The organism is Microcoleus vaginatus FACHB-2002 (assembly GCF_040004035.1).
Lineage (GTDB): Bacteria > Cyanobacteriota > Cyanobacteriia > Cyanobacteriales > Microcoleaceae > Microcoleus > Microcoleus vaginatus_C.
The window spans coordinates 228,642-286,312 of the sequence record NZ_JAMPLN010000004.1; the positions used below are offsets into that span (position 1 = coordinate 228,642).

The window sequence follows — 57,671 nt, forward strand, 5'->3', positions numbered from 1 at the left end:
GCTGGATCAAGTCTACCGTCGCCCCTCTGTCCCCGAACCGCAGCCCCTTGCAACCGCCATTTCCCGAAATATTCCCTGGAAGCGTAACGGGGGGAACCGGGCGGGTGGACCCAAACAGCAAAGCTAAAGTTTGCCTATCGGCAATTCCAGTTACCCGCAGTCGATTAATTCGCTGGAAGTATCTCACCGCATTTTGAGTAACTTCGCGAAAACTCCCTGTGGGATGCGCGCTGAAGTAGCCTAGCTGCTTCAACCTGCGCTGGAGAGCAGAAACACCTGCACCCGCGTCTCCAAAACGCAGCTCCCGATAATTTGTATAAATAGTATTAAAAGGTCGATCGTCCCCGGCCAAACTGTTGAGTGCTATCACAGTAGCTCGATCGGGCCTACCAGTCAGCGACAGTTGATAGTCTCGCTGAAAGTTAGTCAGCGCTTGTTGAGTAACCGGGCCGAGTTGACCTGTCGATGATCTGGGAAAATAACCGAGTTCCCGCAACCTGTCTTGAACAGAGCGCACATTTGGATATCCCGGATCTATTTGAGCAAAAGCCGAACCGGCTGCACTCAAAACCGAAAGCATCAAAGCCAGAGACAGCAAACCGACATAAGTCTGACTCGATAGGTTTTGCCACTTGGGCTCATCAAAAATTTTCGACTCGGCGGGTGCTTCGCAAACAAGAGCAAGTTCGAGGTAAGCAAGAGATTCCATAATTTTTCAGTGTGAAATTGTCGATGGGTTGTGTGAGCAAACTGCCAAAAATCATTTTTGGCACGCTTGGCTTGGATTCTATCAACGCTAAGTTCTACCTGGAAAGCGCGAAGCACCCGTTTTTCTAAAAAATTTACCGTCAATAATAATTACAGGTAATAACCAAGATAGCATCGCTGCTTCTAGAGGCGCGAGACTCAGCAAAAAAGTTTGCAGGCATAGTCTTAGCCTTTAAGGCGACAAGACAATAAGTTCTGGGGTAGTGCTGGCTAATATTTTATCTGGCTGCCGCAGAAATTACCACAAGACTTGCGCGCAGGTTCTCATCACCTTAATTTGTTGTCGGGTAAAGAGCCTGAAATCGCAGGTTTTTTGTTAAGAAAAGCGGCTTCTTCATGTGGCGAGTGCGTCTAGGAAACTACCGCTGATTAACCAAAAAACTAGCCACTAAAAATCCCCACCCTTGCTAGTTGCAAATAGGACAGGGATTTTTTGATAAGTTGACTTTGTATTAAAAAATAGACGATCGCTTAAATTAAGCCGAACCGATCGCAAATTACAGCTACTCCCGCTGCAAAAACAGTAATTGCGATGGCTACCAGCGGGTTTTGCCCTCTGCTAACCGCAAAAGAGGTAACGACCCCAGCTCCCAAAGCCGCAGTAACAGCAGCAGTCGCCAAATCTCGATCGGGACGTTTGTCGTACATATTTTTTATTGTTGGTAGCTGTTAAGCTGAAAACTTACATCTTGTAATCCAAGCTACCACTCTGGCCTGTGCGCCAGGGACAACAGCCTGGGTTTTGTAACTAACCTTAAAATTTTGCTAAGTTTCTTAACATACTCTCCTGAATAACATAAGTTAGGATTATGTATTTTCGAGTTTTTCTGTTGAGTTTTAGCTGTTGAAACCTTTTGTCTGCTGGGCTTTTATGTCAAATTCAGGATTTTGCAGGGTCGCTCGCACCCGCAGTCTCAGCGGATCAAACTGCAATCTCAAATATCGAAAATAAATTTAACTTGACTTTTTGTGATAAATGTGTATCTCGCTATTGGCAACAATAGACAGGAAAAAACCCGGCGTTGGTGAACAATTTTCACACTGCGATTGCTTCGGTGCCCTCACAATGAGATGAGTATATTTGTTGTCTAATTACTATCTAAGTTTTATTCGCCCTCAATTCTTTCAGTATTGCCGCCTTTGACCCAACCTTCGCGATTGCCATCCTCAATCCGAATTCGCTGCCACTCTTTGTCGGGCGACTCTTCCAAAACTACCACTCTTTCCTTGTAACCAACACCGCCAATGCGGTTCGAGTCTCGGCTACCAGTATCGCGGAGAATTAAGCCGATCGGCTGAGTCACCATCGCGCGGTAAGCTCCCGGTTCCAGCGGTTTGGGAGACGGGGCATCGCTAGATGTAGAAACAGGGCTAGCCTGGGCTGTTGACTTCGGCGCAGCGCCCGCAACCTGAGCTGGTGTTTTGTCGTTGGAAAAAACAGGTTTTTCGGGCACAGTAGTTAGCTTAGCGGCAAAGTAAAGTGCAGCAGCCACGCTAGCACCTGCCATCAGGACGATCGCGAGCAGAAAACCCACTAAAAATTTGAAAACGCTATATACACTGTTCATAAAACCGCAAATGAAGGAAGAAGGAAGTTCGGCAACGGATTCTGTAACGGATGTAACGGATGTAAGGCAGAAGGCAGAAGGCAGAAGGCAGAAGGCAGAAGGAAGAGGGAAGAAGGTTGAGGGAAGAAGGTTGAGGGAAGAAGGTTGACTGCTGAATGTTGAGTAAAATCTGGTAACTGCCAACTGACAACTGGTTACTAACTACTGACTACTGACTTCAAAAGCTTAACCTTGAATCCGGCGGCTCAGACTGCCGTATCTAGAAGCAAGGCGAGCTTTCCCAGCAGCGGCCCAATCTTGGAGAAACTGGATTTGTTCTTGAGCCGTTCTGGCTAAAGGCACCATCTGACTAGCTGATTCTAAAATATCATCTGTGGTAAAGTCTCGATTTTGGCTAAACCCAATGTGCATTGCTTCAATCAAAGTTTGCTCGATTTCGGCCCCTGAAAAATCGGGAGTTTCGTAAGCCAAGCGCTCTAAATCGTAATTTTTGATGCTGTGCGATCGCAACCGCAACAAATGTACCTCAAAAATCGCCCGCCGTTCCTCCTGGCTGGGCAAACCCACAAAAAATATTTCGTCAAACCTGCCTTTTCTCAGCATTTCTGGCGGCAAAGACTGGATGTTGTTGGCTGTTGCGACTACAAACACCGGCGAAGTTTTTTCTGCCAACCAAGTAATAAAAGTCCCGAACACGCGGCTGGTTGTCCCGGAATCCCCTTTACCGTCTAATCCCGCAAAAGCTTTGTCAATCTCGTCAATCCACAGCACGCAGGGGGCCAAAGCTTCCGCTAGCTGAATCATTTGCCTGGTGCGGGATTCTGATTCCCCGACTAATCCGGCAAACAAGCGCCCGACATCCAACCGCAGTAAAGGCAAATGCCAGTGGTGGGCGATCGCCTTTGCTGTTAAGGATTTTCCGGTTCCTTGAATTCCGACTAACAACAAACCTCTGGGATGCGGCAACCCGTATTGGCGGGCTCGTTCGGTAAAAGCACCGCCCCGTCGCAGCAGCCATTCTTTGAGATTGTCCAAGCCACCGATATCGGATATATTTTCGCGGGCTGGGTAAAAATCCAGAATTTGAGTTTGGCGAATTGTTTGGCGCTTTTCTTCTAAAATCAGTTCCGCGTCGTCGGGATGGAGTTCGCCTCTAGTGGCGATCGCCTTTGCCAAAACTCGGCGAATTCGTTCGAGCGACAACCCTTGACAGGAGCGCACTGTTTCGTCCAGCAAACGCCCTTCAATAGCTTGTCCGGTAGCCCCTAACAGCCTTTCCACCTCATTTTTGATTTCCGCCGCTGCAGGCAGGGGAAACTCCAAAACAGTCATCACTTCGCTGAGGTCTTCCGGGATCGAAATTAGAGGAGATACGATGACAATATTTTTGGGCACAGATTTGAGGAGTCTGGCCAAATTCCGCAGCTTGCGGGAAATCGAGACATCTTCCAAAAACCGCTGAAAGTCGCGCAGAATAAAAATTGCCGGCGCGGAGGCGGGCAATTTTTCGAGAAATTCCAAAGCTTGCAGCGGGTTGCGCTTGCCAAAACCGGCATCGTTGGGATTGCCTTGGTAGCCGTCCACAAAATCCCAGATGTAGACGGCGCGAGAACCTTGTTTTTTGGCACTTTGGGCGATCGCCGCTTCTACGCGCTCTTCTTCCCGTGTGGGAATGTAAATTAGGGGGTAGCGCGATCGCAGCAGTAGTTCAAACTCGTCGCTAAAAATAGTCATTAGTTATTGGTCAACCGACGAAGGCAATTGGCGTTTAAGTGCTGCCAGAGACGCCCAGCGACTGTCCGATGCAGCTTCTGAGCTTTTTGTCTCTTCTGCATCATTTAAATCTATTCCCGGACATTGAGCATCGCATAGCTGTTTGTGCGGCAGTTCCAAACACATTTGCTCGTACACCCAATCGCCCGGAGAGAAATAGCCGCCTGGGGACAAATTTTCCACCAAATCTTCTAAAGCAACTTCTATTTCTGCTGAACTTGAATCTGTTTGATTTGCTGTTTCTTCGAGCCAGATTAGTTCCGATGAGTTGAGGGCCAAACGATGATTGTATTGTTTCAAGCATCTGTGGCAGGTGAGAGTAACAATTGTTTCTGCTTTCGCCTTCACCTCAAGATAATTCCCTTGGTGAGCCACTTGCAGTCGCCCCCGCACCGGAGTAAGAGTTTCTAAATCGGGGATAAATTCTTCAAAATCAATGACCTCTTTACGCTCACTTTTTGTGAGTAGATGAGGGATATAAATTGTCTCCATAATCTTTTGCCTTCCTACTTCTTGAATTCAAAGGTCAAAAGGAATAGTTAATTTTTAACTTCTTCCTTCTTCCTTCTTCCTTCTTCCTTCTTTAGCGTCAGCGCACTCGCACTACCAAACGCCGATCGGGTTCTTGTCCTTGACTGTAAGTTTCTATATCCTCACATTCGCTCAAAAAGCTGTGGACTTGACGGCGTTCTGCCGAAGACAGCGATTTTATTTCAACTTCAACTCCTGTCGATCGGGCTTGATCTGCTGCGTACTCAGCCATCGAGCGCAATTCCTCTTGGCGGCGGATGCGATAGCCATTTAGTTCAACTGTATAAGGAATTGACTCCTCTACTTCCTGACCTATATTCTGAACCGTGTTACAGAGGTACTGAATGGCATCTATGACATTACCGTTTGGCCCGACTAAGATTGCAACTTGTTCTCGAGTCAGATTGCTTTCATCTATTGTCATCCAATAGCAATCTTTTTGTTGTTCGCATACCACTTTTGAAGGAATTGCGGACAGTTGTAGCAATTCTTCTAACCATTGCTGTCCGCGCTGCATTTGAGAGTCTTTCATTGTTGTTAAAATCAAGCCTTTTTCTTGGCACGCTTGGGCTCAAAGGGAATGGCATCTAATCCCTGGTCTTTTTTGGTTTTCGCCTCTGCTTCGTCCACTATTTTTTGCAGATTTTCTGGCAGCGGTTCTCGCGACAAAATGAACGACTGAACAGTTTGGAAGATGTTAGCAATCAGCATATACATCAACACGCCGGCGGGCAGCGGGAAGAACAAAAACATCCCTGAAAATATGACTGGCGTCAGTTTGTTGACTGTAGCCTGTTGGGGGTTGTCGTTTGGCCCTTGTGCTTGTCCAGAAAGGGTTTGGTTGATATACAAACTGATGCCGAAGCCCAGGATCATTACCAAAATATCCCAGTGGATTGTACCGTCTGAGTCGATCGCGCCAACGCGGCCTAGAGCTTCAATAAACAGGAATCCTTTGTTACTCGCCAATCCGGGGATTGTTCCTTGAACTGTGGCTTCACCGGGCGCTAAGGCCGTGATGTTGCCCTGTTCATCTACCTTGATCACTTCTTCGCCTTTGATGACTTTCCAGCCTGGTTCAAAGTCGATTTCGCTCTTATTTTCTGCCGCTAAAACTTTGAGAGGTTTGCCCTCTGGGGTTTGAAAATTAATCTTGGTTGTGTCGCCGACTGCGAGTTTGTCGCCGCCTGGAATTACCCCCACAACAGGAGCATGAAAAGTACCTGTGACGTAAATATTTTGGGGCGGTGTAGCAAAAGCTTGCGGTTGAACACTTTCGATTTGTTCTTTCGGCAAAACTTGAACGTTGACGCTGTAATTTATGTCAGAAAACGGCGAACCCCGGAGCGTTGCAAACAGTGCAAACAGCACTGGCATTTGCAGCACCAACGGGAAGCATCCTGCTAGAGGATTACCAAATTCTTTGTATACTTTGCTCATTTCCTCCTGCTGTTTGGCAGGATTGTCTTTATAGAGTTTTTGAATTTGATCTACTCGCTCTTTCATCAACGGCTGCGCTACTTTCATGCGCCGCATATTGCGAAGAGAGCCTGCGTTGAGAGGATAAAGAGCAAAGCGAATCACGAGCGTCAGAGCTACGATCGCTAAACCGTAGCTTGGCACGATCCCGTAGAAAAAATCTAGGATCGGGAGCATGAGGTTGTTGGAGAGAAACGAGATACCGAAATCCATTCGCTTTGAGTTAATTTAGGTGCTCTATGTTTGCTGTTGAGAACTATTTTTACCCGCTGAAGGCGAGCCGCCTCAATTTTCAGGGTTTTGTCTCTATCTTAGGACATTGCCCGTCGATCGACCGCCCGGTCTGCGGGTTTGTTGTAAGGAGTTTGCCAATACTCGCACTCACTTTACCCTGATTTGAGGGCGAAGCGGTTCGGTTATTTAGCTTGGGCCGCGTTTGCTTTTTGAGCTGCTGCCGGCAGTTTTTCGTTAATGTAGTCATACATTGCTCGAAATTTCGGCATAGCTCTGAGTTCCAAGCGGCTGCCATTTTTCATGGTGAGCACCATGTCTCCGTAAGTCCCGAAACCGCGAGGTACTGTGACGATTTTGACTATATCTGAGTAGATAACGTCTGTCTGATCGCCCCCCATCCAACCGCTAGTTACGGATACTCGGCGGCTCGTGATCCGATACCGCAGCCACAGAGCCCGGACAATTGCTCCTACTGCTAGGGGGATTCCCACCACCGTCAGCCCCAGGAGTAAATTGAGGATCAAGTCTCCGGGCGCGGGGCCGCCTTCATAATATACTTCCTCTCGAATTCCCATCTAGTACCTCGGCTTCTACCAACAACTGCTCTAATTCTTGCAGAATTTCTGCATAATTGCACTCTTGTGCGATCGGACGCACGACAATTACTAAATCCCACCCGAATTTTAATCGAGGCAATAGCTGTCGCAAAGCTGCCCGAATCTGACGCTTAATCCGGTTGCGGACTACAGCGCGTTTGCTGACTTTCAGGCTGATGGAAATGCCTGTGCGAGTGGGCGGCAAGGATTTTTCGGCTGTCGGTTTCGCAAATTCGGCGCTTTTTGGTTTACGCAGAGCTCTTAAGCTGAAATGGGCCGAGTTACGGCGCATTCCCTTGCGGTATACGGCGCTGAAGTCTTTTCGGTGCTTGAGTCGGTTTGTCTCGGGCAACATGGCGTAGGGCGATCGTTGAGGCCTCTCAACCTTGATGCAGTGCTAGACTGCGAGGCGGTGGCGACCTTTGCTGCGGCGAGCTTTGATTACCAATCGACCGGTTGCGGTACGCATTCTGGCGCGAAAACCGGATGTTCTTTTTCTTTTGCGGCTGGTTCCGTGCAGGGTTTGCTGTGTCATTTTGATTTCTCCCGGCTTGTTACTTTACTTTTGATTAATATTCACAATCTTCTAGTATACCATAGAGTTGTTTTGTTGGCAAATAATTTTAAATTCATGATATTAGTTTGTGGGTAATTCTCAGAAACCCGCTTTCTTTCAAGATATTTCGTATCCCAATTAAGATTATCCAAGAAAGCGGGTTTCTTAGCCTGTGGTTAATTCCCAGAAACAGGTAATATGGATGTAGTTTTTGGAGGATTAGGGCTATGACTCCACAACCTAATGGAAAAGTGACGATCGTCCGCACAGAAAGGGGGCTTACGATCGCGGAACACGCATAACTCTTTATGATGTAATAGATCATCTCAAAGCCCAGTATCCCCCTAAATTCATTCGTGATCTATTTAACCTTACGGATGAGCAGTGGGGCGCTGCCATTTGCCATTTCCTACATTGAGGCGCACCAGACAGATGTAGAAGCTGAGTATCAAGAAGTTTTGAAATCAGCCGAAGAAACTCGGCAGTATTGGGAAGAGAGCAACCGCGAACGCTTGGCTCGCATAGCTGCAACTCCCCCTCGCTCTGAAATGGAGGTACTCAGAGATTGATTGTTGAGTATTTAAGATGGTCTGATAATCGCTAAGAGGTAAGAACAACATGAAAGAAGTTTTGACCGCAATAATTTCAGCAGTTACCTCGGTTTTAGTTGTACTTGTTACCTACGGACTCAACTCTTACCGTGAAAATAAAGCTAAAGAGAAACAGGAAGCTGACAGAATTATTTCGACTTATTTAAACCCTTTAAGATTCTACTTAGTTGAAAACTATTTTCGTCTCTCTGAAATTTTAAAAAAAATAGCTAACGATGGTGAAAAGAACGAAAAATTGCTTTATATAACTAATGTTAAAGAAATTTCTGAACAATCGCCTGAATGGTTTAACAATTACGGCTGCTACTTGATATCATCATGCTACATGACAGCTCGTTTATTTTATCAGTTAGATAAGATCCGGCAAGAGCTTTCATATCTTCGACTTAGCAAAAAAGATGATACAGAGCTTATAACTCTAATAACGATACTAAGTCGTTGTTTTAGACAAGATTACGGAATCTATTACTTGATACAGCCAAGCATTGGAAACGATATGTATCTTGCAAGCGAGAAAAGGTTGATAACCTACCGTGAGTTTTGTCAATTGCTGCAAAATCCAGAAACTAGAGTCTGGTTTGATAGATTGCTGAATTTTTATATAGAGACAGGGCAAGGGCAGAAGTTGAAGAGAATTGAAGATATTATGGGTGCTATTCAAAGTATGTCCTTATTCCTAGATAGGGTCGCAGGAGGAGGAAAATCTATTAAAGAGCGTCTTGAAGCTGAAGGTATCAAGTCTTTGTGATCACTGTATAACAACGCCCATGCACACCGACCGCCGAAAGTTGATCGGTTATGATGCAAAGGCTATCGGCGGCGGGTGATGGGCAACGTTAGCCTGCACAATGTCTAGGATCTATTTGAACAGGTGTTTTTAGAACTGTATAGCTAAGTAATTCTAAATCTTTAGTTTTGGAATTCAGCAAAAGATTTATTTTGAATACGGGGGTAAGCCTAGCGAGCTAATTTATATCACTAAAGGTTACGAGCAAAGTTGGTATTACAGCTTATTTAGACTTTTCACCGCTGTCTGATGAAGATTTAGTCATGAATGCTGAGGGCCTTTTTCTGGAACTAGACGAGCCAGAAACAGCGTAGGAGTAGTCCCGATCGCGGTGAAGTAAAGACAACGTTATGGAAAACTAAGACCGCTATCTCAATCGCCCGAATCGACTGCATCCGGCAATCGATCGGGATCGATACCTTGCGATCGCAGCATTTCCTCTAATCTTTCTACACGTTGCTGGGCTTGCTCCTTCGCCAGCCGCTCTTGCTGTGTGCGTTGTCTTTCCCGCTCTGTTGTATGCCGGAGTCTGTCAGCCAAATGCCCCAAATGCGCCGATCGCGGGTGTCTCTCTCCCGGCGGACTAGACCTGTTTCTTCCATGCGCTCGATCGCCCCTGTCGGCGTCCGGCTTACCTGTTGCAGTTTGTCGCCAATGCTGGAAGTCGGCAAACCGTCTTCTTGCCACAAGCAGCACAGCACCAACCAGTGAAAAGCGGTCAGCCTAAAGGGTGCAAGTCGGTTATTTGGCGATCGAATGCTACGCTAAAACCGAGAATCCGCCTTCTGCCGGATATGTTAACAATTCTTATTGTTCTTAAACTAGAAAGAGTAAATCTAGTTTGCAATCAGAATTTATGTTGCTTCCACCCGACCAACGCACCAAGTTAGACGACACCGACGACAATTTGTTCTATTCCGCTCCCCGGTATGTGACTCACGTAGACGATGGATTCATTCAGCAACTCACCGATTTATATCGGGAACGGCTGAAACCGAATACTCGGATTTTTGATATGATGAGCAGTTGGGTTTCTCACTTGCCCGACGAGATGCAATTTGCCCATGTTGAAGGGCACGGCATGAATGAAGAAGAGTTGGCAAAAAATCCCAGACTGAATCATTATTTCGTGCAGAATTTGAACGCAAATCCTAAACTGCCGCTGCCGGATGCAGAGTTTGACGCGGTTGTCAACTGTGTTTCGGTACAGTATTTGCAGCACCCAGATGCGATTTTTGCCGAGATTCACCGGATATTGAAGCCTGGTGGCGTAGCAATTATGAGTTTTTCCAACCGGATGTTTTATCAAAAGGCGATCGCGGCTTGGCGGGAAGGTTCCGAGGGCGATCGGGTAGAATTAGTCAAGGGTTACTTTGATTCTGTCAAAGGAGCGAACATACCCGGGTTTAGCAAGCCGGAAGTAATTGTTCGCAAGCCTAACTTGCCGAGTTTTATGCAAATGCTGCGAATACCAAGCGGCGATCCGTTTTATGCGGTAGTTGCTTACCGCCAAAGTTAGGATTTTTTGGCAGTAAGGACTTTAGGACTTTAGGTGGAAATTGAAAGCACTAAAGTCCTTACTACAAACTGATCGAAAGCTATATTTTTTAGGTGAGGATATATTTAATATTTGCTCCTAAAAAATGGACAACCAACTTTTGCAGCGCATCACAGTCGATCCAAATATCTGTCACGGAAAACCCTGTATTCGCGGTCTCCGATATCCAGTAGAGTTAATTATTGAATTACTCAGTTCTGGTATGAATGCTAAAGAAATTATAGATGACTATGACGATTTAGAACATGAGGATATTCTAGCTGCTTTGCTATTTGCCGCGCGACGGACTAAAGTGAAAAGCATATACTGAGTATTGTAGTTCATCAGTAATCATAAAGTAGGGTAAAACCTTGATATGAAACCATACCAGCAAATAGCGATCTATGAATGCGGCGAACCTTTAGTCCCGATTCCACAAGAACATTTTGCCTTTGAAATTCCGCACCCCTATCAAAAGTTGGGTGCACCCTATGACAACAGCAAAGCAGATTCGCCTTACTATTTGCGGCAAGGAGTTGTAGACAGTTTAATCGCAGCTCAAACTGAGCTACAGCAAAGTTATCCCAAGTGGAAAATTCTGATATTTGACGCTTATCGGCCGGTCGAAGTCCAGCAATTTATGGTGGATTATACTTTTAATCAAATTGCTTTAGCTCAAGGCTGCGAATTCCCGGTTTCCGAAGACAAACGCCAAGTGATTATAGAACACGTATATCAATTTTGGGCAGTACCGAGCCTCGATCGCGCGACGCCTCCCCCTCACAGTACAGGTGCAGCTTTAGATATAACTTTAGTAGATGAAAATAATCGGCGAATTGATATGGGTTCTCCGATTGATGAAATATCAGAACGTTCTTATCCCGATTATTTTTGTAATAGCAAGGAGCCGCAAAAACAGGAATATCACCGCCGCAGGCAAATCTTAAAAAATGCGATGATAGGTGCGGGTTTTCAGCAACATCCTAACGAATGGTGGCATTTTTGTCTGGGCGATCAGATGTGGGCTTGGTTGACAAATCAAAACAATAGTGGTAATCAATTGATTGCTCGATATGGCCGCTATTAAAAGGGTACGCTATTAAATCGGGACGGGCGCACTCGCAACCTGGAGAAAGCCGGTTTATTGACAAAAAACCTCAGCTTTTAGGTGCTTTATTCCGCAAAAAACCAAGTTTCTGACACTCTATGCGTCCCAGACTATAAAAGCTCGATCGGCATAAATCATTTGTATCAGAAGACACGACAACTATTGCCAGCGGGGTAGCGGTGCTTTAAAATCAACAAGAGCGAACAAGTGCAGGCAACTCAAGCCCGCACCGCAAACCCTAAAGGATAACTCAGAGTTCACCCAATGAAAGCACTCATCCTCTCTGGCGGCAAAGGAACACGCTTGCGTCCCCTAACCTATACGGGTGCTAAGCAGTTGGTTCCTGTAGCAAATAAGCCGATACTGTGGTACGGAATTGAAGGAATTGTGGCGGCTGGGATTACGGATATTGGGATTATTATTAGTCCCGAAACCGGAGAAGAGGTGAAGACGAAAACAGGAGATGGATCTCGCTTCGGTGCCAAAATTACTTATATCTTGCAAGCAGAGCCGGCGGGGCTCGCTCATGCGGTAAAAGTTGCCAGACCATTTTTGGGCGATTCTCCGTTTATTATGTATTTAGGAGATAACTTAATTCAGAATCAGTTAGATCCGTTTTTAGAGATTTTTAACAAGCAGAAACTAGACGCTCTGATTATGCTGCGTCCCGTTCCCAATCCCTCTGCTTTCGGTGTGGCAAAAGTTGATGAGACAGGAAGAGTTTTGCAGTTAGTAGAAAAACCAAAAGTTCCGCCGTCAAATTTAGCACTGGTGGGAATTTATTTTTTTGCTCCTAGTATTCATGAGGCGATCGATCAAATTCAACCTTCGCCCCGGGGCGAACTCGAAATTACCGATGCCATTCAACAGCTCATCAATCAGGAAAAACACGTAGAAGCCTGCAATTTAGAAGGTTGGTGGCTGGATACGGGGAAAAAAGACGATTTGCTGAGTGCAAACCAAATCATTTTAGATACCCGTATCATAGCTTCAACTGAATTAACAGTAGATGCGAAAAGTCAAATTATCGGGCGAGTGCAAATAGGGGAAGGAACCGAAATCATTAATTCTACAGTTCGCGGCCCGGTGGTAATTGGGGAAAATTGCCGCATTGAAAATTGCTTTATCGGGCCTTACAGCAGTATTGCCGATCGCGTGACAATGATTGATGCTGATATCGAACACAGTGTAATATTGCAAGGGGCGAAAATAGTTGGCATTCACCAGCGAATTGTTGACAGCGTGATCGGGCAACGAGCTCAACTAACCAATGCGCCGGCTCGTCCAAAAGCTCTGCGGTTTATGATTGGTGATGACAGTCAAATTGAGTTATAGCAATCCTTGCACGAGTCGTAAACTTTTTACCCCACCCCAACCCTCCCCTTGGTAAGGGGAGGGAGTAAGAAATTCACAAATGATTTAGGATTGCTATAGCTTAAATTGAGATATTGCCAATATCGGAAGCAATAATCCTGATTTAACAAGAGATGAATTTTCTTGTGGGGTGGGCATCCTGCCCACCCTTGAACAGGCAAGATGCCTGTTCCACAATTAATTACAATTATTCACACAGCAAAGCTGCCTGTTCACAATTAGTTACAATGCTTGAAACAGCAAAGATGCCTGTTCCATAATAAGTCCTAGTAAGTTATCTAAAGGAGAGGAAAGTTTGCAGTCCGAAGAAATACCAACTCAACAGATAATACATAAATTGCGACAAACTTTGGAGCCGCGAATTGGTATTGCTGAGCCGCCCCTGTTGGGAACAGAAAATAGTGCGATCGCCCCAGATGAAGATGACGAAGACATCGCCCTGTTAAAGGCGGGTTTCGACATTTATAACATCCCCATTACCTCTTACCAAAGGCGACTCGGTTCCGCAGTCATCGCCGTTAGGAAAATAGTCCGAAAATTGCTCAGACCCGTACTAGAACGCCAAGTTATTTACAATTTCGCTAATACCCGCGTAGTTCAAACACTGAGCATTCAATTGCAAAAATTGCAAGAAAATCAGCAAACTCTAGAGAAAAAAATTCAATCCGACTTCAGCAGCGCATCTCCCGAAGTTACAGCACAGCTTGAGACTCAACAAAGAGCGATCGCAACTTTTCAGTCTGAAATAGAGCAAATTAAAGCAGTGCAGCAGCAACATACTGCTATTTTAGAGAAGATTACCGCTGAATTGCTCGATCGACAAAAATAAAGCATCAAAGATGACCACACTGCCCATATGTTCGTTAATTATAGTCAACTATAACGGTCTGCGCCACACGAAAGATTGCTTAAAATCTCTACAAAAACTTGCGTATCCCGAATCGCAACTCGACTTAATTGTAATTGATAATTGTTCTCAAGACAATTCCGTTACTTCCCTGCGCGAACTATTTCCAAAAGTTCGGATTTTTGTCAACTCCGCCAACAACTTTGCTAAAGCCCTCAACCTCGGCATCAGCGAAGCAAAAGGGCAATATATCGGATTTCTAAATAACGACGCTACCCTTGACAGTCGCTGGTTAGAGATTCTTGTAAAACGGCTAGAAGCTAATAAAGAAGTAGGTGCGACTAGCGGCAAATTGCTGTTTAAAGACGGGCGAATTAACAGCGTGGGTATTCAGCAATTACCTAATTTTTATTGGCAAGATGTTGGCTTTGGCGAAAAAGATGCTGGACAGTACGATACCGAAGGGGAAGTCGAAGGGCTTTGTTGGGCGGCGGTGCTTTTCCGCAGGAAATGTCTCGAAGATGTGGGGCCGATAGATGAAGATTTTGTGATGTATTTTGAGGATGTAGAGTTTGCCAAACGCTGCCACAAACGCGGTTGGAAAATGCTTTATACTCCCGCCGCTATTGCCCATCACGAGTATCGGGGTTCGAGTAAAGGCAGCAAACTTACCGAGTATTTCTGCAACCGCAATCGGTTTTTGTATTTGGCAAAACATGAACCGTTGCAGTTAGTCAAAGGAATTCATACTTCGGATTTTTTTAGTAACAAGCAGTACGATTTGCTGTTCGAGAGTTTATTTGTAGCGATTAAAAAACTTCTAGATTATCAGACACCAGAAATCATCGAAGCTGTATTGCCACAGTTGTCGGAAAAGTTGGCGGTGATTTACAGTCGGATGAAGATCGATCGCATTTTATCTCGGTTACAGGTGGTTCGGGGCGATCGCAAAATGTCGATCGCCATTTACGATCACGGACTGCATTTTATTGGTGGCGGTCAAAAATACGTCGCTACCCTCGCCTCGCTGCTACAAAATGAATTTGACATTACTTTTATTGCCAACAAACCAGTTGCTGTTTCCGACTTAGAATCCTGGTACGGACTCAACCTTTCGGGATGCAAAATTAAAATTATCCCCTTGGCGTTTTACGAGAAACGCGGAATGCAGTGCATCGATTCCAGCATCATCGTGGAGGATATGGAAAATCCCTTTGATGAAATTGCCAGAGAAAGCAAAAACTACGATATTTTCATCAACGCGAACCAACTGGAAAAAGTTAAACCACTGTCGCCAATATCAGTATTTTTCTGCCACTTTCCCAATACCTTCCGCAACCGTCACTTTGCTGTCGATGACTACACTTTCATTATTGCCAACAGTCAATTTACTGTCAAATGGCTGGAGAAACGCTGGAACCTAAAGCCAACTTTTTTGCTTTATCCGCCGATAGAAATGGCAACAGTTAAAGCGCCGAAAGAAAAAATAATTTTGGCTGTGGGACAGTTTGAAGCTGGGGGAACAAAAAAGCAAATTGAACTAATTAAAGCTTTCCGCAGTTTGCTAGCAGATTATCCCGAAGATTTTCAAGGATGGCAGCTAATTTTAGCCGGCAGCAGCATTCCGAAAAATCCTTATTTAAAGACGGTTCAGAATTTATTGAAGCAAGATTCAAGGGCGATCGATCTCAAAGTCAATGCTGACTTCGATGAGGTAAAATCACTTTATGCTAGAGCAAGTATCTTTTGGCATGGCTGCGGTTTGGGTGAAGTCAATCCTCAAAGATTTGAGCATTTCGGGATGGCGACTGTAGAAGCAATGCAAAATAGTTGTGCTCCGATTGTTTTCAACGGTGGTGGCCAACCGGAAATTGTCGAACATGGGCGATCGGGCTTTGTGTTCAATAGCGTTGAGGAACTGTGCCAGCATTCACATCAACTAATTGTTAATCCCGATTTGCTAGCAGAACTTCAAGCTGGTGCACAGCAGCGCAGTCAGAACTTTAGACTTGCACGTTTCGAGAAAAAAGTCAATAGTTTTTTTGATATTATTCACCAAGAGTATGCTACAATTCGGCTGCCAAATCCTGCCGATATAGCTCAAATGCTCGATCGAACTTAAAGGCTAATTCAAGCGTGTCTAACCCACTTTTAATCAATTTATCCTTCTTAAGTCCTGAACCAACGGGAATCGGAACTTATGCAGCTAATCTTTTCCCGCAACTGCAACCGCTAGAACCCACTTTACTTGCTTCCCAGCAAATTGACAATTATACTTGCTATCAAATTCCCGAAACTCTGACTCCAGATCGAGGGCCGAAAGGACAAATTAACAGGCTGCTGTGGACTCAATTCATTTTGCCAAAGATTTACAAAAAATTGCAGTCAAGCCTGATTTTTTCCCCCATTCCCGAAGCACCTTTGTATTCCGGCTGCCGCTACATTGTCACAGTTCACGATTTAATTCCTTTGCGATTTCCCCAACGGTTTTCTAGATTAACAGCTTATTTTCGCTACTACATACCGCAGGTTTTGCGGCAAGCAGAACACATTATTTGCGATTCTCAAGCAACGGTGGCAGATGTTGCTAACTTTTTCCAGATTTCGCCTAAAAAGATGACCGCAATTCCCCTAGCTTGCGATAATATTAATTTTAGATATCTCGACTTGCCTGCCAAAAATTATTTTCTTTATACCGGCAGACACGATCCTTACAAAAACTTAGAAAGATTAATTGCTGCATTTGCAAGTTTGCCCGATCGCACAAACTACGAATTGTGGCTAGCAGGGCCTCCCAATGCCTACACACCGCAGTTGAAAGCACAAGTTGAAGAATTAGGTTTACAATCTTTCGTAAAGTTTCTCGGTTACGTTCCCTATTCTCAATTGCCCGTACTGATGAATCAGGCGATCGCCCTAGTTTTCCCTACACTTTGGGAAGGATTCGGCTTACCAATTTTAGAAGCAATGGCTTGCGGCACACCCGTCATCACATCGAACCTGTCATCGATGCCAGAAGTAGCCGGAGATGCCGCATTATTAGTCAATCCTTACAGCGTCGGAGAAATAGCCGAAGCCATGCAAACAGTAGCCACAGATTCAAAAGTGCGATCGAACTTAAAAACTGCTAGTTTAGCCAGATCATCTCAATTTAGCTGGCACAAAACCGGAAAAGCAACCGCCAACATCTTACAACAATATCTTTAAATCTTCCCTCTCTTCCTTTCTCCTCTCTGCGTCCTCTGCGCCCTCTGCGGTTAAAAAAAATCCCACCCAAAAACCGCAATCTACATATTATCCCATGCCCAATCCCCAATCCAACCTGCTCATCAACCTCTCCTTCCTAATTTCCAAACCAACCGGCTTAGCCATCTACGCCAAAAACCTATTTCCCCACCTAAAATCCCTCAATCCAACATTACTAACAGCCGAAAAATTTCCCAACAGCAACTGCTACCAAATCCCTGCAAGCCTAACGCCAGAACAAGGAACCAAAGGACACATCAACCGATTGCTGTGGACACAAACCCAACTCCCCAAAATTTACAAACAACTAAAATCTAACCTGTTATTTTCCCCAATTCCCGAAGCTCCTCTATTTGCAGGTTGTCGCTATATAATTACAGTACATGACTTGATAGCGCTGCGATTTCCCCGTCGCTTCGATCCTCTGACACCTTACCACCGCTACTACATTCCCCAAGTGCTGCGGCAGGCTCAACACGTCATCTGCGACTCTGAATCAACTGCCAAAGATATCGCTAATTTTTGCAAGATTCCTACTAATTTAATTACGCCAATTTTCCCCGGGTACGATACCAGTTTTTTCCGTTTTTTAGACTTACCAACAAGCAATTATTTTCTTTATATCGGCCGCCACAATCCTTATAAAAACGTGCAGCGAGTTGTAGCAGCATTTGCTGCTTTGCCTGATAATTGCGAGTACGAATTGTGGATAGCAGGTTCGGAAGACAAACGCTATACGCCGCTACTGAAAGCGCAGGTTCAAGAATTGGGATTGTTCGATCGAGTAAAATTCTTAGACTACATTCCCGCGACTGACTTGCCCAAAGTGATCAACCAAGCGATCGCCCTGGTTTTCCCCAGTCTTTGGGAAGGATTCGGCCTCCCCGTACTCGAAGCAATGGCCTGTGGCACTCCTGTCATCACCTCTAACCTGTCTTCAATGCCAGAAGTCGCGGGGGACGGCGCCTTATTAGTAAATCCCTACAGCGTCGAGGAAATTGCCTCTGCTATGCAAGAGCTTGCAGTCGATGCCAAAGTTCGATCGCACTTGCGGGCTCTCGGTTTAGCCAGAGCACAACAATTTAGCTGGGAAAAAACCGGCCTGGAAACTGCTGCTATTCTCGATCGATATCTTTAATGAAGGAAGAGGGAAGAGGGAAGAGGGAAGAAGGAAGAAGGAAGAAGTCAGTAGGTAGATCAATGCCCCATGCCCCATGCCCAATTCCCAATTCCCACTTCCCTGACAGCCTGAGTTAGGGACTGTAGCCCCTTTTACTTATTGATACCCAACTGATCGCCGCGCTTGTACTGCTGATAAGCAGCAAAAAACAGCCCCGCCAGAGTAACAAAAATTAGACCCAGAACAATACCTGAAAGCAGCGGTTCTACCATGAGATCTCCTTAACGTTAAGATTTAACAACCTATTTTTAATATTACCAGCACTTACACAGATGAATTTTCCGAAAAACGCGCTTCCGGGAGTATTAGATCTTGCTCTCCCCGCTGCGAACGATTAAGCTATGTTATGAGAAATAAATTTTCTTGTAGATACTATTTTTAATTGAACTCCTTTGAATAACCAACTTGCCAGGAATGAAATTAAAAACCCGATCGAGCGACTTGCCATATTTGCGCTAGCGGTGTTGCTTGCCATCATGTTGGCGATTATCACAATACGTCAATTTCAAGTCGCCGATCCTTACGTCAAAAGCGTATTATCCCTCACGGGCAACCCGTTTCAGGGTTCCGCCATCTTTCAAATGAACTGTGCGGGATGTCACATATCCGTTTCAGACAGTCAAGTCGGGCCCAACTTGCACGGAGTTTCCGAGCGCAAATCCGAATTAGATCTGATCCGGCAAGTCACCAGCGGGCAAACCCCACCAATGCCGCAGTTTCAACCGAGTCCGCAAGAAATGGCCGACTTGCTGAAGTATCTCGAACAAATTTGACCAAAGAAGGGGAACGGAATTCGTTCCCCTTCTTTGGCTGATCCTCGAAACCCATGCTTCGAGGCTCTGCTTTCGGGTAGTCCCTCTGTTGGGACGAGAGGCAATTGTAGGATCGGTTGCAACTGCCGAGTTTTATGTGGGGACTAAACCAGCAAGTTAAAACTCTGAGCCGATAACTGGCTCGGCTGTACGCCCCTCAGTATAGCCAAAATCTGGTCGCTGTTGGCGATCGCGATCGCCGTCGAGCCATTAGTTTCGGTTAACGACAGTTGATTGAAGTCCAAGCCTCCCACCAACTCGATCGAATCAACTCCTGCGGTGAAGTTGAAAATCGTGTCAATTCCTCCGCCCGCTGACAAGACAAAGCCATTGCTGCCACTGCCGCCAACGAGGGTATCGCTGCCAAGGCCGCCAAAGAGCAAGTCATCGCCGGTGTCAGCAAAGAGCAAATCATCGCCGCTGCCGCCAATTAAGGTATTGTTACCCTCGCCGCCGCAGAGAGTGTCATTGCCTTGATCGCCAAATAGCACGTCGTCGCCAGCGCCTCCCAACATTACGTCATCGGCTTTGCCCCCGTACAATAAGTCATTGCCTTCGTCGCCAGAAAGAGAGTCGTTGCCACGATTGCCATAAATCGTATCGTTACCGCGATCGCCAAAAATCAGGTCAAACCCTTTGCCACCGAAGAGAGTATCGTTATCGATGCCTCCGTAGACAGTATCGTTGGCTGTATTGCCATTGATGTAGTCGCCGCCCCCTCGACCAAAGATCAAATCGTTGCCGCCCAATCCGAAGATAGAGTCACTGCCGGCACTACCCACGATCGTATCGTCGCCGTTAGGGCCATTGATCACATTCCCCGCTGAAGGAGTGCCGGGCTCATTAGGAGTAGCGATCCTGGGGAAGTTCTCAGGGCAAACCAAATCTACAGGTGTAGGTGTCGGCGTCGGTACAGGTGCAGGTGTCGGCGTCGTTACAGGTGCAGGTGTCGGCGTCGGTGCAGGTGCAGGCGTCGGCGTCGTTACAGGTGCAGGCGTCGGCGTCGGTGCAGGTGCAGGCGTCGGCGTCGGTGCAGGTGCAGGCGTCGGCGTGGGTACAGGTGGCGGTGGCGGCGGCGTCGGAGTCGGCGGCGGCGTCGGCGTCGGCGTCGGCGCTGGGAAGTTCCCGAAGTTGATGCCGCTGACAATAGCGCCTGAAGTTAGGGTGATGTCGGCCGGTTCGGGTGTGCTTTGGGTGAACCCAGGTTGGTTGACTTCCCTGACGCGGTAGGTTCCCGGCGTTAGGTTCGCGAACAGGTAGTTACCACTGTTGTCTGTGGTAGTAGTAACAGGAGCAGGAGCAGTTCCAGCTACGACATTGGTTAACTGAATTTGGAAATTGGGTAAACCCGGTTCTCCAGCATCCTGAGTGCCATTGTTGTTGGTGTCTTGGAACTTCAGACCTTGGATCGCCCCGGGTTGGGGCAGGAAGTTGCCGAAGTCAATGCCTGTGATGTTATCGGAGGGATTAACCGTAACGGGGGCGGGGTTGGGGGTCGTCTGCGTCCAGCCGTTTTGCTGGACTTCCCTTACCTGGTAAGTACCTGCGGGTATATCTCGGAGAGTGTAGTTGCCCGCTGCATCAGTGATGGTAGTCGGTTCGCCTTGCTGAAAGATGCCATCGGGAGTGATACTGTCGAGGAATATTTGCCAGTTACCTAGCCCCAATTCTCCGGCATCCTTAACCCCGTTGTTGTTGAGGTCATTGAATTTTTGACCGCTGATAGTGCTCGACTGGAAGTTGCCGAAGTTGATATTAGCGATGTCTTGACCGCTGGTGACAGTGATGTCATCTGGGTCGGGGGTAGTTTGCGTCCAAGTAGGCTGCAAGACTTCCCGCACCTTGTAGGTTCCTGCTGATAAATCGAGGAATTGGTAGTTACCGGCGGCATCGGTGAGGGTGTTCGGTTCCCCGGTGTCGAGAGTGCCGTTATCGTTGGTATCGAGGAAGAATTGCCAGTTGGCCAGCCCTAGTTCCCCGGTATCTTGTACCCGGTTGCTGTTGAGGTCATTGAACTTCAGACCACTAATCGAGTTGGGCCTGAAGTTGCCGAAGTTGTTGTTTTGGGAGTCGGTTCCGCTGGTGACGGCGATCGTAAACGCGCCGGAAAGAGTAGGCGTGGCTGCATTGACGGGGGGCACAGTTTGCGTCCAGCCTGTTTGTGGCACTTCCCGCACTGTATAAGTGCCGGCCGGCAAGTTGGTGAACTGGTAGTTACCGGCGACATCGGTGACGGCGGCGTTGGTGCCAGTTTCTGCTGGTACTGGGTCTTGGACGCCGTTGTTGTTGGCATCCAAGTAAATTGTCCAGCCTCCTAGCGGTGGTTCTTCTGGCCCATCTTGGATGCCATTTTTGTTGAGATCGTTAAATTTAATCCCGCTGATTTTGCCCAACTGGAAGTTGCCAAAGTCTTGAGCCGTAATGTTTGTGCCGCTGACCGGGTTAATTGGATAAAAAGTCGGACCTGCGGTTTGTGAGAAACCAGTCGGCACGTCTTCTCTCACAAAGTGCCGACCGGAGCCGACGTTGGTAAAGCTATACGTTCCAGCAGCCGCTGGCGCTGTCCCGGTAACTTGAGAGGCGATTTCCACATCACCAGTATCTAAAGTGCTGTTATCGTTAGTATCTTTGAACAAGCGAACGGTAGTGCCGTTGAGGGGGGTGTCGTCAGCAGAGAAGCCGTTGCCTGTGAGGTCGGTGAATTTGGTGCCGCTAACGGTGATGTTTTGGAAAACGCCGAAGTTTTGACCGGTGACGGGAGTACCGCTTTGGGCACTAACGAGAATTGCGGCAGCGGGGAAAGAGATGCTGGAGTTTGCTGGGGCAGTGGCTTGTATCAGGTAATTGCCGGGGCCTATCTCCGAGAATGTGTAATCTCCGGCTCCTGCAGTCGTTTGTGCAGTGCCGACAACAGTATCTGTGCCGACTTCTAGCGTGCCGTTGGCGTTGGTGTCTTGGTATAAGTTAACGGTGATGCCGTTTAATACGGTGTCATCGGGCGTGAAGCCGTTGCCGGCGAGATCGGTGTAGGTTTTGCCTGCGATCGATGTTTTCTGGAAATTACCGAAGTTGGCACCGGTGACATTAACAATTCCCGTATTTGCCGGAGTCGGGCCGAGAGTCTGCACCCAAGCAGTCGCAGGCGTCCCATCGGGTGGCGCTTCTGTAATCGGAGTATCGGTTTTTACGTCGCGGAGGATGTAAGTGCCGTCGGCTGCGGTAGTAGTGCTCTTCGTGCCTACAGAAATCACCCAGCCCGGAAGACCTGGTTCAGTCGCCGCGGCACCTTGCAGGCTATCCCCGTTAAGGTCGTTGAATTTAAGCCCTGTGACGATCGGGCCGTATTCATAAGCACCGATATCAACACTAGCGCCGATCGTCCGGGGAAAGCCAGCACCCCGCTGGTCAGTAGCCCCGGCAGCCGCAGCCGCGGCGGCGTCGCCGCCATCGATCGCCGGATTAGGAGTCGCAGTGCTGTCAGCCAAAGCATAAGTCAGGGGAACGCCTGTAGCCTGGTTCAATCCTGCGGTAGGGGCGATGACATTTGCTAGAGGAACTGTCAGTTGCTGGGCGACAGGTAAATTGCTGCCAGCAACAGTCCCGATCAAATTGTTGATACTGGTGGCGGCGAAAGAGGTCCCGAACACGTCAGGATTCGCGCCGCCAACATTACCTGCGACGATCGAATTTAGGACATTCACAGTACCGCCGTTAGTAGCAATACCCCCGCCCACAGCAAGAGCAGGGGCAGTAGCAGCCGCAGTGTTAGCAGTGATGGTGTTGTTAGTCAGAGTTGCTGTAGCGCCGCTGTTGACAAAAATCGCGGCCCCCGCGCCCTGGCCCGGTGTCGCCCCCGCACCGCCAGCCGCGCCTCCCGTTGCTGTGTTGTTGAACAAAGTGCTGTTGTTCAGGGTCAAACTACCACTATTAACAAAAATTGCGCCTCCCAAACCAGCACCGCCGCCGCCACCGGTTGGGCTGCCCACGCCGCCAGGGGTGAAAGCTCCGACAGTCGTGCTGGCTCCGCCTGCGGTACCGAAGCCGCCTCCGCCTCCGAAGCCCCCGACACCGCCGTTGCCGCCAACACCGCCACCGCCGCCTCCGCCGCCGCCTCCGAAGCCGCCAGCGCCACCAATGCCCCCTGGACCCGCTGCACCTGCTGTGCCAGTGCCTGCGACGCCACCAGGGCCACCAGCGCCGCCGCCGCCTCCTCCTCCTCCGAAGCCTCCCGTACCGCCAGCGCCGCCAGCGCCGCCCGTACCGCCGTTAGTTCCGCCGGTACCTGCGCCGCCCGTACCGCCAGCGCCGCCGGGGCCGCCGTTAAGACCGGTACCTGGCAATCCGCCACTGCCCGCGCCGCCGTTGCCGCCCGTACCGCCCGTACCGCCCTCAGCGCCGATGCTTGGCAAGCCGGTGAGGCCAGTTTGACCGGGCCCACCTGCGGAAACGAAGGGAAACAGGCCTGCAAAATCGGTGTTGCCGCCCGGGCCTGCGACTGCGGGAGCGACGGGGGGCGCGCTGCCCGCGCCGCCCGTAGCGCTGTTGCCAGTAAATGTCACGCTGTTAACTGTGACAGTGCCGCTGTTGATAAATAGTGCGCCGCCCATGCCGGCTGCACCGCCGCCGCCACCTGTGCCCGCAGCGCCTGTAGATATGCCGCCGGTAATTGTCAGGTTGGAAAATGTGACTGGGGTAGTGGCGGTGTCGATGAAGAACCCCCGATTATTGCCAAGATCTAGGGTGAAACCGCCACCGGTAAAGGTTATAGGGGTAGAAATCCTGGGCAGAACCTGTCCGGGCGCGAAGGTGATGTTGCCTGTGATGGCAATCGTGTCTGCATTGGGCAAAGCGTTAGCCAGAGTTATCGCATCCCGCAGTTCGCCAAATGTGGCGACTAAAACTGCACTATAAGCTTCTCTCGCCTCCGCAGAAAATGCCAAAGGTGTTTCAATGTTTCCCGTAGTTACTTCGAGTTCCCAGTCTCCACCCAACGCAGCACTGCCGGTCAAGTTGTCGGAAGCGGCAATATTTGCTCCCGTGAGCTGGCTCAGCCTTTGGACGAAAGCCACACCTGCTTCTGTGGCGGCGACGTTGCAACCGTAAAGCAGAATTTCGGGTTTAGCTGTAATTGGAGAGTTAGAGTTTGCTTCGACTGCTGGCAAAGCAAACCATGTTTCTAAATAATTGCGGTAGGTTTCAATGTTGCTGAGATTTAGTTCTGTTGCTCCCAGTTGCAAGCTGGCTGCTGCGCCGTGAGACAAAATGTGGACGGCTGCAATGTTTTGCCGCTGTTTAAGTGTTTCGGCGATTTGCTCGATGCCGTCGCGATCGGCATTCAGAATAACAATTTCTGTATCGGGATTGACCGTTTCTGTTAAACTTTCGCAATCTTTAACTTGTGAATCTGCAAAAACTATCTGGTGTTTCCGTTCTTTATAGAGTTCCACGTTCAAATTCTCCTGGTACACGCACACATCAAATTCATATCACAAACCAACCGCAGCAGCGATCGATCTTTTTCCGGTGCGGATGAGAGTCGTTGGCGAAGCCCTCGAAGAGGATCGCCCCTAACTTTCACCTAAATTGAATATTGACAAAAACCTTTTTTTATGCTCCCCTGTCCTAACTGAGTTAGTTTGATTGTTTAGAAGTTTTAAAGGGGAATATTGTTCCGGCTGTTACAACAATGTTGGAGAAGACTTGCGCGCTGTTTATTGCTCTACCAGAGAGGGAGAAAACACCAGATTTTATAAAAATTGTCAATCGAATAGTTAACTGATGACTATCGATATTTGTTAATCAAGAGTCATCAGTCACGGTTATTATTAGCTGTAAGCTGATATTATTGGGTAGTTGTTGGCTGCTGAATGATTTGTATGTGTGATCCTCTTCTGCAAGCTTCGCTAACGAACAACCGCAATCAAATTGGTTGGTAGTAAGGAATGCAAGTCCTCTGAGTTTTATGAAGGCTTGCATTCCTCACTATAACCTTGATAACGGTTATTTTACAGGAATAGCTAGGCTGACTCATGACTAACATTCCTACATAAAATTAGACTCAATAAACCTGCTCGAAGGAAGAAAATTAGGCGTGGCAGTCCAGAAGATTAAATCCTCTTCCAGTTTAGTGCGTCCAAGAATCACTAATTACCAAGTTTCTTCGTCGGCATTATTGGAATTGCTCCAGATTTCCACATCTAAATCATTGAGATAAATCAGAGCCGTTTCAATCTGTTTACTTGTACCGTTAAGTTCCAAATCAAACCAACCGTCATCTAAAGTTTTGACACCCAACAAAGCCGCATTAAAATTCACAGTCAAACCGTATTCAGAAATCAGGTTAGAGATTACAGGTTCCTGATGGTATTCTTTAGGAACACGAATGCGAATGCGGGTTTGAGTGGGTCTGCTGTCACCACTATCAGATTTTGGGATATCTGATTCTTGGGTTTTGTGAAAATTGTCGATCGCCTCAAATTCAGATTCGCTAGTGTTGTGAGCTAACATTTGGGACTCCTAATTTTTGTTTCAGTTTACACTTTGCACCAATATTTTGTAGGGTGGGTAGCTGTGAGATTTTCGAGCTTCCCACTAGATTGTCGATAGCGCCACCCCATACTAATGACTAACAATTTCGCACCCTAAAGCCTCATGAATGGTGATTATTCTTCAACTTCTTTGATCCTAGTTTTTCGTTCTAAAATCTCCTTAAGCACGAGGGTAACAACTGCTAAAAGACCGAGAACTACGGCAGCCGAAAATGCGGCTTGCGTCGCGTACTGCTTGTAAGCATCCTCTACAAACAAAGGCAAAGTTTGCGTTTTTTTAGCAATATTTCCCGACACCACAGAGACGGCTCCAAATTCTCCCATTGCTCTAGCATTGGTCAAAATTACTCCGTAAAGCAATCCCCAGCGAATACTGGGAAGCGTGACATTCCAGAAAATTTGCCAGTCATTTGCTCCCAAAGTTTTCGCCGCCTCTTCTTGATCTGTCCCCACTTCTTCCAAAACAGGAATCACTTCGCGCGCCACAAAAGGCAAGGTAACAAAAGCAGTAGCCAGCACCATTCCAGGGAAGGCAAAAATAACCTTAATATTCGCCGCCTCCAGCCACGAGCCGAACCATCCCAGCCGACCGTAGAGCAGTACAATCATTAAACCTGCAACTACGGGAGAGATGGCAAAAGGCACGTCTAAAAGGCTAATTAATAGCGTGCGACCAGGAAATTTGTTGCGACCAATTACCCAGGCTGCACACAAACCGAAGACTGTATTTATAGGCACAACTATCAGAGAAATTACCAGGGTAAGTTGCGCTGCGTGCAGAAAATCTGGCGAAGTTAAGTTAGACAAAAATGGCTCAAATCCCTTTCTAAAAGCTTGATAAAAAACGTTGAGAGTAGGGATAAATAAGACAAGAGCGAGATAGCCGATCGCAATTCCAATTAAAGTGGGTTTTACCCAAGCTTTTTCCTGACTCCGACTAGATCCTGCGGGCGGAAATGTGTAACCAGCGGGTGAATTGATATTAGCCGTCATAGCGTCTTCTCCATGCTTGTAAGAGATTAATTGCGAACAGCATTGCCAGGGAAATACCTAACATGACAGTGCCGATAACTGTTGCTCCTGCATAGTCGTACTGTTCCAATCTTTGAAAAATTAATACTGGCGCGATTAAATCTTTGAACGGTATGTTAGAAGCTACAATTACAGTAGAGCCGTACTCGCCAACCGCTCGCGAAAATCCGAGTGCTACTCCGGTTAAAATAGACGGAAATAGCGGCGGCAAAACTACTCGCCAGAAGGTTTCAAATTGAGAAGCACCTAAGCACCAAGCTGCTTCTTCGATTTCTTTTTCCATCTCGTTTAAAACTGGCTGTACGGTTCTAACTATAAATGGCAAGGAAATAAATATCATCGCTATACCTACGCCCAAGCGAGTAAAGGATATCTTGATTCCCAAAGGTGCAAAAAGCGAACCAATCCAGCCGTTATCGCTGTAAACGGTGGCGAGAGTTAAACCGGCGACGGAGGTAGGCAGTGCAAAGGGCAAATCGACGACTGCATCGACAATCCGTTTTAAGGGAAAGTCGTAGCGGACTAATACCCAGGCAATTAATGTGCCGAAGACTCCGTTAATTAATGCCGAAATTAATGCCGTAAAGAAGGTGACATCGTAGGCCGAAAGGGCGATCGGACTGGTGGCAATTTTCCAAAATTCGGCGGGGTTTGCTGTGCTGGCTTTCAGTAGCATTGCTGCAACTGGGACCAATAGCATTAAGCTGAGGTAGCCTAGGGTGATTCCCCAAGGTAATGTGATTTTGCCGATCGCCCTTTTGATATGCTGAATTGGAGATTGAGGGTTACTGGTTGGAAATGATACAGCCATAAGTGAATAGTTTTGAGTTGAAAAGAATAATTGCTGTAGGGTCGGGTTTTACCAATAATTGCCTAAAACCAATCATCTGGTAAACCCGCCCCGGCCACTACTATCTAATTGAACCTTGGATTTTGTCAAAAACAGCTCCGTCATCGAAGAATTTCTGCTGAATATCTCCCCAGCCTCCTAAGTCTTGAGCTGTAAATAGGGTTTTGATGGGGGCATATTTTTTGACAAATTCTGGTTCTGCGGCGACAGTCGCATCTACTGGGCGGAAGCCTACTTTGGCAAATTCTCGCTGAGCTTCTGGGGTGTAGAGAAACTTGACAAATGCTTCGGCGACTTCGCGAGTACCGTGTTTATCAACGTTTTTATCGACAATGGCAATCGGATTGTCGATCGAAACATTGACTTCGGGAATACTATAAGTAGGTTTTTCGCCTTTCTCACCTGCCAGAAGAATCTCGTTTTCGTAGTTAATTAAGGCGTCGCCTTGCCCTTGTTTGAAAAATACGTCAGTAGCTTCGCGGGCATCTTTAGTCAGAATCGGGACGTTTTTATAGACTTTAGTAGTCAAGTCTAATGCTTTGGTTTCGTCTCCTCCGGTTTTAACAACCGAGCCCCAAAGTGCGAGGAAATTCCAACGGGCAACGCCTGATGTTTTAGGATCGGCAGTAATCACTTTTACTCCGTCTTGGCTTAAATCTTCCCAGGTTTTGATGTTTTTGGGATTGCCTTCGCGGGTAACTATTGCTCCTACGGATTTGCTGACTATGCCTTCGTTGGGAACTTCTTTTTCCCACCCAGGTTGAATTAGTCCGGCTTTTTCGATTTTTGCAGTGTCGAGGGCGAGGGCGAGATGTACGATGTCTGCTTCTAAACCGTCAATTACGGCCCGAGTTTGGGAACCGGAACCGCCGTAGCTTTGGTTGAAAGTGACGGTTTGGCCTTTTTCTTTTTGCCATTGTTCTACAAATTTGGGAATTATGGCTTCATGGGCGGCTTTGGTGACGGCGAAGGATACTAGGGTTAATTCTACATTACCTTTGTTGGCTGCTGGGCTAGCACCGCCTGGAGTGGCAGCAGGGTTGTTGGTGGTTCCTTGGCCGCAGGATGCAACGGCCAGACTTAAAGTTATTCCCACTAAAAATAGCGACACAAATCTTTTCAGCGCCGTAAATGATTGATTTGTGCTGGCGGGTGGCTGTTGCGGCCACTGAAGGTGTTGAGTTAGGCGTTGCCACGGGCTCATTATATTTATTCCTCTAGTGAAAGTACGGTTATTAGGTCGGAATACCGTAATTATGGTTGTGAAGTACGATTATAGACAAGAGCGAGTCAAAAGGCAACAAAAAAAATAAACTGGGGGAACTCAGGGTCGATCGCATATCCTGATGTCTTTTCCGTCGGTGCTTTCGATCCAGATTTGGTGTAAAATGTAAAGTGTATAAATACTATTATTGAGTTAAGGTGGTCAACTTGCGCGGCTGCACGATACGCCCTACGACTACCATCGGCCGATCGCCCAAATGTAATAGCCCTGCCAAGAGTCCCCCCCCAGCGAGATATGCCTGACTCGCGCGATCGCCCTTAACTAAGAAAAAGTTTTAACTGGTATGTCCTTACCCCGCCGAGTCTCAGACACCCTAATTGAACTGTTGAAGCCTGTAGCCTCTGAATTGGGAGAAAGATTGGGAGCAAGCGCTGTTAACGAACGCTATGCAGAAATTGAGCCCTCTGGTTCTTCAACTTTAAACCAGCAAATCAAAAAAGACCCCCGCTGGATTAAAGCACAAATGAGATATTTGCAGCGGCAGCAGGCCAGAGAACAAGAATTAATCGCCCTCGCCGGCGCAGAAGAAAGGGTAAAGGAAGAACGGGCTAATCGAATTAAGGCACAAGAAGTAAGAGATAAGCGGGCAATTAGCAGGCTTTGCCGGGACTTAATGCGGGAGTTTCAATCAGAAGCAATTCGAGTTAAGCTGAGCGAAATTCAAACTATTTGGGACAGGGACAACTGGTTTTCTAATTTGAGCAGGCAGGAAACTGAACAGATTTTGCAGCAGCAGCAGCACCGATTGCTGCTGTTAGTTGCTCCCGCAAAAATTAGCCAAGATTGCCCTGATTCGTTTCGCCACAATCTGAATATCGAGCTGCCGGCTAAGTTAAGAGCTTTTTTGAACCAGCACTACCCCCCCCATGGAGATTTGTGTCCGGTTCAGTTTTACGGAGACTATTTCAAAAAATCCATTTCTGATATTGATGTGGAGCGGTTGCAGACTGTGTTGTCTCCCGTACCGACAGCTATACTATATAGCGATATCAGCGATTATGAAGTTAATTTTCATGTGGGTTTTTGGGGAGTCATCAATCAGAGCGTTTCTCTAGTGGCGATGCAGCCTTGGAATTGGGAAGAGGTTTATCACCAGTTGGAGGCGCAGGGGAAAGACAAAAAGCTGAGCCTGCGGATTATTCGGCAAATAATTGTGACTATTCACAAGTTATTGGCGGCTTTTTTAGCTGATTTGTATTATTTAAATATCGATTTTACTCACGAACCTCAGTTATTTAAATTAGAGGCGGAATTTGCTCAGGAATGGTTTTCTAAAGATTGGGCCCAACCGTATATTGAAACTCTTAAAGAAATTCAGGAGCAGCAGCGAATAGTCTATAAGGGAGAGATGCGGCGGCTGGCGCTGCGAGAGGCGAAAGCTAGGGCGGAACGCCAGCGTTTGGAGGAGGCTGAACTCAAACGCAGAGAGGAAGCTGAGGCGGCAGCTAAGCGGGTGAAGGAATTAGCTCACAAATTAAAACATCAGAAATGGCGGTGTGTATATACGCTGCCGGGACATTCATCGTTTGTGAATTCTCTGGCGATTAGCCCTGACGGTAAAATTATGGCTAGTGGTAGTTGGGATAAAACTATTAAGATTTGGAATTTAGAAACAACGGAATTAATTGGCACTCTCACGGGACATTCCGATCGCGTAAATTCGGTTGCTATTAGCTCTGACGGAAAAATGTTGGTCAGCGGCAGTTCGGACGAAACAATTAAGTTTTGGAATTTGCACAACGGTGATTTGCTGTGTACTTTTCCCGGACATTCTATGGAGGTGAATTCGGTGGCGATTAACCCGAAGCGCCAGGTAATTGCTAGCTGTGGCGGGGCTGATAATACGATTAAGCTGTGGAATTTGCGGAGTGGTGAGTTGCTGCGGACTTTGAAGGGTCATTCTGACAATGTGAATTCGGTGGTTTTTAGCCCGGACGGTAAAATATTGGCGAGTGGCAGTTCGGATGCAACGAGCAAGGTTTGGGATGTGGAAAGTGGCAAGTTGCTGCGGACTCTTTCGGGGTTGAATGTTGGGGTGAATTCTGTGGCGATCGCGCCAGACGGTCAGATTCTTGCTAGCGTGAGCAATGATTATACGATTAAGCTGCGGAATTTGCACACGGGCAGTTTGTTGCGGATTTTAAATACTAATTCTGCGAGGGGAAAGGGTGTAACGAATTTAGGAACGAATGAGGCGGTGCATATTTTGCAAAATTATGTGAGTCGGGGCGAGTCGGTTGCTATCAGTGGGGACGGTTTGACTTTGGCTAGCGGGTGCGATGATAATACGATTAATATTTGGAATTTGCAGACGGGGGAGTTGTTGACCAGTCTTAAGGGACATTCGGGTACGGTGTACTCGGTGGCGATCGCACCTTCGGGCAATTTGCTCGCCAGCGGCAGTGCGGATCAGACGATTAAGATTTGGCGCTGCGATTAGTTAATTGGCAGTGGGCTGACAATTTCGGTTTTGCCCTTACGGGGAGGGGTTTTGGGCGAATTTGAAAAAAAAAATGGCTGGGGGGGTTGCGCTAATGACTATAAGTTTGCTATATTAAGTTTCACTGCTGGTGTAACTCAGTTGGTAGAGTAGCTGATTTGTAATCAGCCTGTCGCAGGTTCAAATCCTGTCACCAGCTTTACTGATAAGACCAAGGCTCGATGATACTTCGAGCCTTGGTCTTATTTTTAGGTATGAAGTGGGTCTAGAACCCCATACCCGTTTCATGCCCAACTAAGCTCTTAAAGCTCGGCTTTCTGATATAATGTTTTATCTTAGTAGTGTATAAAAAGTGCGAAGTAAAGCTAAGCTAGATAGGGATTTAGAGCTAGTTGGCTATTAGTAGGGTAAGGGTTCATTAGTAGGGCGTGGCGTTGGATCGACTACTTACACATCAGGAGTAGAAGGAGTTACCTGTATAGATTCAATCGCTCGTGTTGTGGGCTTAGCAGGAGACAAGATAAACTTCTCATCTACGCTGTATAAGCGCTGCATATATGCAACATCCCCGGTCAATTGCTCTATGTAGAATTTAAACTTTTGAACAACACTATCAAGTGATATATTCATCATCATCGACAATTTAGCAGCGTCTTGACCTTTGTCTGACCGCTCCTCTTGGTACGCCATAAACAAAAGTAACAGCTTGACAAGTCGAGGGGGATAGACCAATTCCTTACTCAACTGATCTAAACGCTGTGCAAACGGTTTTGAGTATAACCATTGCTCAAAGAAAGAGAAAAGGGTTTCTGCTATTACTAGGTCATTATTCGGATTAGTGGGTATTGCGATTATTCTCGTTTGTTCCCGTTCATAAGCTTCTAGAGGTTGCCAAACAATTGTTTTGTCATTGAGTAAGCTAAAGGTTGCGACCGTTGCTGTATTATCCTTTAAGAGGAGATGCTGACCTAGTTGATCCTCCGTCCAAGTAACTGATATTTCCTTTGGACTTTCACCCTTGATCTCTTTGTAGACAATCTCACCTTTTTTGTTTTTTGTACCCTTACCGAGTCGGTATTCGTAACGGATATTTTCGGTTGAACGATATGCCCAAGTTGTGTGTCCGAGTACGCTTAGGTCTAGCATGGTTGACTCCATTGTTTGTGTGTTTTGTTGACTTCTACTAATGACTTTTAGTTAAGGTTTTATAGTTTAGTAGCTACCTTTACAGATACCTGTAAAGAAAGAGCTAGAGTATTTACCACACGTACCCTAACTGTTTCTCTTTAGTTTTGTCATTACATCGACTGTTAGAGTAGGAGGTGACGTGGTTGGTTCTACTGCTGTTTCCAGTATCACTAGAGAGGTCTATTCAGTGGGTTTGACTGCTTGTAGAGCAAATGTTTCGTCTAATTCGTAGATTCGCTTCATATGGGGGGTATCCTGTACCAGACCGGATATTAGGTTCTTATAGGTTTCTGCTACCTTGTCTAGGGATACTTGCATATCACTTCCTAGTAATTCGGTTTCTGTAGATATTTCTGTCTGTTCTGCTGCATAAGACATATACAGTAGTAGTAGCTTTACTAATGCAGAATGATAGCGTATTTTACGGCAGTTAAGACTTAGGTTTTCGGCAAATCCTTGACTCACCAGCCATTGTAAAAAAAATTGCTCTAGAGACGTACTCAGTATAGGGTCGTATGTATACCAGGTGGGAATTGCAATCTGTCTAGACAACTTATTAAAACCCGATAAAGGTTTCCACTGAAGTGAACCATTGCTCAATTTAGAAAAAGTTGCAACTATCACGCTATTATGCTTAAAGATGAGATGCTGTTCGCTACCATCTGTTTCCCAACATATACTCAAAATTTGGGAAGATTTTCCCTTATCTTCCACATAACTTATTTTTCCTTTTTTATTCTTTTTGCGCTTGCCAGAGATGTACTCAAGCTGAATGTATTCCCAGCTTTCCCAAACCCCTGGACGATATAATCCGAACTTATGGAACCCAAAACCTCGCGAATGAGGTTCATTTATTATACGTTGATGTTCCTTTTCTAGCTTAGTACCTATTTCACCTAGGGTTTTACCAAAATTTAAAATCTCATGTTTCCCTATGGCTTCACTTGGGAACTCATCAAATGTTAAGCTTCGAGAAACATAAAGTATTAACTCAATAACTTTAGAGCAAACTTCCTGAGAATCGTTATTAACAGAGACGTTTTTATTTAACAAATAAAACACATAGTAAAGGATATCCTCTAAAATGTATTCACTAGCAGGAACGCATAAGTAATCAACTATATATGTTAAAACTCGACCCTGTACTTTTGATAATTCATTATGGTTTTTTATTAAAGATAAGGCAATTTCTTCAATAAGTTTTCTTTCCTTTTTGAACCAACGTAACCATGACTTGATATCAATTTTATGCCTATCCACTAAGCTTAGACCTTGAAGCCTACAATCTTTAAGCTCATTAATACTTGAGATTGTTTGATTACGATTATTAATTATGGCTTGGTCGAGGATGTCTTTAAAGTTAGTCTGAAATTTTTCTAAGCTTTGTTCTCTACTCTGTGAATCATTACTGGGTTCACTGGGATGGGTATTGCCCTTTCTTTCCAACTTACAGTTCTTGCCTGTCTCTTTGAAATGAGAGAAGTGAGGAACTCTTTTTCCCTCTATACATGGCTTATGAAAGACAAGTTCCCTACACTCACGATGAGGACAAATTAGACCTAGCTCTTCATGCGATAAATAGTTTAATCTCTCATCAGTAGCGGTGATTTCTTCAGCTAAGAACATAGATATAGCCACTTCCATAAAACTTAACCCCCTTGTTTTTGGTAATTATGATTATGAATTTAACAGTAGTCCTCTGCATATACTGTGACTTATATCACCTAATTGTCTGAAAGCCTAAAATTCTATAGCAAGAGTTTTAGCTATTTATCAGTAGGTGATTTTATCCTGACAAGTCTAACTATGTAACAGTAAGGACACGGCAGTGCCGTGTCCCTCTCTGATATGTGCTATTTTGTACCTTTGGGGCGGGCTCGCGTGCCCACCCCACAAGAGTGTCCCGAAAAATAGGTGCACAAGTTAAATGTGCGACAAATTACAAGGCTTAACCTAACGCAGCGCAGGCTGTTTTCAACCATTCAATTGTTGCTGCATCAAGTACGGGTTCCAGTTTCTCGACTACCGAAGCGTGATAATTATTCAACCATGCGAGTTGAGTCTTTGACAGCCGCTCGACATTTATCAATTTGCGCTCAAACGGAATATACGTCAGCGATTCAAATCCGTACCAAACCGAACCGTTTTTTGAGGGCATTTCCCTGACAACATAGAGATTTTCGATGCGAATTCCGCCCCATCCCGGTTCGTAATATCCCGGTTCGATGCTAGTTACCATTCCGGCTTCCAGGGGATACTGCACCGATTTGCTGATGCCGTTTGGCCCTTCGTGGCCTGCTAAAAACGCGCCGACTCCGTGCCCGGTGCCATGTCCGTAGTCTAGCTGTTCTTGCCATAATACCGCACGGGCGATCGCATCTAATTGCGCTCCCGTTGTTCCTTTGGGGAATTGCTGCATTGCACAGTTGATGTGCGCGATTAAAACTGTGGTGTAGTGTTCTATTTGTAGCGCCGTCGGTTCTCCGATACTTATTGTTCTCGTATCGTCGGTTGTACCTGCTAAATATTGCGCGCCTGAGTCAAGCAGCAGCAATTCTCCGGGTTTTAAGGTGACTTCTGGGCTGGGGGTTCCGTAATGTACGATCGAGCTATTGGCTCCCGCACCTGCGATCGTTCTAAAAGTTAAAGTCTGAAAATCTGTTTCTTGCTGGTAAAATCTTTCGATGGTTTCTTTGACATCAAACTCTGTCACTACATTACCATTTTCTAGCTGTTCTGTCAACCACTTTAAAGTCAAAGTTTTAGCTCGACTTGCTTTAAAATTGGCTGATTTCATCTGCTCAATTTCTACGGGATTTTTGCGAGCTTTCATCCCTTCTACCGGATGAGTCTCAAAAACTATTTCGATGTTGTAAAACTGCGCTTCTTGATGGTTTAATATTAACTGGTACGTGCCTGCTGTGCTGTGTTTCTGGTCTAAAAGTACCCGAACTTTATGTGGCAAATTTACGCAAGTTTCTAATGTATGCGGATAGTCGGCGTAGGGAAGCAAAGTTACATCCGCCCGCAATTCTTGCTTGATTTCTAGCGAAATTCGTTCGGGATTTGTAAACAAAAACGCTGAATCTGTGGTGACAATGGCATAGGAGATGAAAATGGGAATGTGGGGAATATCCGAGCCTCGGAGATTGAACAGCCACGCTATTTGATTCAGGTTGGTAATCGGAAGCACATCGATATTGGCTTTTTGCATGGCTTCCCTGACTCTGGCTAATTTTTCAGCGGCGGTTTCTCCGGTCAGGGATGCAGGTAAGCTAAATATAGGCTCTGCATCAATCGCGGGTAAAGTCTCTGCTGTTTGCCAAGGAGTTTGCGATCGCACTTTGTCTGTCAAATTCTCCCGGATTGGTATGAGCTCAATCTCCGCAGTGGCAAATTTTTTCACCCAATTTTGATATTGCTCTGTCGCTACGGTAAATGGGTCAAAACCCAGGCGAATTTTCCTTGATTTTTCGGTCGATTCTACAGCCAGTTTTTCTAAAGTTTCAATTAAGGTTAAATTTCCTTCTAAGCCGAGTTTCGATATTTGAATAATTCCAGTATCGACTTGCAATTCGGCTTGTTCGTAATAGCGGGAATCCACAAACAACCAAGCGGAATCTTTGCCCACCAACAAATCGCCGGCGGAACCCGTAAAACCGCACATCCAAGCTCGCCGCTGCTTCGCTGCTGGAACTGATAAGTTTAAATGTTCGTCAACCGCTGGGATGTAATAGCAATCTAAGTCGTAATCTGCCATCAAATCACGCAAGTCTGCCAGTTTTGCAGCGGAGGTATCTTGAATATTTGTATTTGCTTTCAAGTTCGTAGCAACCATTTTTAAATTTCCTATTTTACTTGTTTAAAATTGTCTTCAAACCTTTAACTAATCTCCTAATACCTGCGGTGGCGGTTGCTTTTTCCAAAGCACCGTAAGCAACCCGCAAATAGCAGCCGTTATCCATGCCGAAGGTTGTACCGGGAAGCACTGCTACGTGATATTCACGAATTAATTGTTCTACTAATTCCATTGTATCGAGTTCAGTATCAACTTTCAAGAAAAAGTAGAAAGCTCCAGCGGCTGGGGAAATTGTACACAAGTTTTGGATGGTATTGAGTTCGTCTAATACGAGTTGCCGGACAGATGCGATCGCCCTTACATAATTATCGCAGTAACCTCTACCAACTTGCAAGGCTCCCAGGGCTGCATACTGAGAAATTACGGGCGGACAAATTAAGATGGTATCTTGAATCTTTCTCACTGAAACCAGCAAGTGTTCTGGTATTACCATATACCCGATCCGCCAACTCGCAAAACCGTAGGCTTTGGAGAGGCTGAACAGAGAAATTGTATGTTCGCTGCTGTTGGGAAAAGCGGCAGGCGAACAGTGTTTTACGCCGTTATAAGTAAAATATTCGTATGCTTCATCGCTGATGTGATATATGTTGTGCTGGCGACAAATTTCGTTAACTTCCCGGAGTGCTTCGACCGAATAAACAACACCAGTGGGATTATTTGGTGAAATGGTAACTATGGCTCGCGTTTTCTCGGTAATTGCTTTTTTTATAGCATCGATATTAAGTTGATATTTGGCGTCGGTTTCTACTATCACTGGTCGGCAATTTGCCATAATTGCCGCCATTTCGTGGTTAAAGTAATAAGGTGATTGGATAATAACTTCGTCCCCCGCCGAAGTGATGGCGAGAATGGCGTTGGTAAATCCCATGTTGCTGCCGGCGGTAACGACAATGCAGTTTTTGCTATTAATTTCTATGTCGTTATCTGTTTTTAGTTTGGCTGCGATTGCATCCTGTAATTGTGGAATTCCTTCGACGGCTTTGTATTTGTGATTGTCTGGATTTGCCAAGAATTCGGGGATTTTTTCAAATGATTCTTGTGGCGGATTGTAGTAAACTACGCCTTGGCCTAAAGATATCGTTCCCGGATTTTGGTGAATCAGTTCGCCAACTACTGGAATTATGGGCGACTGTACCGATTGCATTCGAGTCGCGTGATTTTTCATCATATATTATAGGTAATTGTAGGGCAGGTTTAGTGATAATGTACGTCCTTAAGCAAGTTTACTATTTCACGCACGCGCCTCTCCACTTCAGGATCTATGTAATTCTATTTTAGAACCTTGCGGCGACTTAAACACTTTAACTTGTGCAGGCAATCTTTCGCCCAATTCTCGAACGTGGGTAATCACTCCAATCAGCCTGTCTCGCTGGCGCAAAGATTCTAAAATTTGAGTAACGCTTTCGAGAGTTTCCGTATCTAAAGTACCAAATCCTTCATCGAGAAACAAGCTACCCAAGTGAGCTCCTTGAGACAGTTTTTCTGACAAAGCTAAAGCCATTGATAAGGAAGTGGCAAAGGTTTCACCACCGGAAAGAGTGCGGACTCGTCTAGCTTCGCCACCGTTCCAATTATCTGCTACCCAGTATTCGCCGTCTTGGTTTTTTAGTTTGTAGCGATTTTCGGTTAATTCTTGCAAAATTAATGTGGCGCTGCCAACTAATTCTGCTTCTAAATGTTCTAAAATGTAGGATTGAAATTCGTTGGATTTGAGATTCTGCGCTAACGTGTGATAAGTTTGCTCTTGTTCTGTGAAATTTGTGATTTGCTGTGACAGTCTTTCGGCTTGTTCGAGATTTTGGGCTGCTACTTGAATCCACGCTAAAAGTTCAGCGCGGTTGTTGTTGGCTTGTTTGAGGTTTTCTTGGGCGGTATGTTTTGCCGATCGCACTTGTGCTAAATTATTCTCATCCGTAGTTCTGCCTGCGATCGCCTCGCTCAAATCTTTCGCCCGCGTCTCTAACTGAATTTTTGATTCGCGGTGAGAACGAATAGCATTTTCCCATTCTGATTGTTCCTTAACTGTCGCAACCGCTGCTAAAAATGTCTCTTCTGTGAAATCAACCGCTGTTAATTTTGCGGACCAATCCAGGTTTAACTGCTGTTTCTGGGCTTGGGCTTGTCCAAAAGCTTCTCCCGCTTGTTGCTCTCTCTCTGCTGCTTGAATAACCTTATTTTGAGCAGTTTGATAGGATTTTTCGGCAACTTTCAGCAGATTTGCCAAGTCTTGCTTGTCTTGTTCTAAGACTTTTGCTAAATTAGCATAAGGTTGATATTCGGTAATTTGATAAAGCGCATTTACACAACTTTGCAACTGCTGCTGGCGGCGGTCTGATTCGGCGATCGCATCTTGATATTCCTGCTGTTTAGCTGCTTGAGTCGCCACCGCAACATTAAATCTTTCCTGAAAATTATCATATTCCAATGATGCCAGTTGGAACTGCTGTTCGGTTTGGCGGTATTGGCGATCGCTCTCTTTAAGGATTGCTAACTCCTGCTGCAACCCCAAGCTTTCCCAATGAGGAGTCTCCAGAGCTTGAGTGATTTGCTCCTGCAATTCGGCAATCCTATTCGCAGTTAATTCGAGCATTTGAGCAATTTCTGACTCTTTTTGCAGGCAGGCTGAAACTGCACTTTTTCTCTCAGCAGCCAACCTTTGAGCATCTTGAAAAACCTGATTTGCTGTCGCCAATTTCTGCCGCAAACCAGCGACATCGACCATATTAGAATTCGGCAAAGGAGGCAGGAGATCGCTCTCAGGATGCACCCCCCCGCACACCGGGCAAGTATCGCCAGGATTCAGCGACATTCTGACAGCAGCAACACTCTCTAAACGTGCCACTTCCGCATTAGCGGTTTGGGCCGCTTCTAACTTGCGGGTGCACTCTTTTAGCCTGAGTTCAACTGCTTCTAAATTAGTGGTAGCCTCCACATAATTTTGTTGAGCTTTTTCCTTCTGGGCCAGAGATTTATCCAACTGTTCTTGCTGAGTATTTTGCTGCTTGCTAATTAGCTGAACTTCCATCAATAAGGATGAAATTTGCTGCAATTGCTCCAAACGCTTTCCTCCCGGCGAATACTGTGCGAGCTGTGCCGCTGCTTGAGTAACTCGAAAACCCGCGCCTTGAATTTTAGTGTTAGCAGCTTGCAGGTCTTTATCTGCTGCCATAAAAAAGCGGAGTTTTTCCTGTTGAATTTTTTGGGCAAGCGCAACTTCTTTTTCTAATTGAGCGCGCTGTTCTTCATATACTTTAGCAGCAGCTAGAGCATCTTCGCGAGCCTTAATTTGTGGGGCTAGCACCTCTTCTTTCGCTTTTGCCGCGTCAAGTTGCTGCTGCTCTACTGCCAGCTCAGAGCGAGCTTTAATTAACTGCTTTCGCGCTGCCACCGAGGCACTTGCGGCAGTTTCATACTGACTGCGAGCCGATCGCACTAAAGCCCAATCTCCCTGTAAATGATTGGCAGCTTGCGCTCTGTCTAAACGCTGTGCTAAAATTGCAACCTCAGCAGAATTAGCATTTAATTGGGTCAGTTCTTGTTGTAACTCTTGCCAGCGAGCGATTTGCGAAAATAGCTGTTCCTCTTCATCTAGATCCTTCTGAGCTTTCATCACAGCGCGATCGAGCTCAGGCAACTGCTGCTCTAAAATCAAAAGTTGCGATCGTCTTTGAGCCACCTCATCAGCCGTCGGCGCACTTAAATCCGCTAGCTGCCTTTCCACCATTTCCCGTTCCTGTTTCAGCAACTTTGCGAGTTCATTTGTTTCCTTCCGCATCTGCTCAAAAATCTCAAATCCTGCTAGCTGCCGCAAAATTTCCCGGCGTTTTGATGTATCCCCTTTAATAAACTCATCAAACTTGCCTTGAGGCAGAACAATTGCTCGCGTAAAAGTATCAAAATCCATTCCTAAAATCTGTTCAATGGTATTTTGAACAGCAACGATACTCGTCCCCAAAGTTTCCCATTGACCATTTTGCCACTTGTCCAAAATCACCTTATTTTCGGGAGATTTCGGACGGAAACGCCACCTTCGCGTCACCCTATACTGCGCCGAACCCACAGCAAAACGCAACTGCACTTTTAAATTTTCGCTACCTTGACTTGCCAAATCACTTACTTGTTTGCCGCTGCGAGTAGTAGTGCCAAAAAGAGCGTAAGTCATGGCATCTAACAGTGAAGATTTGCCCGCACCTGTAGCACCAGTAATTGCAAACAAATCGAGTTGAGAAAAATCTAAACGCTGTTCGCGGTGGAAGCTGGTAAATCCTTCGAGAATAAGTTCGAGTGGACGCATACTGATTTTAGATTTTGGGTTTGGGGTTTTAGATTGTTATATTCAGGTCTACTGTCTTCCTTCTATAGTCTTCCCGATCCCCCCTAACCCCCCTTAACAAGGGGGGGACAAGAGTATTATCAAAGTCCCCCTTTTTAAGGGGGATTTAGGGGGATCTAGACTCGACTACAAGCGACCTTGAGCGTGGGATTCAGTCTTAAAACTCTTTGAAATTGTGGATTTTGGATTGTATCTTTTTACCCATTTAATTGTTAACTGTTTCCTTAAACTTCTTGTACAAGTTTTGAAATTCCTCCAATACTGCCGGTTTCGGTGTCGTTCCCAAGCGGTTTTGATAATAGTGGCAAAACTCTGCTGCAGGATCGAAATTATTGGGATCGATATTAGTTATTTCTGCTGCTTCTAGCGCTGCATCTGGATAGCGCGGTTCAATTAACAGCGCTTGAGAACAAATTTGGCGGACTCGATCGGCAAGTCCGATTTGCGGACTGTCCAGTTCGACAATTACTTTCAAGAAACCCGGATGATACTGATGAGCTTGTAAAGTTTCATCGAGATTGTCGTTATGACATTTAAGCACTTTTAACGGCTTGTGGCAAGCCACAGGCTTAAATTCCACCTTTGCCTGACTTCCCGGCTCAACTTCTATCAAGCAAAATCCTTTTTCCTGTTCCGCTTCTCCAAAATCTAGCTGAATCAAAGAACCCGAATAATAAGCGGGAGAAGTCTCAGAAATCCGCTGGTGAATGTGGATGTGTCCGAGGGCGACATACTGAGCTTCCGGCGGCAGAGTTTGCGATGAAAGCAGGTATTTTTCTCGCGTGTAATAAGCGACTTCGGATTTTGCCAATCGAGCGCCGTCAATGCTCATGTGTCCCATGAGAATATTGACAGTATTGTCTCTAAAATCCCTGGTTAAATCTTCGAGTAAATATGCTACTATTTCGCGGTAATCTTTTCGGCGATCGGCATCGCCCGACTGCCAGAGAGAATTAGCATCTAACAGTCTTTGTTCGGAAGCAAAAGGCATCGCTCCCACACAAAGTTTACCGCTTTTTGTATTAAGAGTAATTGTGCCGCCGTCGGCGGAAAGCCTGGGTTTGCCTAAAGCGCGAACACCGGCGAGGGAAAGCAATTGCGCGATGCTGTCGATGCGGGATGCCGAATCGTGATTACCGGCGATCGCAATTGCGGGAATTCCTGCCGCTTGGAGTTCGCAGAAAAAGTTATAAGCAATGCGTTCGGCGTAAGCGGGAGGGTTGGGCACGTCGAAAATGTCGCCGGCAACGAGCACAGCATCGACATCCAAGGCTTTTGCTTGCTTCAAAATCTGTTCGAGGGCGATCGCAATTTCAAAAGTGCGATCGATTCCTCGAAAACGTCGCCCTAAATGCCAGTCAGCAGTATGAATTATTCGCATAGTACGAGGAGTATTTTGTTTATTTTAATACTTTGTGCGATAGCTGCTATATGAATTGATTCATTCTGCGGCTGTTATACTCACTCCGACGGCCGATTAACTCGAATCAGTAGACTTCTCAGTGTTTCTAGATTAGAAATAGCTTCATTAATGCGTACAGCCAGCCGTTCCCAGTTTTGGTCGTTTGTGCAGACAATTATGCCCGTATGGTCAGAGTTAAACCTATGCAGTCGAATAAAATCAGGTCTATTTAATGTCAATACTGCACGATTATTGCTAATAGCAAAATCTAGAACTTCTTCATCCGGAATCTGTTGGTTAGCCTTCCCCGCTTCTTGAACTGTCAGGACATCATGGCCCAAATTACGCAGTAATTTTACAACAGGAAACGGGTATTGTTCATCTGCATAAAGACGCGCCACAGTTTATGCCTCTTCCTGTTCTCTAATTGCTCTTTCAATCTCATCAGGATATGCCTCAGCATAACTAAAAGCATTCACCAAATCTGCGGCACTCAGATCGGGATGACCTTCTAAAATATGAGCATCGGTGGCACTTTGATGGCGATAACTTACCAACAGCCAAACAGGAATCCGAGTTTTTCGGATACAGGCTTCTCCGCCCATGACACCGGGAGTTTTTTGAATTCCCGGCCAAAAGTTGCTTAAACTTTGGGCTAGGAATTGTATAGCTTGAGCCTTCTCTTCGGGAGTCAAAGCCAAGAGTTGCGGTTGCAATTCTTTGAGTGTCATCTTCGTAGTAACTGAAGTCATAAATATCAAGTTGTGTCGTCCTAGAGGTATTCTAGCACTATTATACTCACAACTTTCATTCCACAGGCTTCACATCGTGAAACCGAGTATAATCAACCACCCGCCCTCCCGTCGCCGATTTCAAAAGAATATCTACAAATCGCATATTCCACATAATTTCAGATGCTACAAAAGAATGTCGCGCGTGAATAGTTTGCGAAACTGTTTCGTCAATTCCTGTTAAAGTAATTACAATTTCCGCTTGCTGTTCTATCAAGTCTTGGGCAGTAAGTTGGTACAAAGGACTGCTCTCCTCAATTGCGTGCATAACCGTCCAAGTTAAGGCAAAAACCGGAGAGTGACTTCGCACTAATTGCAAATCGTAAAAACGCCGCATAAATTCTCCTTCCGCTGTTACCTCGTTGCGGATCAAAGTAGCTCGCTGCTGCGCTTCTAAAATTTGGTTGAAACGCTGATTTGCCGTGCGGTACATCAGAGTTGGAACGCCGTTGAAAGGAGCGATCACAGCTACGCGACTGAAGATAACTCTAGCTGTTGGTCTGGAAAATCTCGAAAAAGCCAGTCCCGTCACCATCGCGACTCCCCACAAACCAAAAAGCGCTTGGATCGCGACTATAGTATTAGCGTAATCCGTGCGCGGATACATAGAGCCGTAGCCGATTGTCGCCATTGTTTGCACGCTGAAATAAAAGGCATCTGGGAAAGAACCCGGCCGCGCGTTAGCAATGCAATCTCCTCCCGCCAAGTAAGCTAAGGCAAATAAAGAATTCGTGACTGTATAGGAGAGACAAATCAGCATGAAAAATCGCGGCCAAGAAAGAGTTAGCAGCCTGTGGTAGAGGTCGGCAAAATGCAGGCGAGGTACTCCCAACTTGACAATATTTAAGGGGAATTGTCCTTGGCGACTGACTAAACGAGCCTGTGGCTGGTGGTTGCGGTTGATTTTCATTGCGATTTGTAACTGCGGCTGTTTCAATTTGTAACTATTGCTTTGACCGGGAAAACTTATCCTTTAGACTGATGTCTGATTCCAAAAATTCGGATACAAGCGGAGTTTAGAAATGGTTGAGCTTAACTGGCATGACTATCTCGTTATGGTTTCTTTTGTGGCTTCTATTGCGGGTCTAGTCCTGCTGGGTGATAATCGCAACTCGCAGCCAACGGACGATCGCACTTTGAGCGAAGAAATCCTAATCAAGATGAGCTTTACTTACTGGATAGTGTACTGCATCTCTTTTTTCGGGCTAAAACTTCACCTACCAGAGGATAGCTGGTTATTGCTCAGTTTGAAGCTGACTACGGTTCTTTCTTACTTGTTGACTGCTTCTAGCATACTCAGCCTGCCGCTGCAACGCATGGCTGTCCGACGAGTTGAAGATTAAAAAAAAGTGTTTGTAGTGGGGACTTCAGTTCTTTCGATCGCGGTGAAAAAAAACTAAAGTCCTGACTGCAAAGCTATTTGAGTTATATTACCGGGCAATAAACTCACAGTTAGCTGTGAGTATGCCACGAACTCGGTTGCTTAGGATTTAAAGCCTTTAGAGCTTTTCTTTTTCTCCTGCGGTTTAGACTTTGACTTATTAACTTCGCCTAAAGCTTCCTGAAATAAGTTGTGCAGGTGCACGGGAACGCTTGCAATTTCCGGGAGTTCGGGTTCTAAGGGTTTTTTAAACTCTTGCAGCAAGGAATCTAAATCGCGATCGATCTGAAAATTAGTCCGCTGCAATACAGTTTGCAAAATTTGTTCTAATTTCGCTGGATTAACTTTAGCTAACCGTTGCCAAATCCAGACATTAATTGCAGGATCTTCTAGATAGTTACGCACCAGCTTTTCGTAACCGGGAACGGTTGAAAAGTCTTCGGCTGCTAGCAGTGCAGTAAATTGAGCGTAAGTAGACAAAAAGGTTTGTCCCCAGCGAGGATGAGAAAATGCTGTCACCTGTTCGGCTTTCTTGAAGCGATCGGGCAATTCGACTTTCGGCATTACCATTTTTGAACTAGCATTGCTGTCGAGCATTACCTCAACTGCGTTAGCATCGGCACCTGCTGCGGCGATGGCGGCTGCTTTGACTTCTTCTCGATCGACTCCGGCATCTTCAACGATATCCGCCAGAGATTTACTTCCATCAACGCCCATATCAGCTAGGCGTTTTTTAGTGATAAATTCCTGAAATTCAGCCAACTGTTTATTCAGGTGATATCCCGATAGCGTTACTTCCTCACTGCCAAAAAATTCGGTAAAATCTTGGTGGTACTTTTCTACTGACTGCCAAGCTTGCTCTAACAATTCCGGGGCATCGCTGTACAGGTTCTTTTTGTGATTTTGCTTGAAATTGCCGATCGCCACCGCCAACTTCGGCTTACCCAATTTCCCCTTCAGGATGGGAGAGCTCGAAAGTATCCACCAGTCATCGGTAAGGGGAGAAATCCGAGCCAGCAAGATTTCTCCTAACTTAAAGCGAGACATTTCTGCAAGAAAATTAGGACTGTTGGGCTTGACAACGTAGTGCTTAGCCGTCAGCCAGTTCATCAGTTCAAACCTGTCGGGGGAAAGTTGAGTGATTTCAAATAAGCCAGTGAAGCTTCTGTGCTCCCAACTTTCCAGCAAGCTGCGATCGCTCTCGGTTAAATCCGGCTGACTTTCGACAAATAGGTCGATCGGCGTTTTCTCTCCGACTTTACCTTCGATGGTAAAACTGTCAATCACTTGATTTTGCTGAGCAATATCGTAGCGCTCGCCGGTTGATCGAGCTGCTGCAAAAGCTTCCAAAGCTACCGCCAACTCTCCCTCAGCATCTAGAACAAAGTCAATTAAATTTTGCTTGAGTGTCCAAGCTCTTTCCAACATTTCATCCACAAGTAATACCAATTTTGAATGAGAGGATTTAGATTTTTAACAATTATCGGACTTGAAGCAACCGACGCTTTACGCTGCGGCTGCGATTGAAGAAAGCGCATCGCGAACAATGACAGAAATATGCGATCGATGCCTCAGTCCTGAATTAGTTTAATTTTAAGGCTAATATTGATATACTCACCGTCCTTTCATGAGCGGTGATTCTTGACGCTTCATCGACTGGCGCTACCGAAGTAGTCTTACCCTGTCTCGGCGCCCATTTAGAGTCGTGGCGATACCCCATCCCGACTTTATTTATGTTTTTTGCTGCGTTTTCGTCTCGGTCGTGTATTGTTTGACAATCCAAGCATTGAATAGACCGAGTTTTTAAATCTAATTTTACCCACTTAAAACCACAGTTTGAACAGACTTGGCTAGTAGGTTCCCATTTACTTATCACTCTGAACTCTCTGCCAAATTTTTCAGACTTGGCTTCACAGAGGCTCCTAAACTCCCCCCATCCCTGCTGACTAATCGCTCTTGATAATTTCCGATTTTTAACCATTCCCGACACATTCAAATCTTCCAAAACGATCACTTGGTTTTCGTTTACTATTTTGGTTGATAACTTGTGCAAGAAATCTTTGCGCGTGTCAGCAATTCGATTGTGAAGCTTGGCTATTTTAAGTCTAGTTATTTCTCTTCTTTTGGAATCCTTGGGCTGGCGGGCTAATTTACGTTGCAATTTGCGGATTTTGCGGTCTAACTCTTTGTAGCTAGGGCTTTGGGCTTTTTCGCCCTGGCTCATTACTGCAAAGGTTTTAATCCCTAAATCAATTCCGATACTTGAATTCTCCGCTTTAGTCTGAATTGGCTCTATCTCTACGACCAAGCTCAAAAAATAGCGATTAGCACAGTCTTTGATTACTGTAACAGAGCTAGGTTCAGACGGTAATTGCCTACACCATATAGGTTTGACTATTCCAATTTTAGCAAGATAGACTCCCTCGCCTTTAAAAGAAAATCCTCCAATTCTAAAACGTGCTGATTGACTGTTTGTTCTTTTCTTGAATTTAGGATATCCGACTTTGCGACCTTTTCGCTTTCCCTTACTGGAGGCGAAAAAATTCTTAAAAGCAGTATCTAAATCGGCAACTGACTGCTGTAAAGGAATGTTTGAAACTTCAGATAACCATTTACGTTCCTCGGTTAGTTTAGCTTGAGTTATGACTAATTTCTGGAGTTGGGCCGATTTAGGCTTTGTTTTCGACGGTCTGCAAAGCGCAAGAGCATCATTCCAGACAACCCGAACACATCCAAACAACTGAGCTAAACTTTGCTGCTGTTGGTCTGTTGGGTAAAATATGTACTGATATCTTGCTTTCACTGGCTATGGTAGTATTGGTCTGTACCATGAAATTATATATTGGTTTCGAGTAAATGGCAACCTATTTCCGAAAAGAACGACATAGTGTTACAGATCTTAAGATTCACTTGGTTTGTGTGACTAAATACCGACGGTGGGTATTTACTGCCGAAAGTTTGGGTGTAATTGAAAAGTCGTTTCGCGAAGTAGCCGAAAAGATGGACTTCCAGATCCTTGAATTTAATGGTGAAGGGAATCACGTTCACGCACTTATTGAATATCCTCCTAAGCTTTCAATCTCTCAAATAGTGAACGCACTGAAAGGAGTTTCTAGTCGGCGATACGGACAGGCAGGATACAAAAAGCCTCACAAGGAGGCTTTATGGAGTCCTAGTTACTTCTCGGTTTCTGTAGGAGGAGCGCCGCTAGAAATTCTTAAAACATATATTCAAAACCAAGAAAAGCCGTCCTAAAAGGACGGGGCTTGAATCCCCTCCTTTTGGTCAAAAAAAAATGCCCATCTCCAACCGAAGCATCCCGATTTTGTAAAAAGCCTTTATTAGGAGTGCGAACGTCGCGCACAGCAAAGCCTCTACGTCTCTAGCGAGTTCTCACAGCGAACAGTCCTGTGAAATAAAAATCCTGATGAAAAATGCCATTTCAAGGGAGCATAAAAATACCCTCTCCAATGTAGAGAGGGCCTGAAAATCCCCAAAAACTTCGCTAAAGTCGCGTTAAAAACTGTGCCACCTATCAACAACAGTCCAAGACGCAGCAGCCGGGTTTTTTTTATCAAACACTTCCCTCCATTCCGGTACCCGGCTAAAAATAACCGGAACGCTTGAGTTTGTGTGCGTCCAAGACTGAGAAATACTTGCGATCGCCTTAGCGGCCGTCTTTGTCAATGTCGCCAGGAACAGCGCGTTCCACCCGATCCCAAGCGTCGCGCGTGGCGTGCTTCGCTTTGTCCCAAGTCACATTAGATTTACCGCGATTTGTTTCGTAGTCGCGCTGCAAATCCGGTTCAATCTCGTGGTATTTCTTACCAGTAGCGCCATAGCGGCTGTATCCCTCATAACCGGTGCGGTATGCAGGCTGATAGTCTTCGTAAGTCGCGCTAGTGTCCACGTAAGGACGGGAACTGTAGTTGCTTTGCCAGTAAGCATCTTCTACCGTGGGGTCGATCGCCTCTGCCACACCTTTGCCCACCAAACCGCCACTAAACGAACCCACAACAGCGCCTACAACTGCTCCTACAGGCCCGCCGATCGCACCGCCGATCGCAGCACCCGCAGCACCGGCACTCGCCGCACCTATACCCGTTCCCACTGGATGAGCCCCTGTTTCACCCGAAAGCGGGTCGAGGTTAGCATCAGGTTCATGTACCGTTTTTTTGTCATCGCTCATGATATTTTTTTCCTTTTATCTAAGTGTAACTATTATTAAATTTACCTTTTAAATTCATATCTATTCATCTGCCTTCAGGATGAAGCTGCTAGCTTTAAAAGAAAGGATATGATAAAATAGTTGTGGGTTCAAAAAGTAGTTTTACACGCTACTCTAAAGCGATAAGGTGCGCCGAGGCGCACCCTAGATAATTATGTTCAAATGAGTCCTAATACCGACTCAATTGTCTACTCACGGAAGCTCTGTCTTTACCAGCCACTTGAGTTAGATAGAAATCTGTTGATTTATTAGTTGCCCGTGACCTTTTCGATCAACTCTTCAGCTTTTTGAACTATTCCTTCTTGCGGGTGCTCTCCCTTGTACTCCTTTAAGCTTTCGTCGTAAGCTTTCTCGACCTTTGCAGGATTTTGAGAGGTTTTGACTATTTCTTCGTAAGCTGCTTGGGGATTGAGATCCTCGAAACTTTCTGCGGGGTCAGTAATTTTAGCTTCTGGCGGCGCCTGAGTTCTGTCTTGACCTGCGTAAGCAGCCTGACTGGGTACTACCGCTAGACTTAGCAGACCAATGAAAGCAAGCGTACAGACCAGCAAAATGCTTTGGCTCAATGTTTGTCCGAAAGCTTTTAAAACCCGCTTCATATCAAATTCTCCTCGTATTTTTCCGCAAAAATTATGGTGTTTGTCGCCCCTTCACTGCGATCGCACATTGAAAACCTTGGCTCAAGCGCAATCTTTGTCGCAGCTACCGCATCTAGAGCGACCGAAAAGGGATGTTTCCGATGATGTCCAATATCTTAAGCGCCTGCTTGTTACAATTACTTCTACCAAAAGATAGATTAGTTAGACAAGCGGAACTCATGTCCTATGAGGGGCGATCGCAATGCCTGCGAGGAACCCTATCTAGGGGTTTTCCCATCAATTAGGAAGCCCCTGACTCTTCTCTTTCGGCGCGTCTTTCGCGTCTTCGCAGTTCGGGCAAAAATTCCATTACCCAACATTTTAAAGTCCTATAAATAACCTAAGTAACTACAAAACAACCTGCTCTATGTCTAGGTTTCTGTTCTGCATAGCTCGTTCAAATAGCTCAGTAGAAAGAGCTTGTTCTACCGACCAAATGCCCGGTTTTTCCAGTTTACCTTCTAACATTAATTGAGCGATGCTGCCAGTACCAATGCCGGTAGCGGTGGCAGCATTTGGGTGTACTGCTGTCGAGCAAACTTTAGCCGGTTGACCGTTTTTGAGACCTGTCACTTGCGATCGCACTGCCACACCAACCCCACTAAAACTATTAGTAACACTGGTCATCCCATAACTGACATAGGAGAGAAATTCAATCACGGAGTTATTTTTGAGCCAGCTAGCAGGCCAATACTTGGCAACAAACCAGGTAAGGTGATTGTAAAGGTCGGGAGACGTACCGAATTTAGTCACAACTGATTTGACGGCGAATGTTTCGGGCAAAGTGATTGCCTCCGGCATATCGAACCAGTAAACCCCTGTTTTGCCATAGGGTGCGGGAAATTCAATTGTTTCGCGATCACTGTAGGGATTTACTTGCTGCCACTTGCGATCGGCCCAAACCTCAAAAGGTGTTTGCAAACCTAAAAAAGTGGTTCTCATGACGGTAACGCCAGCACCGCCCGAACCTCCGACTACATAACTCAAATGGATGTGTTCTGCTTCATCTAATTGTTCCACATCTCGGCGCACCATGCTGTTAGACACACCGGGGAAAATGCCCGTGTTAATAATAGCAGTAATCCCAGCATTTTTAGCGGCTTCGCGCAATTCTAAAGCCTTGCGAGTAAAACTGCGGCTGTCACTGACATCAGTATAATTAACACCTGCTTCGATGCAAGTTTTCAGCACGCCGGCGTCTCGGTAGTGAAAAGGCCCCGCACAGTGAACGACAAGATTAGACTCTGAAACTGCTTTTTGCAGGGCTGCACTGTCCGCTAAATCAAAAGTTTGGTACTGCACCCGATCCGGCGGCAATCCCGGCCCAATAGAGGCTTCAGAGTTGCGTCCGGTAACAGTAATTTCCGCGTCGGTATGGGTAACAAGGTCTTGGGCAACACTGCTGCCAATTCGTCCTCTGCCCCCGACAATCAAAACTCGGTTTGCCATCGCTCAAAAAAGGGTAACGCTAATCTGAGTTTCTATATTTTCGCGTATAACTTGCATCTGCACAAAGGATGAATTTGTGATAACTCATATCTTGCACCAATGTCCATAACCCCAGAGGGGCGGGGAAAACCAATAAATCAAACTAATTGCAGACCAGTTCAATAAAGCCCTACCCAACTATTGACACGGTTGGGATGTCTGATTTATACTATAAGAATATGAACAGTCCCTAATATTTTTAATACTCCCTTATAATAAACCAAAAATTAACTCCCTTATAATAAACCAAAAATTAAACACTATGACCGCCGAAGGTAATGTAACTGATACGGGTATTCTAGAAGAAGCCAACCAACTAATCGCAGAAAAAAAAGCCTCAAATATGCCTGAAGCACTCGAAATATTGAAACAGCAAGCTAAACGCGATAAAGACAAAGAAAAAATGGAAAAAATTAAAAGCACCCAGAAAGCCAAAGATGGCAGACGTAGCCGACACAGCGGCAAAAATAAGAAGCCCAAAAGGTAAGCTGCTCAAAGAAACATCTCCCAAAATTAGTCTGCAATTAGTGTAGTACCACGACATTCAGAGAGTTTTGGGGGATGTCGAATTACTCACACTTAGTCATTTTGATACTTGCGTAATGCCATTCAATTTAACTGACTAAGTGTGAAAATAACCTAGGCTGGAAGCACTAAAATTTATTTAGGGAGGTGCAAAAATTATGGATAAGCTGACAACCGAAACACTGCTAGATTATTGCGATTCTGATGATTATACCCTGCAAACAGAAGCATTGATACAGCTTGTAGATGCAGAAGTTTATGAGGCTGTACCGAAGATATTAAGATTGCTAAAATCCGCCGATGAATTAATTAGAGCCCATGCAGCCGAGGCATTAGGTTATCTGGGTTCAGAGGAAGTAGAGACAGTTGGCCTTGCATTAATGCCTTTGCTAAACGATCCAGAAGAACTGGTTAGGTCTGAAGCCGTGGAGGCACTGGGAGAACTTGGTTATAGTCCTGCGGTTGTACCGATAGAATATATACTCAGATATGACCCTTCAGCACTGGTTCGCGCATCAGCAGCAGAAACTCTTGGATATTTAGAAGAACCATTAGCTATAGAAAATCTGGAGCTTTCACTGCTTGATGTTGATGAAGATACAGCAGTTAGAGGGTATGCTGCTAATTCGATCGGGCTTTTAGGTACGCCGCAGCTATTGCCAAAACTTGAAGAGTATCTAAAATTAGAGCTTCCTTTATCAGTAAAAGCTGAATTGCTGGGAGCGAGGTACTGGTTGGGCGCGAAAAAAGATATCGAGAAGCTATTGAGTTTGTTGGATAATGCTGATGAACATTTAGCAATGCTCATCCTGAATATTTTAACAGATTTGACCGAACGGGAGGAGCAGCCAACATTGGCGAAAGATGCTCCCGATTTAGAAAGGGTATTGAGGGCGATCGCAAATCGTTTTCCCTTCACAGGGAATCAACCAGAAAAAATTCTCGCACTCGCACACTGATAAATCAATACAAATAAACGCAGATGAATCACATCTGCGTTTGTTTGCCTTCATCTGCGGTTGCTAAAAATCTTACTTCTCATTACTCCGAAATACCGACTTACCCTTCGCTTTCAGAGAATTAGCCGCATCTGCCAAAGTCTGGGCGAAAGGCTGCTGCGAGTGCATGAAAACGCGAGCGGTATTGCGTCCCGGCATACCGGAAATCGATCCGCCCGGATGCGTTCCCGCCCCGGTGAGGAACAAACCGTCGATCGGCGTTTTGTAATTCGCCAACTCCGGTAAAGGACGGAAAAATATCATCTGATCTAGCGTCATATCAACGTGATAATAATTTCCCTTCAAAGCCCCCAAACGCTCTCCCAATTCCGCCGGACTTTCCACGTGGCGGCCGATAATTGCATTTTTGATATTGGGGGCGTATTCTGCTAATTTATCAATGCAACGATCGGCAACTTTGTTTTTCAACTCATCCGTCCACCCCGTACCGTGTTGGCCGGTTCCTTCAGCATTTTCGATCATGTAAGGAGCAAAAAATTCAATCCAAGCCGTATGATGTCCGGGGGGAGCCATTGACGGGTCTAGTACCGTCGGAAACACCACATACATCGATGGGTCGGAGTCGGGGATTCGGCCTATGGAAGGGTCGCTGTGAGCGATTTCAACGTGTCTCACGGAGTCTGCAATCAACACAGAACCGATTAAATATTCGTCTCGATGGTTCCAGCGCTCAAACTTGGGCATTTCATTGAGAGCTAAGTCTATTTTGAGAATAGTCTCGTTATTATTAACAATTTTGCGCTCCAATCTTTCCCGCAAATCAGGGTCAGCAGCATCGACATCGCTGTCATCCATTAAATGTAGAAACAACCGCTTAGCATCAATATTAGAAATGACACCTTTTGTAGCGCGGTATTCAGTGCCGCCGGCAACTCGAACTCCCACAGCGCGACCGTCATCAACTAATATTTTTTCGACGTGCTGATCGGTAAGTACCACACCAGAGTATTTTTTCACTACATTAAGCAGCGCTTGAACTAATGCACCCGTCCCGCCGCGCGGTCTTGCCATGCCGGGATTATGCCTCATTGCCAGCATAATTGCGCCTACAGCCAGGGTTTTTTGGGAAGGAGGGGCGCCGAGTTCTGAGGCGAATCTTGCGAGTGGTGCTTTGATAAATTCCTCGTCAAACCACTCGTTTACAATGTCTTCGGCGCTGGTGAGCATCGTGCGAATAAAGTCCAGCGTTTTGTCGGGGGAACCGATGACTGACAATAAATCTTTGATCTTTGCAATATCGTAGTTGCCCAGAATATCTATGATGGATTTTGGTGGCGCATTAAACATTGGAACCATTGCACCTAAAGCCCGCTGCCAAAAGTCTGTATATTCGGCATATTTTTTAGCATCGCGCTCGTTGTAGCGGGCAATTTCAGCACAAGTTTTTTCTACAGATTTGTGCGCTAAGAAATATTTGCCGTCGGGATGCGGACAAAAGGCAACTGGATCGCAGAAAAGATATTCTAAACCGTGTTTTTCCAGTTCTAATTCTTCTACAACTGGCCCTAAATGGATAAATTCGTGGTCGATCGCGCACATATTGAATTTAAAATCCGGCAATTCGGGAATCGCAGCTTCGGTAGTTGCCGCGCCGCCGGGAACCGAACGTTTTTCTAACAAAAGGACGGTATATCCAGCTTTGAGGAGATAAGACGCACATACCAGTCCGTTGTGACCTGCGCCGATGATAATCACGTCATACGTTTGCATAGATGAAGCTCTGGGGATGGGATATTTTGCTTATTTTACAAATGTTAACAAGTTGGCAGTCTCTATCAATAGAAATAGATTCCCATTCAGGAAGCTGTTTTAACATCTTACAAAAGATGGAGCTTTTACCAAATGCTACTGTGCGAGCGCCCTTATTTCTTCTTAAACTTACAGACCGCTCGCCGTTCTCAAATCGCGCCAAGATTATACTGCATTTAGCCGCGTTGCTCTGCGACAAATTAAAAAATTAACTAGACGAAGGAAGAGGAAAGAGGGAATAGGGAATAGGGAATAGAAACAGTTTTGAGATTGCTTCTTTCCTCGCAAGGCTGCGATTGTCAGGAGTTAAGCCTTACGAAAATTACTTACTCAACACTCAAAACTGCTAGCAAATTACCAATTGCTAATAGCCAATAGCCAATTACCAATTACCAATTAGTAAATTGAGAAATATTACTTCAGTTCCCGCAATGCTGCCTCAGCTTTTTGTGCACCATCATTGTTGCCTTGCTGGCGGTAAGTGTTGAGGGCTTGTTGAAAAGCTTGAATTGCTTCGGATTTGCGATCGCGCGCTTTGAGTGCCTTACCCATATTGTAATAAGCTTCTGCCTGGTTTGGATCAAGCTTAATCACTCGCCCAAAAGTGGTAATCGCTCCTAAAAAATCTTGTTTTTCCAGTTGAATTTCCCCAATTCCTGCGTGTGCTTCCACTAAATTAGGTCGCACCGCAATAGCCCGCTGATAAGCTATAAGCGCTCCGTCGAAGTCGTTTTGAGCCTGGAGAAGTTCGCCAATTTCTAGCTGAACTTCTGGATTCCGGGGCTCCAATTTGGCAGCTTCTTCAAAAGCTGCTAGCCCTTCGGAAGTATAGCCGGCACGCAGCAAAGCAGTGCCTAATTTTAACTGGACACCTGCTTGTTTGGGAGCGAGTTCGGCTGCTTGTTGGAGTACGGTGACTGCACTGGCAAAACTTCCCTGCTGGATCAATACTAAACCCATTGAAGAATAAGCTTGCCAATTTTTCGGATCGAGGGCGATCGCCTCTTGGTATGCTTTAAAAGCACCGCTGTAATCTTTTTGCTGAAAGAGTACCACTCCAAGACCGATCCGGGCATTGACATTTTTGCGATCGAGCACAGCGGCGCGGCGATAAGCTGTGGCTGCTGCAGGATAGTTTTGTAAATTCGCCATAGCATATCCTAAGGCGTATTGGAAGTCAGCATTGTTCGGTTCCAGACCGATCGCTTGTTGGTAAAATTCTACTGAGGCTTGATAGTTGCCTTGACGCGCTTCTAAATAGCCAATACCAGAAAAAATGCGGGGGTTTTCCGTATCTAAACGTGCTGCTTCCTGATAAATGGCGATCGCCTTACTGTAGTCTCCTAAATCTACAAACTCGCGCCCTTGTCGCAGCAGAGCATCTAAATTTGAATTATTTTGAGGGTTGACTTGAACCGAAGTTTCTGCTGAGAGCGCTATCTGCGGCGCTGCGACAGCGAACCCTGCTACTAGTAACGTACTGAATACCAAGAGACTTTGTTTGTGCACGGCCATGTGTTTCAAAGAGTATGTGGAATGGAAGAGCGAGTTGCTGTCGCTTTGGCAAGCTGACAACTTATGATTTACCAGGAATGTTTGAGCGGCGAGATGTAGTAAATCTACAGAACAAGACCCACTCAAAATTTTCGCGACTGAGGCCAACTGATGATTGTAACAACAACTGATATCATCCAAGGAGCAGAAATTCAATCTTACCTGGGAATTGTAACTGCTGAGGTTGTCTACGGCACCAATGCCCTGCGAGATTTCTTCGCGGGCATTCGCGACATCATCGGCGGGCGCACCGGCAGTTACGAGGAAGTGTTTCTCAAAGGACAGCGAGATGCCCTCGCGGAACTGGAAAAACGGGCCCAGCGCCTGGGCGCGAATGCCGTAATCGGGGTGGAAGTTGACACCGGCACGATTAATGTAGACTCTAGCGGGGCTTTGCTGCTGATTACTGCCGTTGGAACGGCTGTAAGATTGCGTTAAGCTGTATTTTCTGTATACGTCCGCATTTCCTGTATACATCCGGGAACTTTTCTAACGGGATAAAATAGTCCTGAGTCATCAGTCATCAAGGATTCGCTAATGGCGGGTAGCTGGGGGCTGATGACTTTTTCGTTTCTTTCTTCAGACATAGATACTGGTTCTTTCCCCAGGCAGATATAGTTTTTATCAATCTCAGCCACAATCAATGCTTAGGTGAAAGATTGTTAAAAATTAAATCAACTCTCTGAGGAAAAAAAAACCTATGTCATACGTAAATAGACCTGTAGATAATGTTGGTACCGAACCCGTGGTGGTAAATTCAGTGATGGAATATCATGATCGAGTACGTTGGGGCCCGATTTTTTCTGGTTTGGTAATTGCGATCGGCACACAACTGGTGTTAAGTGCATTGGGTGCTGCGATCGGGTTGAGCAGCATTGCTGGTTCAGGAGCTCCGCGCACTATTTCAGGGGACGTGGGTGCCGGCGTCGGAATTTGGTCAATTATCAGTTTGTTAATTAGCTTGGCCGTTGGCGGTTGGGTAACTGCTCGCGCTTGCGGCCCGATGAACCGCAACACAGCGCTTTTGAACGGAGCAATTTTGTGGGCAACTACCTTAACAATTGGCTCTTGGCTGTTAGCAAATGGCGTGGCCGGTACTTTTGGCGTAATAGCTGCGAATGCGGGAGAAGCAATTAATCAAGCGCAGCAGGGCGGCGTCGATTTGCCGAACCAAGCGCCTAACGTAACTGCTCAGGATACTCGCAATATTGCTGGTAATGCTGCAAAAGCTGGTTGGTCCTTCTTGTTCGGCTCACTATTGGGTTTAGTTGCTTCGATGGTAGGAGCATCTGCCGGCGCTCGCACTCCCCGGAATTACTCATAAAAGTTTCGTCAGACACGGAAAGTTCATATTCAGGAAAGCACTTTTTTTAAGGTGCTTTTTTGTTGCTTTAATTCGTAAACTTTTTTTTTATTGTTAGCAGGTTATACCTGAAAACGCATTTTTTTAGGCTCTGCCTCCCGGTTTTTAAAGGGAGGCAGAGCCTCCATATCTTTGTTCCCAGGCAGAGAGAGCCTGGGAACGAGGATAATGAACGATCAAAGCGAGAGAAAGGTGCTTATAGCGTACCCTACGAATTAAGCGCTGAAGTATTTGGCGGCTGGGTGATAGGTGATAATTGCCGTTGTTGATTGTTCGGGATAAAGTTGTTCGCTTTCATCCATGTAGAGGTTGATACGATCGCACTTTAACAATTCCAGTTGCTTGTACTGATCCGCCATATTCGGACAAGCAGGATAGCCGAAGCTGTACCGCGAACCGCGATATCTTTGGGCTAGCATATCGCGAATGTTGTCGGGTTCTTCGCTACCAAATCCCAATTCGCGGCGAATTCGCGCGTGAGTCCATTCTGCTATTGCTTCCGCTGTCTGTACCGCTAACCCGTGAAAGTAGAGATAGTCGGTATATTGATGGTTAGCAAATAGCTTTTGCGCGTACTCTGTAGCAATTTCTCCCACTGTCGCTACTTGCATCGGAAATACATCGATTTTACCCGATTCTTTGGGGGCGAAGAAGTCGGCAATGCACAGCCGGCGCGCCGATTTTTGCCGAGGAAATGTGAAAGTTGCAGCGGGTGTCGATACATCTTGCCCGCCAGCCATGATTTCTGGATCGTACAAATGCAAAGAATTACCTTCAGCTTGACAGGGAAAATACCCGTAAATTGCTTGCGGATGCAGTAACTTTTCGGCGATGACTTTGTGCTTCCACTCTTCCAATATGGGATAAACTTTTTCCGCTAAGAAAGCATCGTATTCTTCCCGCGATTGGTCTTTTGGCTTGCGGAACTGCCACTGACCGGCAACTAAGGCTTGCAAATCTAAGTGCCAGAAAATCTCCTCAAAGGGGATGT

Annotated in this window: 54 protein-coding genes and 1 tRNA gene (2 of these 55 cut by a window edge); 20 read left to right on the forward strand and 35 right to left on the reverse strand. The window is 45.9% G+C overall.

Going from position 1 to position 57,671, the window contains the following annotated elements; genetic code table 11:
- The 3 genes from NDI35_RS05440 to NDI35_RS05450 form a co-directional block, all read right to left on the reverse strand.
- Window positions 1-709 carry the 5' end (the start) of a peptidoglycan-binding domain-containing protein gene (locus NDI35_RS05440; protein WP_445311819.1) on the reverse strand. It extends 866 nt beyond the left edge of the window, so only the first 709 of its 1,575 coding nucleotides appear in the window; it begins with the start codon at window positions 707-709; the stop codon falls past the left edge of the window.
- Window positions 710-1,239: 530 nt separating this feature from the next.
- Complete coding sequence (locus NDI35_RS05445) at window positions 1,240-1,416, reverse strand: hypothetical protein (protein WP_006632312.1); 177 nt, start codon at window positions 1,414-1,416, stop codon at window positions 1,240-1,242.
- Between the two features lie 458 nt (window positions 1,417-1,874).
- Complete coding sequence (locus NDI35_RS05450) at window positions 1,875-2,336, reverse strand: SH3 domain-containing protein (RefSeq protein ID WP_242724389.1); 462 nt, start codon at window positions 2,334-2,336, stop codon at window positions 1,875-1,877.
- 10 nt (window positions 2,337-2,346) lie between these two features.
- Between NDI35_RS05450 and NDI35_RS05455 the strand changes: the two genes are divergently transcribed.
- A complete protein-coding gene (locus NDI35_RS05455) occupies window positions 2,347-2,484 on the forward strand; it encodes a hypothetical protein (RefSeq protein WP_445311820.1) in 138 nt (45 codons plus the stop codon).
- Window positions 2,485-2,561: 77 nt separating this feature from the next.
- Here the strand turns inward: NDI35_RS05455 and NDI35_RS05460 are convergent, their stop codons facing one another.
- The 7 genes from NDI35_RS05460 to rpmH all read right to left on the reverse strand — a co-directional run bounded on the left by NDI35_RS05460 (window position 2,562) and on the right by rpmH (window position 7,484).
- Window positions 2,562-4,070: a Ycf46 family AAA ATPase gene (locus NDI35_RS05460; protein WP_445311821.1), complete on the reverse strand. Its 1,509-nt coding sequence runs from the start codon at window positions 4,068-4,070 to the stop codon at window positions 2,562-2,564.
- A gap of 3 nt (window positions 4,071-4,073) precedes the next feature.
- A complete protein-coding gene (locus NDI35_RS05465) occupies window positions 4,074-4,601 on the reverse strand; it encodes a YceD family protein (RefSeq protein WP_445311822.1) in 528 nt (175 codons plus the stop codon).
- A gap of 97 nt (window positions 4,602-4,698) precedes the next feature.
- Complete coding sequence (locus NDI35_RS05470; RefSeq protein ID WP_445311823.1) at window positions 4,699-5,172, reverse strand: Jag family protein; 474 nt, start codon at window positions 5,170-5,172, stop codon at window positions 4,699-4,701.
- 11 nt (window positions 5,173-5,183) lie between these two features.
- On the reverse strand, window positions 5,184-6,332 hold the full coding sequence (gene yidC / locus NDI35_RS05475) for a membrane protein insertase YidC (protein WP_445311824.1): 1,149 nt from the start codon (window positions 6,330-6,332) through the stop codon (window positions 5,184-5,186).
- A 203-nt stretch (window positions 6,333-6,535) separates the two neighbouring features.
- Entirely contained in the window at window positions 6,536-6,928 is a 393-nt protein-coding gene (locus NDI35_RS05480; RefSeq protein WP_333258106.1) for a PH domain-containing protein, read from the reverse strand.
- Window positions 6,900-7,304, reverse strand: a complete 405-nt coding sequence (gene rnpA / locus NDI35_RS05485) for a ribonuclease P protein component (protein WP_445311825.1) — start codon at window positions 7,302-7,304, stop codon at window positions 6,900-6,902. Before rnpA ends, NDI35_RS05480 begins: the two co-directional genes overlap by 29 nt.
- Window positions 7,305-7,346: 42 nt before the next feature.
- Window positions 7,347-7,484, reverse strand: coding sequence for a 50S ribosomal protein L34 (gene rpmH / locus NDI35_RS05490; RefSeq protein ID WP_006632320.1), 138 nt, complete (start codon window positions 7,482-7,484; stop codon window positions 7,347-7,349).
- Window positions 7,485-7,861: 377 nt separating this feature from the next.
- Here rpmH and NDI35_RS05495 point away from each other — a divergent pair, with 377 nt between their 5' ends.
- Window positions 7,862-8,074, forward strand: coding sequence for a hypothetical protein (locus NDI35_RS05495; RefSeq protein ID WP_445311826.1), 213 nt, complete (start codon window positions 7,862-7,864; stop codon window positions 8,072-8,074).
- 49 nt (window positions 8,075-8,123) lie between these two features.
- Window positions 8,124-8,864, forward strand: a complete 741-nt coding sequence (locus NDI35_RS05500; protein ID WP_445311827.1) for a hypothetical protein — start codon at window positions 8,124-8,126, stop codon at window positions 8,862-8,864.
- A 488-nt stretch (window positions 8,865-9,352) separates the two neighbouring features.
- On the opposite strand, the gene NDI35_RS05505 is transcribed toward NDI35_RS05500, so the two are convergent.
- On the reverse strand, window positions 9,353-9,604 hold the full coding sequence (locus NDI35_RS05505) for a MarR family transcriptional regulator (RefSeq protein WP_445311891.1): 252 nt from the start codon (window positions 9,602-9,604) through the stop codon (window positions 9,353-9,355).
- Between the two features lie 155 nt (window positions 9,605-9,759).
- Between NDI35_RS05505 and NDI35_RS05510 the strand changes: the two genes are divergently transcribed.
- From NDI35_RS05510 to NDI35_RS05545, 8 genes are all read left to right on the forward strand, one after another.
- The gene (locus NDI35_RS05510; protein WP_445311828.1) at window positions 9,760-10,422 is read left to right on the forward strand and encodes a methyltransferase domain-containing protein; all 663 of its coding nucleotides are present in this window, start codon (window positions 9,760-9,762) and stop codon (window positions 10,420-10,422) included.
- A gap of 124 nt (window positions 10,423-10,546) precedes the next feature.
- The gene (locus NDI35_RS05515) at window positions 10,547-10,771 is read left to right on the forward strand and encodes a DUF433 domain-containing protein (protein ID WP_445311829.1); all 225 of its coding nucleotides are present in this window, start codon (window positions 10,547-10,549) and stop codon (window positions 10,769-10,771) included.
- Window positions 10,772-10,816: 45 nt separating this feature from the next.
- A complete protein-coding gene (locus tag NDI35_RS05520) occupies window positions 10,817-11,527 on the forward strand; it encodes a M15 family metallopeptidase (protein WP_445311830.1) in 711 nt (236 codons plus the stop codon).
- A gap of 285 nt (window positions 11,528-11,812) precedes the next feature.
- Window positions 11,813-12,883, forward strand: coding sequence for a glucose-1-phosphate thymidylyltransferase (locus NDI35_RS05525; RefSeq protein ID WP_445311831.1), 1,071 nt, complete (start codon window positions 11,813-11,815; stop codon window positions 12,881-12,883).
- Between the two features lie 334 nt (window positions 12,884-13,217).
- Window positions 13,218-13,751: a hypothetical protein gene (locus NDI35_RS05530; protein ID WP_445311832.1), complete on the forward strand. Its 534-nt coding sequence runs from the start codon at window positions 13,218-13,220 to the stop codon at window positions 13,749-13,751.
- Between the two features lie 10 nt (window positions 13,752-13,761).
- Entirely contained in the window at window positions 13,762-15,891 is a 2,130-nt protein-coding gene (locus NDI35_RS05535; RefSeq protein ID WP_445311833.1) for a glycosyltransferase, read from the forward strand.
- 14 nt (window positions 15,892-15,905) lie between these two features.
- Window positions 15,906-16,976, forward strand: a complete 1,071-nt coding sequence (locus NDI35_RS05540; RefSeq protein ID WP_445311834.1) for a glycosyltransferase family 4 protein — start codon at window positions 15,906-15,908, stop codon at window positions 16,974-16,976.
- A 94-nt stretch (window positions 16,977-17,070) separates the two neighbouring features.
- Window positions 17,071-18,153, forward strand: coding sequence for a glycosyltransferase family 4 protein (locus NDI35_RS05545; RefSeq protein WP_445311835.1), 1,083 nt, complete (start codon window positions 17,071-17,073; stop codon window positions 18,151-18,153).
- A gap of 134 nt (window positions 18,154-18,287) precedes the next feature.
- Here the strand turns inward: NDI35_RS05545 and petG are convergent, their stop codons facing one another.
- Complete coding sequence (petG, locus tag NDI35_RS05550; protein ID WP_006632329.1) at window positions 18,288-18,407, reverse strand: cytochrome b6-f complex subunit V; 120 nt, start codon at window positions 18,405-18,407, stop codon at window positions 18,288-18,290.
- Between the two features lie 180 nt (window positions 18,408-18,587).
- Here petG and NDI35_RS05555 point away from each other — a divergent pair, with 180 nt between their 5' ends.
- Window positions 18,588-18,968 carry a c-type cytochrome gene (locus tag NDI35_RS05555; protein WP_333156793.1) on the forward strand — a complete coding sequence of 127 codons (381 nt, stop codon included), beginning with the start codon at window positions 18,588-18,590 and terminating at the stop codon, window positions 18,966-18,968.
- A gap of 143 nt (window positions 18,969-19,111) precedes the next feature.
- Here the strand turns inward: NDI35_RS05555 and NDI35_RS05560 are convergent, their stop codons facing one another.
- The 5 genes from NDI35_RS05560 to NDI35_RS05580 form a co-directional block, all read right to left on the reverse strand.
- Complete coding sequence (locus NDI35_RS05560) at window positions 19,112-24,454, reverse strand: DUF4347 domain-containing protein (protein ID WP_445311836.1); 5,343 nt, start codon at window positions 24,452-24,454, stop codon at window positions 19,112-19,114.
- Between the two features lie 700 nt (window positions 24,455-25,154).
- Entirely contained in the window at window positions 25,155-25,514 is a 360-nt protein-coding gene (locus tag NDI35_RS05565; protein ID WP_445311837.1) for an NIL domain-containing protein, read from the reverse strand.
- A gap of 155 nt (window positions 25,515-25,669) precedes the next feature.
- A complete protein-coding gene (cysW, locus tag NDI35_RS05570; protein WP_445311838.1) occupies window positions 25,670-26,548 on the reverse strand; it encodes a sulfate ABC transporter permease subunit CysW in 879 nt (292 codons plus the stop codon).
- Window positions 26,538-27,398, reverse strand: a complete 861-nt coding sequence (cysT, locus tag NDI35_RS05575; protein ID WP_445311839.1) for a sulfate ABC transporter permease subunit CysT — start codon at window positions 27,396-27,398, stop codon at window positions 26,538-26,540. Before cysT ends, cysW begins: the two co-directional genes overlap by 11 nt.
- A gap of 100 nt (window positions 27,399-27,498) precedes the next feature.
- The gene (locus NDI35_RS05580; protein ID WP_445311840.1) at window positions 27,499-28,641 is read right to left on the reverse strand and encodes a sulfate ABC transporter substrate-binding protein; all 1,143 of its coding nucleotides are present in this window, start codon (window positions 28,639-28,641) and stop codon (window positions 27,499-27,501) included.
- 364 nt (window positions 28,642-29,005) lie between these two features.
- Here NDI35_RS05580 and NDI35_RS05585 point away from each other — a divergent pair, with 364 nt between their 5' ends.
- Window positions 29,006-31,162 carry a WD40 domain-containing protein gene (locus NDI35_RS05585; RefSeq protein WP_445311841.1) on the forward strand — a complete coding sequence of 719 codons (2,157 nt, stop codon included), beginning with the start codon at window positions 29,006-29,008 and terminating at the stop codon, window positions 31,160-31,162.
- A 126-nt stretch (window positions 31,163-31,288) separates the two neighbouring features.
- Window positions 31,289-31,361 (forward strand) — tRNA-Thr (locus NDI35_RS05590).
- A gap of 248 nt (window positions 31,362-31,609) precedes the next feature.
- Here NDI35_RS05590 and NDI35_RS05595 read toward each other — a convergent pair.
- The 9 genes from NDI35_RS05595 to NDI35_RS05635 all read right to left on the reverse strand — a co-directional run bounded on the left by NDI35_RS05595 (window position 31,610) and on the right by NDI35_RS05635 (window position 43,645).
- On the reverse strand, window positions 31,610-32,320 hold the full coding sequence (locus NDI35_RS05595; RefSeq protein ID WP_445311842.1) for a hypothetical protein: 711 nt from the start codon (window positions 32,318-32,320) through the stop codon (window positions 31,610-31,612).
- Window positions 32,321-32,530: 210 nt separating this feature from the next.
- The gene (locus NDI35_RS05600; protein WP_445311843.1) at window positions 32,531-33,994 is read right to left on the reverse strand and encodes a hypothetical protein; all 1,464 of its coding nucleotides are present in this window, start codon (window positions 33,992-33,994) and stop codon (window positions 32,531-32,533) included.
- A 304-nt stretch (window positions 33,995-34,298) separates the two neighbouring features.
- Window positions 34,299-36,188 (reverse strand): aminopeptidase P family protein, encoded by a 1,890-nt coding sequence (locus NDI35_RS05605; protein WP_445311844.1) that lies wholly within the window; start codon window positions 36,186-36,188, stop codon window positions 34,299-34,301.
- 16 nt (window positions 36,189-36,204) lie between these two features.
- The gene (locus tag NDI35_RS05610; protein ID WP_445311892.1) at window positions 36,205-37,374 is read right to left on the reverse strand and encodes a pyridoxal phosphate-dependent aminotransferase; all 1,170 of its coding nucleotides are present in this window, start codon (window positions 37,372-37,374) and stop codon (window positions 36,205-36,207) included.
- 87 nt (window positions 37,375-37,461) lie between these two features.
- On the reverse strand, window positions 37,462-40,503 hold the full coding sequence (locus NDI35_RS05615) for an AAA family ATPase (RefSeq protein WP_445311845.1): 3,042 nt from the start codon (window positions 40,501-40,503) through the stop codon (window positions 37,462-37,464).
- Window positions 40,504-40,747: 244 nt separating this feature from the next.
- Window positions 40,748-41,923 carry a metallophosphoesterase family protein gene (locus NDI35_RS05620; RefSeq protein WP_445311846.1) on the reverse strand — a complete coding sequence of 392 codons (1,176 nt, stop codon included), beginning with the start codon at window positions 41,921-41,923 and terminating at the stop codon, window positions 40,748-40,750.
- 80 nt (window positions 41,924-42,003) lie between these two features.
- Complete coding sequence (locus NDI35_RS05625; RefSeq protein WP_445311847.1) at window positions 42,004-42,345, reverse strand: DUF5615 family PIN-like protein; 342 nt, start codon at window positions 42,343-42,345, stop codon at window positions 42,004-42,006.
- 3 nt (window positions 42,346-42,348) lie between these two features.
- Complete coding sequence (locus NDI35_RS05630; protein WP_445311893.1) at window positions 42,349-42,675, reverse strand: DUF433 domain-containing protein; 327 nt, start codon at window positions 42,673-42,675, stop codon at window positions 42,349-42,351.
- Between the two features lie 76 nt (window positions 42,676-42,751).
- Entirely contained in the window at window positions 42,752-43,645 is an 894-nt protein-coding gene (locus NDI35_RS05635) for an ion channel (RefSeq protein WP_445311848.1), read from the reverse strand.
- Window positions 43,646-43,757: 112 nt separating this feature from the next.
- On the opposite strand from NDI35_RS05635, the gene NDI35_RS05640 reads away from it, so the two are divergent.
- Complete coding sequence (locus NDI35_RS05640) at window positions 43,758-44,078, forward strand: hypothetical protein (RefSeq protein WP_333039230.1); 321 nt, start codon at window positions 43,758-43,760, stop codon at window positions 44,076-44,078.
- 140 nt (window positions 44,079-44,218) lie between these two features.
- Here NDI35_RS05640 and NDI35_RS05645 read toward each other — a convergent pair whose 3' ends face one another.
- Window positions 44,219-45,553 carry a hypothetical protein gene (locus NDI35_RS05645; RefSeq protein ID WP_445311849.1) on the reverse strand — a complete coding sequence of 445 codons (1,335 nt, stop codon included), beginning with the start codon at window positions 45,551-45,553 and terminating at the stop codon, window positions 44,219-44,221.
- A gap of 145 nt (window positions 45,554-45,698) precedes the next feature.
- Window positions 45,699-46,919, reverse strand: a complete 1,221-nt coding sequence (locus NDI35_RS05650) for an RNA-guided endonuclease InsQ/TnpB family protein (protein ID WP_445311850.1) — start codon at window positions 46,917-46,919, stop codon at window positions 45,699-45,701.
- Window positions 46,920-46,972: 53 nt separating this feature from the next.
- Between NDI35_RS05650 and tnpA the strand changes: the two genes are divergently transcribed.
- Window positions 46,973-47,371, forward strand: coding sequence for an IS200/IS605 family transposase (gene tnpA, locus NDI35_RS05655; RefSeq protein ID WP_445311851.1), 399 nt, complete (start codon window positions 46,973-46,975; stop codon window positions 47,369-47,371).
- Between the two features lie 412 nt (window positions 47,372-47,783).
- On the opposite strand, the gene NDI35_RS05660 is transcribed toward tnpA, so the two are convergent.
- From NDI35_RS05660 to NDI35_RS05670, 3 genes are all read right to left on the reverse strand, one after another.
- The gene (locus tag NDI35_RS05660; protein WP_445311852.1) at window positions 47,784-48,305 is read right to left on the reverse strand and encodes a hypothetical protein; all 522 of its coding nucleotides are present in this window, start codon (window positions 48,303-48,305) and stop codon (window positions 47,784-47,786) included.
- Between the two features lie 287 nt (window positions 48,306-48,592).
- Entirely contained in the window at window positions 48,593-48,943 is a 351-nt protein-coding gene (locus NDI35_RS05665) for a hypothetical protein (protein WP_445311853.1), read from the reverse strand.
- 387 nt (window positions 48,944-49,330) lie between these two features.
- Entirely contained in the window at window positions 49,331-50,431 is a 1,101-nt protein-coding gene (locus NDI35_RS05670) for a saccharopine dehydrogenase family protein (protein ID WP_445311854.1), read from the reverse strand.
- Window positions 50,432-50,732: 301 nt separating this feature from the next.
- Between NDI35_RS05670 and NDI35_RS05675 the strand changes: the two genes are divergently transcribed.
- Window positions 50,733-50,957 (forward strand): polymorphic toxin type 34 domain-containing protein, encoded by a 225-nt coding sequence (locus NDI35_RS05675; RefSeq protein WP_445311855.1) that lies wholly within the window; start codon window positions 50,733-50,735, stop codon window positions 50,955-50,957.
- 196 nt (window positions 50,958-51,153) lie between these two features.
- Window positions 51,154-51,954 (forward strand): HEAT repeat domain-containing protein, encoded by an 801-nt coding sequence (locus NDI35_RS05680; RefSeq protein ID WP_445311856.1) that lies wholly within the window; start codon window positions 51,154-51,156, stop codon window positions 51,952-51,954.
- 72 nt (window positions 51,955-52,026) lie between these two features.
- Here NDI35_RS05680 and crtO read toward each other — a convergent pair whose 3' ends face one another.
- Both crtO and NDI35_RS05690 read right to left on the reverse strand, forming a co-directional pair.
- Entirely contained in the window at window positions 52,027-53,724 is a 1,698-nt protein-coding gene (gene crtO, locus NDI35_RS05685; RefSeq protein WP_445311857.1) for a beta-carotene ketolase CrtO, read from the reverse strand.
- A 453-nt stretch (window positions 53,725-54,177) separates the two neighbouring features.
- The gene (locus tag NDI35_RS05690) at window positions 54,178-55,278 is read right to left on the reverse strand and encodes a tetratricopeptide repeat protein (protein WP_445311858.1); all 1,101 of its coding nucleotides are present in this window, start codon (window positions 55,276-55,278) and stop codon (window positions 54,178-54,180) included.
- A gap of 150 nt (window positions 55,279-55,428) precedes the next feature.
- On the opposite strand from NDI35_RS05690, the gene NDI35_RS05695 reads away from it, so the two are divergent.
- Window positions 55,429-55,755 carry a YbjQ family protein gene (locus NDI35_RS05695; RefSeq protein WP_172184303.1) on the forward strand — a complete coding sequence of 109 codons (327 nt, stop codon included), beginning with the start codon at window positions 55,429-55,431 and terminating at the stop codon, window positions 55,753-55,755.
- Here the strand turns inward: NDI35_RS05695 and NDI35_RS05700 are convergent.
- A complete protein-coding gene (locus NDI35_RS05700; protein WP_445311859.1) occupies window positions 55,752-55,904 on the reverse strand; it encodes a hypothetical protein in 153 nt (50 codons plus the stop codon). The genes NDI35_RS05695 and NDI35_RS05700 overlap by 4 nt on opposite strands.
- A gap of 113 nt (window positions 55,905-56,017) precedes the next feature.
- Here NDI35_RS05700 and NDI35_RS05705 point away from each other — a divergent pair, with 113 nt between their 5' ends.
- Window positions 56,018-56,641, forward strand: coding sequence for a hypothetical protein (locus NDI35_RS05705; protein WP_445311860.1), 624 nt, complete (start codon window positions 56,018-56,020; stop codon window positions 56,639-56,641).
- A 254-nt stretch (window positions 56,642-56,895) separates the two neighbouring features.
- Here the strand turns inward: NDI35_RS05705 and metH are convergent, their stop codons facing one another.
- Window positions 56,896-57,671 carry the end of a methionine synthase gene (gene metH / locus NDI35_RS05710; protein ID WP_445311861.1) on the reverse strand. The gene runs 2,776 nt beyond the window's last position, so 776 of the gene's 3,552 nt are visible here — the last part of the coding sequence; its start codon lies off the right edge, out of view; its stop codon occupies window positions 56,896-56,898.

Bases quoted from the DNA above. Each gene is read 5' to 3' on its own strand.
- NDI35_RS05445 (WP_006632312.1), bottom strand. From the start codon at position 1,416: ATGTACGACAAACGTCCCGATCGAGATTTGGCGACTGCTGCTGTTACT.
- NDI35_RS05450 (WP_242724389.1), bottom strand. From the start codon at position 2,336: ATGAACAGTGTATATAGCGTTTTCAAATTTTTAGTGGGTTTTCTGCTC.
- NDI35_RS05455 (WP_445311820.1), top strand. From the start codon at position 2,347: ATGAAGGAAGAAGGAAGTTCGGCAACGGATTCTGTAACGGATGTAACG.
- NDI35_RS05460 (WP_445311821.1), bottom strand. From the start codon at position 4,070: ATGACTATTTTTAGCGACGAGTTTGAACTACTGCTGCGATCGCGCTAC.
- NDI35_RS05465 (WP_445311822.1), bottom strand. From the start codon at position 4,601: ATGGAGACAATTTATATCCCTCATCTACTCACAAAAAGTGAGCGTAAA.
- NDI35_RS05470 (WP_445311823.1), bottom strand. From the start codon at position 5,172: ATGAAAGACTCTCAAATGCAGCGCGGACAGCAATGGTTAGAAGAATTG.
- yidC (WP_445311824.1), bottom strand. From the start codon at position 6,332: ATGGATTTCGGTATCTCGTTTCTCTCCAACAACCTCATGCTCCCGATC.
- NDI35_RS05480 (WP_333258106.1), bottom strand. From the start codon at position 6,928: ATGGGAATTCGAGAGGAAGTATATTATGAAGGCGGCCCCGCGCCCGGA.
- rnpA (WP_445311825.1), bottom strand. From the start codon at position 7,304: ATGTTGCCCGAGACAAACCGACTCAAGCACCGAAAAGACTTCAGCGCC.
- rpmH (WP_006632320.1), bottom strand. From the start codon at position 7,484: ATGACACAGCAAACCCTGCACGGAACCAGCCGCAAAAGAAAAAGAACA.
- NDI35_RS05500 (WP_445311827.1), top strand. From the start codon at position 8,124: ATGAAAGAAGTTTTGACCGCAATAATTTCAGCAGTTACCTCGGTTTTA.
- NDI35_RS05510 (WP_445311828.1), top strand. From the start codon at position 9,760: ATGTTGCTTCCACCCGACCAACGCACCAAGTTAGACGACACCGACGAC.
- NDI35_RS05515 (WP_445311829.1), top strand. From the start codon at position 10,547: ATGGACAACCAACTTTTGCAGCGCATCACAGTCGATCCAAATATCTGT.
- NDI35_RS05520 (WP_445311830.1), top strand. From the start codon at position 10,817: ATGAAACCATACCAGCAAATAGCGATCTATGAATGCGGCGAACCTTTA.
- NDI35_RS05525 (WP_445311831.1), top strand. From the start codon at position 11,813: ATGAAAGCACTCATCCTCTCTGGCGGCAAAGGAACACGCTTGCGTCCC.
- NDI35_RS05535 (WP_445311833.1), top strand. From the start codon at position 13,762: ATGACCACACTGCCCATATGTTCGTTAATTATAGTCAACTATAACGGT.
- NDI35_RS05545 (WP_445311835.1), top strand. From the start codon at position 17,071: ATGCCCAATCCCCAATCCAACCTGCTCATCAACCTCTCCTTCCTAATT.
- petG (WP_006632329.1), bottom strand. From the start codon at position 18,407: ATGGTAGAACCGCTGCTTTCAGGTATTGTTCTGGGTCTAATTTTTGTT.
- NDI35_RS05565 (WP_445311837.1), bottom strand. From the start codon at position 25,514: ATGTTAGCTCACAACACTAGCGAATCTGAATTTGAGGCGATCGACAAT.
- cysW (WP_445311838.1), bottom strand. From the start codon at position 26,548: ATGACGGCTAATATCAATTCACCCGCTGGTTACACATTTCCGCCCGCA.
- cysT (WP_445311839.1), bottom strand. From the start codon at position 27,398: ATGGCTGTATCATTTCCAACCAGTAACCCTCAATCTCCAATTCAGCAT.
- NDI35_RS05580 (WP_445311840.1), bottom strand. From the start codon at position 28,641: ATGAGCCCGTGGCAACGCCTAACTCAACACCTTCAGTGGCCGCAACAG.
- NDI35_RS05585 (WP_445311841.1), top strand. From the start codon at position 29,006: ATGTCCTTACCCCGCCGAGTCTCAGACACCCTAATTGAACTGTTGAAG.
- NDI35_RS05595 (WP_445311842.1), bottom strand. From the start codon at position 32,320: ATGGAGTCAACCATGCTAGACCTAAGCGTACTCGGACACACAACTTGG.
- NDI35_RS05600 (WP_445311843.1), bottom strand. From the start codon at position 33,994: ATGGAAGTGGCTATATCTATGTTCTTAGCTGAAGAAATCACCGCTACT.
- NDI35_RS05605 (WP_445311844.1), bottom strand. From the start codon at position 36,188: ATGGTTGCTACGAACTTGAAAGCAAATACAAATATTCAAGATACCTCC.
- NDI35_RS05610 (WP_445311892.1), bottom strand. From the start codon at position 37,374: ATGAAAAATCACGCGACTCGAATGCAATCGGTACAGTCGCCCATAATT.
- NDI35_RS05615 (WP_445311845.1), bottom strand. From the start codon at position 40,503: ATGCGTCCACTCGAACTTATTCTCGAAGGATTTACCAGCTTCCACCGC.
- NDI35_RS05620 (WP_445311846.1), bottom strand. From the start codon at position 41,923: ATGCGAATAATTCATACTGCTGACTGGCATTTAGGGCGACGTTTTCGA.
- NDI35_RS05630 (WP_445311893.1), bottom strand. From the start codon at position 42,675: ATGACACTCAAAGAATTGCAACCGCAACTCTTGGCTTTGACTCCCGAA.
- NDI35_RS05635 (WP_445311848.1), bottom strand. From the start codon at position 43,645: ATGAAAATCAACCGCAACCACCAGCCACAGGCTCGTTTAGTCAGTCGC.
- NDI35_RS05640 (WP_333039230.1), top strand. From the start codon at position 43,758: ATGGTTGAGCTTAACTGGCATGACTATCTCGTTATGGTTTCTTTTGTG.
- tnpA (WP_445311851.1), top strand. From the start codon at position 46,973: ATGGCAACCTATTTCCGAAAAGAACGACATAGTGTTACAGATCTTAAG.
- NDI35_RS05660 (WP_445311852.1), bottom strand. From the start codon at position 48,305: ATGAGCGATGACAAAAAAACGGTACATGAACCTGATGCTAACCTCGAC.
- NDI35_RS05665 (WP_445311853.1), bottom strand. From the start codon at position 48,943: ATGAAGCGGGTTTTAAAAGCTTTCGGACAAACATTGAGCCAAAGCATT.
- NDI35_RS05670 (WP_445311854.1), bottom strand. From the start codon at position 50,431: ATGGCAAACCGAGTTTTGATTGTCGGGGGCAGAGGACGAATTGGCAGC.
- NDI35_RS05675 (WP_445311855.1), top strand. From the start codon at position 50,733: ATGACCGCCGAAGGTAATGTAACTGATACGGGTATTCTAGAAGAAGCC.
- NDI35_RS05680 (WP_445311856.1), top strand. From the start codon at position 51,154: ATGGATAAGCTGACAACCGAAACACTGCTAGATTATTGCGATTCTGAT.
- crtO (WP_445311857.1), bottom strand. From the start codon at position 53,724: ATGCAAACGTATGACGTGATTATCATCGGCGCAGGTCACAACGGACTG.
- NDI35_RS05690 (WP_445311858.1), bottom strand. From the start codon at position 55,278: ATGGCCGTGCACAAACAAAGTCTCTTGGTATTCAGTACGTTACTAGTA.
- NDI35_RS05695 (WP_172184303.1), top strand. From the start codon at position 55,429: ATGATTGTAACAACAACTGATATCATCCAAGGAGCAGAAATTCAATCT.
- NDI35_RS05700 (WP_445311859.1), bottom strand. From the start codon at position 55,904: ATGTCTGAAGAAAGAAACGAAAAAGTCATCAGCCCCCAGCTACCCGCC.
- NDI35_RS05705 (WP_445311860.1), top strand. From the start codon at position 56,018: ATGTCATACGTAAATAGACCTGTAGATAATGTTGGTACCGAACCCGTG.